The sequence below is a fragment of the Faecalimonas nexilis genome (assembly GCF_059731825.1).
In genome coordinates this window covers 2,652,891-2,710,561 of record NZ_AP029189.1, presented here as the reverse complement: position 1 = coordinate 2,710,561, position 57,671 = coordinate 2,652,891, and the positions used below count along the sequence as shown (strand labels likewise).

Sequence of the window (57,671 nt, the reverse complement as noted above, 5' to 3'; positions counted from 1 at the left end):
AGCATCAACTTTTAGAAGTGCTGTATTGAGGATTCCATCAAAAAAAGCACCTAAAAAGCGGCGTGTTGGTTTTACCACCGATGAAGTAAAGATCCTTCTGGCACTGCCTGACCAAAAAAGTGAGACTGGTTTAAGAGACATGGTTTTATTAAGCTTTATGTATGCAACAGGCACACGTGCACAGGAAGTGTGTGATCTTACTGTAAAATCTGTCAATTTCAGATCAACTGGTACTACTATTGATATAGTAGGAAAAGGTTCAAAAGCACGTCGCATACGTATTCCTGACCCTTGTGCATCTATGCTTAGAAAATATATTAGACATCGCAGAATAGAAACAGAACCTGACAGACATATATTTTCGAGTCAGACGCATGAGCATATGACAATATCATGCGTGGAAGAAATATACAAAAAATATATAAAACTCGCTAAAGAAAAAACGCCCAATCTTTTCAAAGAAGAACACTATTCACCTCATAGTATGAGACACACGACCGGACAACATATGTTAGAAGCGGGAGTTCCGATTATGGTAATAAAAGCTTTCCTTGGACATGCATCAGTTCAAACGACACAGATTTATACAGAAAGTCCACAGGCAACAGTTGATAAACATATCCGTGAATGGAACGAAATGAATTTTCCGCGTTCGATTTATATTGATGAAGAAGACTTGGAAGAAAGAAATGTTCCTGATTTTTTGAAGAGTCACTAATAGGATATCATTATTCGAGAAGATTTCTTAGAAAGTCTTAATTTCTGGGCTTTCCAAGAGATTATCTCGAATAATAATTCTATTCTAATAAAAGCAATTATTCGAGTTCTTAGATAATTGCTTCTATATAAACGCATGGAAGTTCAGGTCAGATTCCGCTGGCCTAGAAATCAGTTGGAAGGTAAACGCCTAGTTTTAGGGTGTCCCCAAAATATTTCCAAAATCCCATTGCTAGATAGGATTCTGGAAGACTAACATTTTACTCTATTTAATGCTACATAGTTCCTGAACTTCTGTACTCCATGGAGCTAGATGATCAAGTTCTTTGTCCGACATATTTTCGTTCGGTCGGTGTTCCAACAGGAACTTTAAATATTCATACAGATTCAATTCGTATGCTTTTGTCATTTCAACAATCGTAAGATACATCGTGTTTGCGATTGCTCCTGCAGGCGTATCTGAGAATAGCCAGTTTTTGCGATTATGTTCTTAAGCACATAACAGAAAGAACTGGCTGTTCAGTGCCAGTCCAAAAGGAGCCACTGCCAGTGCTATTGTGTACACTATGGTTGAAATGGCAAAAGCGAATGCTCTGAATACCTATAAATATCTGACATATCTTTTATCACAACGACCAAACAATAAAATGTCAGATGAACAGCTGGAACAGCTTGCTCCATGGAGCGAGCCTGCGAAAGCTAACTGTCAAAACTAAAATAGAAGAAAACGCTTGCATCTATCATTTTGGTGCAAGCGTAATTTACGAGTAACGTAGCAATATTTTGCGCTTACTTTGATATTATTACATTTTTATTTTTCGAATATATCATTAAAAAATTAGGAACAAATATTTTGTAGCTCATATTATAACATTAGTTAATAAATTTACATATATGGTTAAAAAATCCCCTTTCTAATATGCGATTAGTGAAGGGGTAACACAAATCTTAAAAAAATCCCTTTTTTGTACCTTGAAAATTGAATTGCCTGTCCAAAGTGATACCTGATATTGAGTGGGCATTCTGCCCGCCTTGCCAGAGAAAACGCTGCGAAAGGAAATTTGGAGTAGGAACGGATTTGGAAAGAAAAAATGAACCCATAGTATAAAAAGAATATAGAAAAGTATGAAAAAAGCAGTAGGATTAAATAATATGATGGAAATGAGTAGTTCAGCTGTCACAACTCGTCTTCGACTGTTCCACAAGCGGCCGGATTGAGTTCGGATGTGCTGGAAAAGAAATCTATGAAGAAATAGAGATTTTTGATACCCCGGCACTTTTTTCGGCAGGAAGAATTCAAAAAGATAGTCTCCCAGAAGGTTTTTATTGTTATGAAGTTCCTCATGATGATGAGTGTATAGGGATTCCGTGTGAATTAAGTTCTCATATTTTGGTAAACTTTTGGAGGACAGTAATATCTAGAGTTCCACTTATAAAGGAGAAAGAATGTAGGAGATATATAGAAGATGAAGACTGGGGGTATACTGGAAATGCAGAAATACAACTGGAATCGTGGATTGAGGCATAATACATAAAATAAAAATAGCAGTCAGGCTAACAGTATATAGTGTTATTTTGTTGACTTGACCACTATATTGTGTTACCATAAACTTGTAGTTCAGTTTTATTCTTCATAAAGAAGAATGGTAATTTTTTTCTGACCATAAGGTTAGAATGAAGTTTTGAAGTTTTGATACTTAATTAAAAAGTGCGTATATCAAAAGCATTCAGGAAGAAATTCTTTGAGTGCTTTTTTTTATTGCCTTTTGGAAAGGAGAAGAAAGAAAAATAAAAAGCAGAGAGAACGATATGAAAATCAGAAGGGATTTTTGTATCGTTTTTTTGTATATGCAGAAAGGAGTGTGACAATGTGCAGGAAAGTGATTTACAGCGTGCAAGTAAAATTTTACACGCAGAATTTGGTTCCGACTGGAAACAGATTGTACAGACGTTAGGAACAAGAGAGCTTACGCATTGCGTAGGACAAGACCTGACTTCTTTTATGGCATTTCCAGAACGGGCAGAAGGAGGCAGCAATCAGTGGAGAGGAAATTGTTCCCCGCAGGTTGTAGCGAAACTCATTCAGTTTGTAAAAAAATGCAGGCGATATGAAAAGAATAAGGATTTTTTATTTTTGGATCCCATGAGTGGTTCTGGGACCAGTCAAGATGTGGCAGAGGAATTGCATATTCCCTCTGTCTTATACGATTTAAACCCACATCCGCCAAAGGGGATTGGAAACTGGAATGCATTAAAGGATGAAGTTGCGCATAGTGCAGACCTGATTTTTTTCCACCCACCTTACCATGATATTATCCAGTATTCCGGAAATATGTGGGGCAGGCCGCATGAAGATGATTTGAGCAGATGTGAAAATTATGAAGATTATATTGAAAAACTGAACTATGTGATCAAAAAACTGTATTTCAGCCTAAGACAGAATGGGTATCTGGCAATTCTGGTAGGAGATATCCGGCAGAAAGGCGTCTTTCATTCTATTGCAGCAGATATGCTTCATATTGGAAATATGAAGTCCTGGATTGTTAAGGGGCAGTTTCATTGCACTTCCAGTAAGACACAGTATTCCGGAAAACCCTTTATTCCTATTGTGACGGAAACACTGGTGCTTTTTCAAAAAGAAGAAATTCTTCTTGTACCATTTTCAATTAGAAGGGAAGGAATATTCCAGATACAAGAACAGGACTCCATTGCACTGACGTGGTTTCATTTATTGCGGATGACACTGGAACAGTTAAATGGACATGCAACGTTAAAGCAGCTATATCAGGAATTAAGAGAGCACCCGAAAGCCAAAAAGAATAAAAATTATGAGGCGAGAATTCGGGCAACTTTATATGAACATGCCGATTGTTTTCTGCCTTTAGCAAGAGGAACGTTTCGGCTAAAATACCGATAGGAAAGAGGTGTGTATGAAAGATGAAACAATGGCAGGATATTATCAGCTGCTGATTGCAATCTTTTGTAATCTGAATGCAAGAGAAGCAAGATATCTTTATGATTATGGACCGGCTCACCCAGTCTGCAGAAGAATGATGTATAGAAAATTAAAGCATCAAAAACAAGGAGAATGTCTTTCAGAGGAAGAAATTTTAGAAAGGCTGGATCAGTTGGAAAAGAATGGATGTTTTTACAGAGAAAAGAAAGGAGCGTGAAAATATGCACCTTCATAAACTGACAGATCTTTTGTCATTTCATGAGGTGGCAGTTGGAGGAACCCTTCCCCAGACAGAGTATTATCGTGAAAAGCTGAAAAGACTGCATCCTATGCAGATGCTTTCGTCGAACATACTGCTGCCACTATATGAAATTTCTTTTTCTTATATGACAGTAAGGGGAAATTACAGGCAGGCGAAAAAATATGCTTTCCTGGCAGAGTACAGCGAAGTAGATTTTGAGGCAGAACTTTTATTAAAGGACTGGATTGCGGAACAGAATGCCAGAAAACCTTACCGCAAAATTTCCAATGTACAAATTCTGGAAATTCAAAAAATTGCGTATGGGATACTGGATATCCGGTCGTAAAAGTGTTCCACTTTTTCTTATCCTGAGAAATTCAGGTTGCTGCTTAGGAAAACCGGCCATTGCGGGCTTGTTTTTCGAAAGTGAAGGTCAGGCAGTGTAAAAAGACACACCTACAAGCATGGCTTTTCCGTTTAGAGCAAACTTTTTGTAAAGAACGGAGAAAAAATGGAACAGTTAAGTTTTTTTAGCATTGAAAAGAAAATCCAAAACGCCATAACCCTGTTAAAAATGTTTGAAGCAAAAGCCATAGAGATGCATCCGGAAGGATACTATTTATGTTTTAGCGGTGGGAAAGACAGTCAGGTAATTTATGAACTGGCAAAACAGGCAAAAGTAAAGTTTCAGGCTTATTATAATGTTACAACCGTAGATCCCCCGGAATTGGTCTATTTTATCCGAAAAATGTATCCTGCGGTTATTATCAATCAGCCTGATACAACCATGTGGGAACTGATTAGCCAAAAGCATTATCCGCCCACACGAAGAATGCGTTATTGCTGCTCTGAATTGAAAGAAAGAGGAGGAAAAGGACGGTTTGTAGTCACTGGCGCGCTATCCTATGTTTAAAAAGGCTTATTTAAAGGCGTTTGACCGAATGCTTTCTTACCATAAGGAAGGAACACATGGAAGTGCTACATGGAAAGATGCCGAAGATGTTTACAGGTGGTGGCTATATGGAAATCCCCCAAAAGAAATACAGGTTACTGGACAAATAGAATTATCCATCGAAAGGGAGTTGGGAAACATTGTGAAAGAAATAGAGAAAAAGAAACCAGAGCCTTCAAAAGAGTGGGAAGATGTTTTTCAAAAGAAACTGTATGACTGGAAAAAGATATACCAGTTTGGAACAGAAGAAAACCTAACCACAGACGGAGAAGTATTAAACCAAATCAGAAGGGAACTGGTGCAAGTCTATGAGAATTATTTTTCTGGTACAACTGCTTGTGACAGGTATAAAAAGAAAATTCCACAGGCTGTCAAAGATGATTATATGGCAGGAGAAGTAGAAATTTTTGAAACTGCTCAAAGGCTGGTAAAGAAATATAAGCAGAGCCAGCAGTTTCGATATGTGCTTGTGAAGCGCCCTCAAATCAGGGAAACAGACCGGAGAAAACTTCAAGTTGATCTTTTGGTCGGAAAAATTCAGAAATTAGAGGTTTGCGTAAAGAGAAAAGACATTCTTGGAATGCGTATCTTTTCAAAGGAAGACGAACTGGACAAAATGCTGGCGGAGGTTTATCAAAAAATAAAAGAACTTCCTAGAATAAATAAGGGTGTAGAAAGCGCCGGAAATAAGAAAAGATCCAGTTGGAAAAATCAGATGATATTAGAAGAATTTATTCGTTAATTGAAAGGAGGAAACAGGGTGACAGATCAAAAAATGATTGCAAGTATGGTAGGCGATTTTTATGGGGTTTATCTTGGAAAATCCATGTTGGGAATCCAGGGACTTCTAAAAAAATATCATAACCATAAATTTATTATTACCTTGATTTCTAATTTGGAAACAACGGTAGAAATTGATATGCATAAGGCGATGCATGAGATTTATGATTTCTATAAGAAACATAGAGGAAAAGGGCAGAGAGAGGACAGCGAATGGGAACAGATCATTGAAGAAGCCAGTAAGATTGGCAAAAAATATGAAGGAAATGCGTGGTGCAAGCAGTTCCTGATTCAAATGATCAGCATTATTGAGGAAGAAGACACGGAAATCAGAGCAAAAAGAGAAGAATTAGAAAAAGCGGCATGATGGGAAGGGGAATCCCCCTTCCTACTTTTATAGGAGGAAATAGGAATGCTTGGAAAAATGATAGAAAATACAAAAGATTTGAATATGGTTGCAGACCGTTTAAGAGCAAGAGGCAAAATTTCACGTTTGCAGGAGCTTTGTAAAGAATGGCTGATACCAGAAAAGGATATGCAGGATTTTTTGCAGGGAAAAAGGCTGCGGCTGGCAGAAGTGCCGTTGGAAGAAAAAATTTTTTCTACTGCTTCTGAAAAGATTGCGGAAGAAATGTATCAGTTTGAAGGACCAGGGCTGGCAGTGGCTTTAGGGCAGTATCTTATGGAACGCTGTGAAGAGAAAACCTTAGGGGAACAGATTCTGCTACCTCATAAATCTTTGGAAAAAGCAATTAATTTCATTCTGCAAAGAGTATATGAAGAATCAAAAGCCTACCTGCAACAGAATCGAAACGGGCAAAATGGTGCAGGAGTCGCAGTCAGTTCCCAAAAAGTGTACCATTGGCTGGAAGAATACTATGCGTTAGATGATGCTGAGGAAGAAAGAAAAAAGAAAGAGGAAGAACGGGAAAGAAAAAGAAAAGCCCAAGAAAAAACTGCTGTAAAAGGCGTGAAGACTTCTGTAAAGGAAAGCAAGACCAAAAAAGACAGTCAGATTTCTCTTTTTGATATGCTGGAAGATGGAGAAAAAACGGAGGAAAAAAATGATTGCGTATAAAGCGTTTCAGAAGAATTTGAGTTGTTTGGGGTTTCAATATAAAGAAACAGAATGGAATTATACAGAAAAGGCTGCCTGCAGAAAAACGGGGTTTCATTGTGCAGAAAACCCGCTGGACTGTCTGATTTACTATAGCAATCCGGATTTAGCGCAGTATTGTGTGGTTGAAGTTGCCGGAGAACGCCAGGAAGAGGGCGATGACAGCAAAATTGCCTGCACACAGCTTCGGATTGTCAGAAGACTGACGTTATTGGAACTTTTAATAGAAGGGGTTGCATATATGCTCCAGTATCCACACAGAAGGCTGAGTAAAATCATACAGATAGAAAAAGGAAGTCCCATGGGTGGATTTACAGTGGTGCGTGGGAAACATCCCATCGGAAAAGGGAGGAAAGATACAATCCTTCTTCTCATCAGGGAAGATATTAAGGGAAATATCGTTAATTTTTCAGTCATCATAATTGACGGAAAAGAATATGTTCCAAATGTTTATTATGATTTTGATGGAAGAAAGGCAGAAGAATAAATGAGAAAAACAGAATTATTGGAAATCGGCTGTTTAGAGGCAACAAAAAAGATGTTAAAGTTTTCCAAAAAGGAAGAAAAAAATCCAGAAAACAGAGATTACAAAAGAAAATGAAAATGAGGAAGTTTGAATATGAAGTATCTGTAAAGATTTGTAAAAAAGGGGAGATTTTGGCAGTTTCATTTTTCAGGATAAAAGAAATGCTTGCCGGACAAGTGCAGCCGGAGATAGTTGTATTCTTAAATAAAAAGGAGCGTACCTATCTTTCGTACCTTCCAAGAGAAGCAAAGTGGAGAACAGCCACAATTATAAAGATTATGGGCTATTTTTATGGGAGTTTTTATCACTGTACCAAAAGAGATTGGGCATTATTCCGGAAATATTTTGACACAGAATGTAGCAGATGGACACCTTTAAAAGTTAGTTCTATCAGAAGTATTATAGAAGAGTTTCAAACGGATATTTTATGGGATAGGATAGAGGAAAGGCGCAGACAAGAAACCAATGAATGGGATCAGGTAATGTCCCAAATTCCGGTACTTCCAAAGGATTGGGAAAGGTGGTGCAGAAAATCGGCCATTACGCAGCACTATATTTTCTACAAACCGGAAAGAAAAGGAGAAGGCTATTGCAGCAGATGCAACACGAGAGTGCAGGGTATTTTACCAAAACATAATCAATATGGTATCTGCCCGAAGTGTAGACAGCGAATACAATATAAATCCAAGAAAATGCAAAAAAGGATTATTCACAAAGCAGAGTGCACCTATTTGTTGCAGAAGTTCGGAACTAATCAAATGGTGATTCGGAAGTTTAACGTCTATGCAAAATTTCATCAAAAGCGTGACTTTGTTCCGGAAATAAGCTGGTTTGAAACCAGAAGGGTAATCGTAGAAAAAGATTTTTCCCAGACAGCATATTATTATGGACAATATAAGGATGGCTCCTATCGGTGGAGAGAGTCTTTATATGCAGAGTACCATTATGATTTTGAAGGGAATAAAGGCACGCTATATCAGAGAACCTTATTTTCTTTGAACCAGGGAATTTTGAAGACTTCCGGGTTATACGAACTTCAAAAGAACATGAAAATGGTAGAACCGGAAACGTATTTATTATACCGTTATCATTGTCCGGCTATTGAGAAAGCTGCAAAGGCGGGATTGAAAAAGTTTGTGATCCAAAGCATCCATAAAAAGAGCCGACTTCCAAATCACAGAAAACTGATGGAAATTTTGGGAATCAATAGTTGCCTGCTAAAGCAGTTGGTGAAAATGGACGGCGGAATAGCTGGTTTATCCTGGTTGCAAAAGATGAAGAATACACAAAAGTGGATTTCAGAGGATATACTTCGTTATTTTGAAAAACATAATATTTCCACAATAGATGTTGCCTTTATTGAAAATCAAATGTCGCCACAGCAGATTTACCATTATTTAAGAAGAATGGAAAAGGAAAGCGGGCTGCCCGTAGAGAAGATTTTGACGATATGGAGAGATTATCTGTCCATGGCAAAAAAAATAGGAGAAAATCTAAAGGACTCCATCGTTTATAGACCACGGGAGTTAGAAAGAAGGCATGATGAGGCGGTAATAGCCCTGCAGGAAATAGACACAAAGCAGAGAGCAGAGGAACTACGGGAGAAATTTCCAAATCTGGAAAAGGTTTGTAGGGAAATCACGCCCATCTATCAGTCACTGAAAGATGAAAAATATGCAGTGCTGGTTCCGCAAAAGATTGAAGATATTATAAAAGAAGGAAAAGCATTGCATCATTGTGTAGGTACTCAGGAATGCTATTTTGACCGGATCAGCAGAAAAACCTCTTATATTGTTTTCTTACGCAGACAGGAAGAATTGGAAAAGGAATTTTATACGATGGAAATTGAACCAGATGGAAACATTGTACAAAAAAGTAAGGACTATAACAGAACGGGAGAGGAGTATGAAGAGGCAGAACCATTTTTAAAGAAATGGAAAAAGAATGTATTGAAAAAGATAAGGAACCAGAAAAAAGATCCTACAAAAACGCAGGTTACACTATGGACTGCGGAGCTTTCTGCTGCTTATAAGGATCATGTGGTGATGAAAGGTGGAAAATATCAGGGCCAGTATCTGTCAGATGTGCTGAAAGCAGAACAGGAAGCAGCTGCTTAGAAGAAAAGGAGAAATATGGAAAAAGAATATCAAATAGTGACAAAAAATATACCGGATAAGAATTTGCAGAAATTAAAACATATCCGGCAGAAAAACCAGTATGGTTGTTATGAGGAGAACCTGGAAGGAATGTATACAGAAAGAGGGGTATACAGACTGTTTCGCAAATATGTTAATAAACAGGAATATCCTTTCTATCAGGACTGGAAACAGGATATGCTGAAAATGGGCATTTTACTAAAAGGCCCTAAAACAGAGCTGGCAGTAAAAAGAAAGGGTGAGCATATAGTGGAAGAAATCTGTATTACGGTGAAGACGATAGAAGATGCCTGTAACCTTGTACGGCAAGCATATAGAGATTCCGATGTATGTTTGGGAGAGCTTTTTCGAAACATAGAAATTCAAGGATTGAGCATTCAGGAAGTAGTGGAAGTATTTTCCATACTGTATCGTGAACTGGAAAATGACAGAGTCTGTCGTGTGAATGTGGAAGAAAAATTTTTCACATTTGTAGCATAGAAATTTGATGATGGCGGGGGTGTGTCGGTGACATGCCCCCTAAAAAATACCATGAACAGCCAATTACGCAATAAAAAAGGCAATTTAAACAAAGAACCTTGTGGTTTTACCGGAGCATGCTATTCTAAAAGAAAAAGGGGAGGGAATACAAATGATGAAAATTGCGATATTTTACCAGAAAGAAAGTAAGCTTTTGGATGATATACGAAAGAAGATCCGAAAGGAAGCGTGTCAGCTAGATAACATATATGCGATTTATGAATATTCTACGATAAAGGCTTTGCGCAAAGCAAATGAACAAAGTCCTATGGATATCGTGTTTTTGGAAGATACGATAGATAATTGTGGACTGACAGCCGCCAAATATATCCGGGAAACAGGACAAAAAACTTCTCTCTACTTTTTCGGAACGTCTACGAATCGGGCTTTTTATGGATATGAATATAAGGCAGCACATTATTTGACGGAAAAAGAACAGGTAGAAAGTTTAAATATCTACCAGCATTTTTTCAGAAAGTATTTTCCAAAGAAAACGATTTTCCTGTTTGATCAAAGCATGGATTCTGCATGGGCTATGTGTTTATCCGAAGTTGTTTATATTGATTTAAAAACCGGGGATATTTGTACAGAAAAAGGAGAGAAAAAATCGGGTTATATACTGACAGAGAAAGTATTGGAAACAATACGAAAAAAGACCTCTTTTCTAAACGTTTCCGGAGAATATCTTGTCAATCAGGATTTTATAATAGATGTGACTGGGCAGATGATTTACCTATATCAGAATAAAAGCATTTTATGTAAAGAAAAGGAGATGGATACGATTAAAGAGTTCCTTTGGAACATGGGACAAAAAGAGTTTTTATAAGGAAATATTATACATACAATATATAGGAAAAATGGATTGTAAAAAACTATATATTGTGTTATTATATTGTTGAATATATTTTTACAAATGGAAAAATTTGTAGTTAGTATTTCATTTTGGCAGAAGCCAAAAGCAGTATTTTAAGGAATATCCTGAGAAATAGAAAGAAAGACATGAAGAATCGTATGGTTTTTTGTGTCTTTTTTTGTATGCAGAAATGGAAAGGAGGACAAATTCAGTTTTTAAAAGCAGACATTATCGTTGTATGAAAGGAGAACTATTTTATGAAAATTATTTGTAAAAAGACAGATTTAGCAAAGGCAGTTCAGACTGTAGCAAAGGCAGTTCCTGCAAAAGCAACCACCTCTATTTTGGAGTGTCTTTTGCTCCGGGCAGAAAAAGAGGAGATTACCCTTACCGGGAATAACCTGGAATTGGGGATTGAAACAGTAATGCCGGGAAACATTGAAGAGGAAGGCAGTATTGCAATCCAGGCAAAAGTATTTGGGGAGATTGTAAGAAAACTTCCAGAGGGAGATGTCGTACTGGAAACAGGGGAAAAAGATCAGGCGACTGTACGCTGTAAGAAGACGAAGTATAATCTTTCTGTAAAGTCAGCAGAAGAGTACACCTGTATTCCCGATATGGAACGGAAGAATCATGTCACGATTTCAGAGTTTGACTTAAAAGAGGCAATCCGGCAAACGATTTTTTCAGTAGCAGATACTTCCTCAAAGAAGGCAATGACAGGAGAACTGTGGGAAATTAATGGAAAAGAACTGAAAATTGTAGCGCTGGACGGACACCGTATTTCACTTAGAAAAATCAAACTGAAAAAAGAATATGAACCGCGAAAGGTCATTGTTCCAGGAAAAACACTGGCAGAAATCATCAAGATTATTGGCGGAGATCCGGAGAAGGAAATTGCAGTTTACTTTACAGAGAACCATATTCAGTTTGAGATAGAAAATACCAGGGCAATCTCCCGGTTGATTGAGGGAGAATATTTAAAAGTGGAGCAGTTATTATCAAAAGATTATGGAACAAAAATCAAAGTTCAAAAAAAGGAATTACAGGAATGTATTGACAGAGCAAGTTTGTTATTGAAGGACGATGCAAAAAAGCCAATTATTCTAAATATTGAAGAAAATATTTTGTCATTGGAAGCAGCATCAAACATGGGCTCTATGAATGAAAGTATGTTCGTTGTAAAAGAGGGAGAGAAATTACGAATTGGGTTTAATCCAAAATTTTTATTAGAGATGCTGCGAGTGATTGATGATGAGGAAGTCTTCATGTATTTTACGAGTGCAAAAACGCCATGTACTGTAAGAGATGAAAAAGACAGTTATGTATATCTGGTTCTTCCGGTCAACCTTAGTGCCGCAGCGTAAAATGAGAGAAGAGGGTGAATAAGAAGGTATGGAAATTGTTCGAAATGGGCAGAAAATTCTGTTGACAGAGTGGGAATTATTTCAGGCGTATGAAGAACAGAAGTATTTGTACTTAAAAGAAAGCGTTCTGGAAAATATGGAAGACTGTCTTCCAAAAGAGATGTATAGCAAATTGAAAGCAAATGAAGATTACAAGGAAAGAAGCATCACTTTATTCCAAAAATATTATGAGGATTATCATATGGAATATGATGTGGCACTAAAAGAGGCAATCCGCGATTCTGCGAAAAAGTTTCTTGATGCAGAAAAAGCAGAACTTGTAGAAGAAAAAGGAAGGAACAGTAAAGGATGAAAAGAGAAAATTATATTATTACGGTAAAAAGCATTTATATACGTAATGCGGAGATGTTTTGCCCGGAAAGCATGACGGAACAGGAAATTTTGAACTTAGATGATATCGATATTTTTCAGTCCTGTGAGTTTGAAAGATACTGGAAAAATGCAGAAGTTTCTGCTTACTTATGTCAGATGGCTTGTGCAGAAGAAGAATTAAAAAGGGAACTTCAGAAAATTGCAGAATATTTCAAGATACCAGCCTGTTTTTTAGAAGCAATTCCTGTAAAAAAAGATTTGGAAGATGATATATTTCATAATAATGGAGAGAAGGAAAATGAAGAAAGCACTACTTAAAAAGATACCTGTTGTGGAAGCCGGTATTAAGGATAAACAATATATGGAACTTTGCAGACAAAACTATCTGATGAAGGTACAAAAGGCTACGGTAGCACATAAACGGACTTTAATCCTAAATCTTTATGACGCGGAAAACATTATAAAGGAGCAATATCAGCCGTTCTGTCGCATCTTTTTTTCTAATAGAGACTTTATTACATATTTTATAAAAGAAAACCGTTGGTCTATAAAAACTTTGGATATCTTGGAAGCTGAAAAGGGGAAATTTATATCTCAGATTGCGATACGAACATATAAGGAAAAAAGGAGTATTCAACAGTTTTTTCATTGTACAGATGATGCCGTAGACAGTATACAACTGATACAAATAGAACAGCAGAAAAGAAAAGCAGAAAAGTCGTTAAAAAGAAAAAAAAGAAGTATAAAAGATATAGAGTCTCTATTTCGCAGTGTGAAACCAGTGACTGGGAGATTTGAAAAATGGCTGGAATACGAGGTGTTAAAAGAAAGTCAATATATTTTCTATCAGTATTCCAGAAGAAAGATGATGGATTGCACATGTAGTCATTGTAAATCGGAATATCAATTGGAGAGATCTATACCAAGGCATAACAAAGAATATGTGTGTCCCATTTGCAAGCGGAAATCAATTTTTAAAGCAAAAGGAAAATCAGGATATTTTTCTGATTATTCAGAAGCAGTTAAAATTGAAAAAGCATCAGATAGAATCATACTACGTCATTTTGAAGTTAGAAAATCTTATGCTGCGCATGGTACGGGAGAATATACATTATCTTATCATGAAGACTATCGGGCTGTATTTCAGGAAAAATTCCATTTTTATTACCCGGTTTATAGCTGTTTGGCTCATAAGAATGTATGGAAAGAGAAATATATAGATCCGTATTTTCACTACAGATATCATTTGAATTATACGATAAAAGCATATCAGACGATAACCCAAATGCCTGGAATGGTGTATCCATATAATTTGAAAAATGTTTTTAAAGGAACTCCATTTGAGTATTGCTCTTTAGATTATTTTGTTAAACATAATCGTTCTGTAGAATTTCCGGTTGTATATTATTTGAAGACATATTTGAACTTCCCATTGCTTGAACAGTTCGTGAAGCAGAATATGTTTTATTTTGCTTTGGAATGTCTATATCACCTTCCAAGTGAGTGGAAAGAAACAAATGAAACAAATATCAGGCATCTATTGGGAATAAATTCACGTTTTTGTTCTATTCTGAGCAGGTATAATATGGGAATGAAGGAATTGGACGTTTTGAAAAAAATGGAGAAACTAAATATCCATTTGTCTGAACAGGAAATCTTTGGGTATTGTAAAATTTTTGAGAGTAATAAAGATTTTTTGGAATTACACCAGTATGCATCTATTCGGAAAATTGTGAGTTATCTGGCAAAGCAGATTGAAAAAGAAGAAAAAGGAAAGGCATATAAGTTGTCCGGTGATGTATCTGGTATCAGTCATGCAGAAATGAAATGTTATCAGACGTATATAAGAAGCTGGAAAGATTATATTGAGTGGGCAGAAAAATTGGAATATGATCTGAAAAGCCGATACGTTCTGTTTCCAAAAAATTTTAAAGATGTTCACGACAAGACTTTCCGGGAGTATCAAAAACAACAAGATAAGATGGAAAGAAAAAAACAGGCAAAAGAAAGAAGAACTGTGAACCAACTTTTGAAGAAAGATATAAAACTACTGGGGAAACAAATTCAGAATCAGGACTATATCTTAAAAGTTCCTGGAAATTATCAGGAAATCCAAAAAGAAGGACAGGCGTTAGGACATTGTGTAGGAAGTTATATCCCTCATATTGCCAATCGGGAATGTGATGTGTATTTTATCCGGAAAAAGACCGATCCGGATAAGCCCTTTTTTACGGTTGACTGGAGAAGAGGGAAGATTGTGCAATGTCAGGGGAAAGGGCGGATTCGTTATCCGCAGGAAATGGTAGAATTTGTTCATTATGCAGAAGAAAAATTAAGGCTTCTAAAAGGAGAAGAAGAAAAAAAGGCTGCATAGGAATATAAAAATTTTAAGAGAATAGAAACACAGGCAGAAGGATTAGAACATTCTTCTGCCTTTTCTTATGAAGAGAAAGGAACAGAGATATGAATGATGTATTGGAAAAATTACAACGTGTCAAAATCCAAAATAAGACCAGGCTGTCCAAAGAAGACCAGCAATTTTGTCAGATACAGCAAAAATTATATGACAGTACCAGAAATCATTTTTTAAGTATGTTTGTAGATATGGAAACACTGCACCAGCAGGAACTGACCTTTTATGGAAAGGTACAGAAATATGCAGATAGGGTGTACAAACAGAACCTGATTTGTATGGATAAAAAGAAACAAACAGAACTGATGGAAAAGGTACATAATCATTTTATCAGAACCATTATTTCCTTCTTTAACCGGAAATATGGTCTTGCCATACAGAAACATTCGTATGAACGCTATATTTCCCTGCAGGATTCTGCAGAACCCGTATTACATAAGCGGATTTCTTCTTTAACAGAAGAAGAGAAGCAAATTTATCGGGAAGAAAGGAAGAAATGCTGTAAACAGAAAGAAGAAAATCTTCATGAAGTTTTGTTTGCCAGAATTGAGTATCCGTTGATTTTGGATGATATTTTTTCTTATCTGGGCGGTTTTAGTTTTCAGGAGAAAGTGGAGCAGGAGATTAAAACAGATGCAAAAGCAGGAGTGACCTATGCAAAATATAAATTGCAAAGTAAAAAACTGTCCATTCAAAACCTGTTATGCAGCAAAACAGATCTTTGGGGAGAATACGAAATCTGTCTGGATAGTGAAAAATATAAAGCACTTTTACGGGCATTGACTTTTTTTGACTCCAGTAAAGAACAGGTTTCTATTTATGATGGCTGGCTGGAAAGATTTGTAAGTTTTTCATATAGCGGGAAAAAGGAGAAAGAAGGGATTTTTGATGAACACCCTGCGCTTGGAAAGAAAGTTGTTAAATTTAAGTATTTTAAAAATGGCAGATGGGATATTGTTTTTGTCAGTGGTGTACATGCATTGTCTTTTGCCAAAGAGTATCTCGGCTATAAGGAGGCGGCCTAATGGGAAAATACAAAAGAGATAAGGGACTTCAAATACCAATGGAGCAAAGGCAAAAATTGAATGCGAAAATTCTGTATCTAGTGGAAAACCATGAAGCAGAACTATATGGGATCACACCAGAGGATATTTTTAATGTATATATGGGAAATGGTGGGCTGCATGGACTGGACAGGAAAGACTTTCAAAATTTTCATGCTTATACAGAAGCGAAAAAAGAAGTAGAGCAGGGACAGTTTTTTACACCAGCGGAAATATGTGAATTTCTTGTTGCCTGTGTCAAACCGGAAACGGAGGATGTAATTTATGATTTGACTTATGGTAAAGGAGATTTTTTTAATTATCTTCCTACAGAAAGTAATATCTATGGAACAGAAATTGATATGAAAGCGGTGAAGATTGCCCAGTACCTCTACCCGAAGGCAAACCTGCAATATGGCGATATCCGGCAGTATTCCCCTGTTTTAAGCGGAGATATTGTGTTTGGAAATCCGCCCTTTCATCTGGAATGGGGAACAAAAGAAGCACCGGTATCTTCCCAGATGTATTACTGCAAAAAAGCATATCAGGTACTGAAAAACGGGGGTCTTTTGGTTTTGCTGGTCTCGGAAAGTTTCCTTTCAGATGATTTTTCAAATAAAGGGGATATTGAAGAAATCAATCACATGTTTAATTTGATTGTACAATTTTCTTTGCCGGCAGATGCATTCAAAGAGTATGGTGTGACATCTTTTCGGACAAAAGCAATGATTTTGCAGAAAAAGAGTCAGTATGTAACAGAAAGACCATACACTACAGAGTTGGAAGTTCTGAAGCGGCCACAGGAAATTTATCAAACTTATGTGTTACCGGTTCTTCAGGAACGAAGAAAAAATGCTGCAAATATTTATTTTGAATGTCAGAATACAGATTTAGAGGCAAAGCAGAAACAGGTATTTCAGGAAAAAACGGTGAAACTTTTGTTTGATATCAAAAGAAATCGAAATATCGCTCATAAAGCTGGACTGGCAGAAGCGATTTTGCAGAAATACCTGAAGCAGACGAAACCGGAGGAACTCTCCTGGCAGGAGTGGGAAAAAATTAAAATACAGCCGGAAGATGTTTTACGGAAATTAAAGGGGATTTTATCTTCTGCGAATAAGACATACAGGAATGAAATCCGGATTGTAAAGACAACTTATGGATTTAAAGAAAAGGATTATCGGGAAAATGGGACCGATATGAATTTGGGTTCTATCAATTCTTTTGTATTATCCAAAAGAGAAGTTCCTGGATTTGAGCAGTTCTTAAAGAAGAAACGGCGAGAATTTGCATTGCAGGAAACACCTTTTGAGAAAATGAAGCAGGATGACAAAATTGCAGAATATCTGGGAAATTGGCATGTAACAAGTCAAATGACAGGGGAGGTCAAATATCTGAATGCTGTACAGAAAAAAGAAGTGAATAAACTGTTGCAGAAACGATACGCTGCCCTACAGTTTTCTATGGGAACTGGAAAAAGCCTTTGTACACTGGCAATGGCGCAGTACAGAATGAAATATAATCCTGTCCGGAATATATTCATTGTCGGCACAGCCCTGGCAATCAATAATACATGGGAAGAAATATTGGAAGACTATCAGATTGATTTTTACCGTATTCGGAAGAGGGAGGACATAAAAAGGGTACAGAGAGGACAGATTGTGCTCTTGACTATCAATCTGCTTACGGAATTAAAAAGGGAGATGAAAAAACTGTTACGTATCCGCTGTCAGAAAGTCATGTTGATTTTTGATGAAAGTGATGCAATTACCAACGGAAGTTCAAAACGTACAAAAGCAATGCTTTCTGTTTTTCGAAAATGCAGATATAAAGTGCTGGCAACAGGAACACTGACAAGAAATAACGTGGTAGAAGCAGCACCTCAATTAGAACTGCTTTATAACAACTCCATTCATTATCTGGCAAAGAATGAATGGATCTACCGATTCAAAAACGGACAGATGGAAAAAATAGGAACTTCTTTTTGAATCAGCCATTTCCAGCTTATAAAAGAGGGTATGAACTGTTTTCTTATTCCTATTTACCAAAGAAGATTACAGTGTTTGGTCTGGAGAAGGCAAATCAGGATATTTATAATGCATCATTTTTAGATGAATTATTAGAAAAAACAGTCATAACAAAAAATTTTGAAGAAGTGGTAGGAAGGAAAATTTATAAGATTTACCAGGGAACCTGTTCTTTTAGCGAAAGGGAAAAAGAAGTGTATCGAATAGCAGTAAAAGAGTTTGATAAAATCCGCAGGAAGTATTTTGCAGCTTACGGCAATGCACGAAAGGATTCCATGTTTCGGATTTTGCAGCAACTGCTGCTCCTTCTGAAGATATGTGCAGATCCTTCTCTTGCATACGAATACGATAGCAATGAAGTACCTACGAAGGTAAAAAAAGCAATCCGTCTTTTGCAGATGTGGAAGTATGAGAAGGTTGCGATTGGAGTACGCAGAATAGAAGTGGCAGATTCCTATTACCGATATTTAAAGCAGGCATTTCCAGAAAGGCAGATCTTTTATATCACAGGGGATAAAGTTCCATGCAAGCAGCGGCAGAGGATTGTAGAAAAACTAAGAAAGACAGAAAATGGGATATTACTTTCTACGCAGCAAAGCTTGTCAGAATCTATGAATATAGATGATGTGGATAAAATTATCCTACCAGAGCTTCATTACAATCATGCGGCTATGGAACAGTATTATTTTCGGTTTATCCGGTATACGTCCAGAAATTTTAAGCAGGTGGTATTTTTAATTTATGAAAATTCCATTGAAGTGAACCTGCTAAAGATGATACTGGCGAAGGAGAAACTTAACCTGTTTATGAAAAATCAATTGCTAGAAAACGGAGAACTATATGAAAGATTCGGCATCAATCCCCAGATATTTTCCCTTTTGATGACAACCAGTGTGGACCAGGAAGGAAAACTTCAGATTCAATGGGGCGAACAGAAGATTAGTTAGTATTTTCTTATTTGACAACAGATATAGATAATCGTAGTTTTATAATAGAATTTTTATTTGAAGAAATTCAAATATATTACAGATTTGCTCTGCTAATGACAGAGTATCATAATTTTGGAATTGTTATTCCTATAATTCTTTAGAAAGACATCAAACAGATTTAGTTTTGGTGTCTTTTTCTTAAATTTTTCTCAAAATGAATCCAACAGTTGCAAGAACAAATCCTAAATAGCTGAAATTATAGTTCATAGAATGGCATACAAAGCTTCGAACTTTTGTGTGCTCTTTTGTGAAGTGAGTTTAAGAAACTAGAAACAGGATACATAGATGTCATTTAAATTGGGAAGGAGGTGGAATATGGCAGATATGGAGGTTACCAAAAAAGTATATAGCGCGGATGAAATACAAGTGATTTTAGGAATTGGAAGGAGTAAGGTATATGAATTTCTGGATTCTGTAAATAAAAAGCAGGAACCGTTTCGGGTTATAAAAATAGGAAGAATATATCGGGTGCCTAAGGATTCTTTTGATAGATGGATGAATGGAGAAACTATATAGAGCAGAGGTGAAAGAATGGTTAAGAAAGTAAAAAAATATCCACATGCATTTTTTGAGAGAAATACCTGGAATCATAGAACAAAAAAATTATTGCCGGATTATACAATCAAATATGGGAAAAAGGGTGGATTTGAAACAGCTGAAGAAGCAGAAAAAGCGTATCAGGAACATATAAAAGAATTTGATAGGAAGATGAATATGACCTTTTTAGAAGTGGATAAAGAGGTAACATTAAAAAACTTCTTACTTTATTGGTATGTGAGTATCTTTTCCGAAAGAGTACAGTCAACTACCCGATATTTAGTATCCTATGTGCTATATGGAATGCTATTACCTAATATAGATGAAAAAATAAAATTGAAGTTTGTCAGCACAGATTATTTGAATGAGTTATTGGATAAAGTGGCAAAATACTGTAAATCGGCAGGATTCAAAAGCAGGGAAACATTATATATTGCAATGAAAGATGCACAGTTTCTTCGTTTAATAAATAATAATCCAGTAAAAGCAACGAAAACATATCCAAGACCCAAAAGAAAGATTACCGTTTTAAATAAAAGTCAGACAAGATGCTTTTTGACAGCCGCAAAAGAAAGAAATTGGTTTTTAGAGATTATTTTGGGGTTATATTGTGGCCTGAGAAAAGGGGAAATATTAGGACTGAAATTTGACGATTTTGATTTTGAAGAAAGAACGGTCACAGTTCAAAGACAGTTGGTAGCTGATATAGAAACCAAGGAGGGAACTTATGAAATTATAAAGTATCAGAGTATTTTACGTGATCCAAAAAGCGAAAGTGGAAAACGCAGATTAAAAGTGCCCGAAATTATATTGGTGGAAGTCGAACGCAGAAAAGATAGAATTCAATTACTGAAGGAAAGAATGGGAGAAGACTTTCAAGATCAGAATTTTATTTCTTGTCAGAAAAATGGAAATCCAAGAGGGTTGTGTTCTTTAAATACAGAAATCAGGAGACTATGTGAAAGAAATGGATTGCCACATATTACAGTGCATGGATTAAGACATATGTATGCTACAATTCTAGCTGAGAGAGGAGTGCCTTTAACGAAAATATCAGCATTGCTGGGGCATCATTCCGTACATACAACATTTGAATTTTACCTGGAAGTAATTGAGGGTGGAAATCAGATTACAGATTTTTTGAATAAGGAATTTCTAGCAGAGGAGGCAGCGTATGGATCTAAATAAAATAAAACTCAGAGCGTATGTAGATTATCGTGTTGGCAATGTGATAAAAATTAAAGGAAAGTTTGGATTTCGTGTAACTGTGATATTTGATGATATGGAAGAAAAGGAATCCCAACATTCTGGTTTTGCAAAGAAAGAAGAGGCAGAAAAAGAAAGAAATCATGTGATTGCTCAATTACACGATAAGAAATATGTTGTTTATAAAAATATAAAAGTGGAAGAGCTACTGACGTATTGGTTGGAAAATATTATAAGAAGCAAGGAAGGTGTAAGTGCTTGTACTTACAATACTTATAAAAATTGTATTGAAAAGCACATTATTCCAGAATTGGGAAAATTAACTTTAGTAAAGTTAAATCAGGGGCACATTTCAAAATTGTATAAAAAGTTGGTTGAAAAATATAGTTCCATTCCAAGAATAGCTAAGCCGATTTTGAATACCTCATTAGAATTTGCACTTTCTAAAAATTTGATTACATATAATCCGGCGGAGGGATTAAATCTTCCTAAAGGTGCGAAAAAGGTTCCATACCATGAAATCGTAATTGATGAATCAAAAACGTACGCGTTGGAGCAGGTAAAGCATTTAATAAAAGTAGCAAAAGATACACGTATTTATCTGTATATATTATTTGCACTCTTAATGGGATTAAGGAAAAGTGAAATCAGTGGAATAAAGTACACAGATATAGATTATGAAAATCGCACATTAAAAATAGAACGGCAATTAGGAAGAAGTTTAGAGGTAGACGAAAATGAAATAGCACCAAAGACACGAACAAAGCAGGAAATTGATGTGAAGACACCTGCAAGTAATCGTGTGGAGAAAATTCCTAATTTTTTATTTAGCGAAATACTAGAAGAAAGGAAAAAATATGAGAAAAACCGAAGCAGGAGACAGCATGGAAGATGGGTATTTCAAGATATGGATTACATTTGTTGTTCTAGTTATGGAAGACCAAGATCTACCACATACATATATACCCATTATAAAAAATTAATAGAAGAAGCAGGATTGCCATATATACGATTTCATGATTTACGTCATACGTATACCACATTATTAATGAAGAATGATATCAATCAAAAGGCAATAGCAGCGTCGTTAGGACATTCCAAATCGATTATTACATTTGATGTCTATACAGACAAGCAGGCATTAATAGAAGGAGGGGTAGAGGAGATTGATGCATTTATAGATGAAGTGCATCCATATGATAGTGAAGATATTCAAATACTAAAAGAAAAATATGGAAAGAAAGTTCTGCATAGATTGGCTTAATCTATATGGGAAATCAATAGAAAAGGGTATACTGCAGGTTATTTGCTGTATGCTCTTTTTTTTACGGGAAAGAGAAAAGTAGATAGTAGAAAAATTCTTTTATTGACGAAATACACAAGAACAGATATACTAAAATTGAACGTATGTTCGTGCATAAGAATACAATATATGGAATAAAAATGCAGAAAAATATCAGTAATGCTGTTCTGTGTGCTTAGGTATTATGATTGACTAATAGGTCTTTATAGTTTTGAAAAGGGATAAATTGTGGTATACTGTAGTATCAAATCATGGAGGATAGTACGAGGTGTTGCGAACCGGAAAATATCCACTTGGGTGACCAAATTCGTACATTGGCGTTTTTTTACCTATTTTTCAGCAAAATTGGAACGTATTTTTCACCTGACATGTACGAATTTTCGGGTTAATAATGAAAATAGTAAGGAGGTTTTTGACTATGGATCACTTCGAACTGGTATCAGAATATGCTCCTACAGGAGATCAACCGCAGGCTATCGAACAGCTTGTGAAAGGTTTCCAGGAAGGCAACCAATGCCAGACTTTACTAGGGGTTACGGGGTCTGGCAAGACTTTTACAATGGCAAATGTTATCAAGGAATTAAATAGGCCAACACTCATTATTGCACATAATAAAACGCTGGCTGCACAGCTTTATAGCGAATTCAAAGAATTCTTTCCGAATAATGCAGTTGAGTATTTTGTCTCCTATTATGACTATTACCAACCGGAAGCATATGTTCCGTCATCTGACACTTATATTGCGAAGGATTCATCCATCAATGATGAGATTGATAAGCTGCGCCATTCGGCAACGGCAGCACTTTCTGAGCGACGGGATGTGATTATTGTGGCGAGTGTATCCTGCATTTATGGATTAGGTTCGCCAATTGATTATCAGGAGATGGTAATTTCACTACGCCCTGGGATGATAAAAGATCGGGATGAGGTTGTTGCGAAGTTGATTGAGATACAGTATGATCGCAATGATATGGATTTTAAACGCGGGACATTTCGGGTAAGAGGAGATGTGCTGGAGATCTTTCCGGCAGTTTCGGAAGATTATGCAATTCGTGTGGAATTTTTCGGGGATGAAGTGGAGAGAATAACAGAGATTGATGTTTTGACGGGCGAGATTAAAAATGCGTTGAAGCATGTAGCGATTTTCCCAGCATCGCATTATGTTGTGTCAAAGGAAGCGCTGGATCGAGCAACAAAGGCGATTGAGGAAGAATTGGAAGAAAGAGTCCGATATTTTAAAGGAGAAGACAAGCTTTTGGAAGCGCAGCGTATTGCAGAGCGGACGAATTTCGATATTGAGATGATGCGAGAGACGGGATTTTGTTCGGGAATAGAGAATTATTCAAGGCATTTGACAGGACTGGCGCCGGGGCAGCCGCCGCACACATTGATTGACTATTTTCCGGATGATTTTTTGATTATGATTGATGAATCGCACAAGACCATTCCTCAGATTGGTGGAATGTACATGGGTGACCAGTCTAGAAAGTCCACTCTTGTAGATTATGGATTCCGTTTGCCGTCAGCAAAGGACAACAGACCGCTTAATTTTGAAGAATTTGAAAGTAAGGTAAATCAGATGTTGTTTGTATCTGCGACGCCGGGAGAATATGAAGAAAAGAATGAACTTTTGCGTGTGGATCAGATTATCCGACCGACAGGTCTTCTTGATCCGGAGGTTGAAGTGCGTCCGGTGGAAGGACAGATCGACGATCTGGTCGGTGAAGTGAACAAGGAGATTGCAAAGAAAAATAAGATTCTTATTACAACGTTGACAAAACGAATGGCAGAAGATTTGACAGATTATATGCGTGAACTTGGTATACGGGTGAAATATCTTCATTCAGATATTGATACGTTAGAGCGGACAGAAATTATTCGGGATATGCGTCTCGATGTATTTGATGTGCTTGTCGGAATCAATCTGTTGCGTGAGGGGCTTGATATTCCTGAGATTACATTGGTTGCAATTTTAGATGCCGATAAGGAAGGATTCCTGCGTTCGGAGACTTCGCTTATTCAGACGATTGGGCGAGCTGCCCGTAATGCGGATGGTCATGTTATCATGTATGCGGATCATGTGACAGAGTCGATGGAAAAAGCGATTCAAGAGACAGAACGAAGAAGAAAGATACAGATGGCATACAATGAGGAACATGGAATTACACCTCAGACTGTTAAAAAGTCAGTGCGAGATCTGATCAGTATTTCTAAGAAGGTAGCGGCGGAGGAATTGCGTCTTGAAAAAGATCCGGAGTCAATGAGTGAAAAAGAATTGGAAAAACTGATAAAAGATGTTACAAAGCAGATGAAGAAAGCAGCGGCAGAATTGAATTTCGAGGCGGCAGCAGAGTTGCGCGACAAATTGATTGAGCTGAAAAAGCAGTTACAGGATATGGAAGGTTAGGAGTATACGATGGCAAAACAATATATAAAAATACGGGGTGCCAATGAGCACAATTTGAAAAATATAGATTTGGATATTCCGAGAAATGAACTTGTTGTGTTGACGGGCCTAAGTGGATCGGGGAAGTCATCCTTAGCATTTGACACAATCTATGCAGAAGGACAGAGAAGGTATATGGAATCGCTGTCTTCTTATGCGAGACAGTTCCTTGGCCAGATGGAGAAACCGAATGTAGAAAGTATTGAGGGGCTTTCACCGGCGATTTCTATTGATCAGAAATCAACGAATCGAAATCCACGTTCTACAGTTGGAACGGTGACAGAAATTTACGATTATTTTCGTCTGCTCTATGCAAGAATAGGGATCCCACACTGTCCGAAATGTGGGAAGGAGATAAAAAAGCAGACGGTGGACCAGATGGTGGATCAGATTATGGAGCTTCCGGAGGGAACAAAGATCCAGCTTCTTGCGCCGGTTGTGAGAGGACGAAAAGGAAGGCATGAAAAGTTGCTGGAAAAGGCAAAGAAAAGCGGTTATGTACGTGTGCGCATTGATGGAAATTTATATGAATTGTCAGAAGAAATTTCTCTGGACAAAAATATTAAGCATAATATAGAGATTATCGTGGACAGACTTGTTGTAAGAGAAGGCATTCAAAAGAGATTGACGGATTCAATTGAAAGTGTACTGGCATTGGCGGAGGGACTTTTGGTTGTGGACGTGATTGGCGGAGAACCTTTGAATTTTAGCCAAAGTTTTTCGTGCCCGGATTGTGGAATCAGTATCGAAGAGATTGAACCGAGAAGTTTTTCTTTTAATAATCCATTTGGGGCATGTCCGGTTTGCTTTGGACTGGGATACAAGATGGAGTTTGATGTAGATTTGATGATCCCGGATCAATCGTTAAGTATAGATGAAGGCGCTATCGTAGTGATGGGATGGCAGTCTTGTACAGACAAAGGAAGTTACACAAGAGCAATATTAAAAGCTCTTTGTAAAGAATATAATTTCTCGTTGGATACGCCGTTCCAAGATTATCCGCAGGAAGTCAAAGATATTTTGATTCATGGAACCAATGGACGAGAAGTGAAGGTGTATTATAAAGGGCAGCGCGGAGAAGGTATTTATGATGTTGCATTCGAAGGAATTATAAAAAATGTAGAGAGAAGATATCGTGAAACAGGCTCAGAGACGATGAAGGCGGAATATGAGAGTTTTATGCGGATTACGCCTTGTCATGAATGTGGCGGACAGAGATTGAAAAAGAGCGCGTTGGCAGTTGCAGTGGGAGATAAAAATATTGCGGAAGTCACGTCGCTTTCTATTGAAAAACTTCAGCAGTTTTTGGAAGGATTAGAGCTCACAAAGACGCAGGAGTTAATCGGTGGACAGATTTTAAAAGAAATCAAAGCGCGTATTGGATTTTTGATGGATGTAGGATTGGATTATCTGACACTTGCCAGAGCAACAGGAAGTCTTTCGGGAGGAGAGGCTCAGCGTATCCGTCTGGCAACACAGATTGGTTCAGGTCTGGTTGGAGTGGCTTATATTCTGGATGAGCCAAGTATCGGACTTCACCAGCGAGATAATGATAAACTATTGAAGACATTGAAACATCTACGTGATCTGGGAAACAGTTTGATTGTAGTAGAGCATGATGAAGATACGATGCTGGAAGCGGACTATATTGTGGATATTGGTCCGGGAGCGGGCGAACATGGTGGAGAAGTTGTTGCAGCAGGTACTGCAAAAGAGATTATGCGGAATAAGAAGTCTGTTACTGGTGCATACCTGAGTGGACGCATGCAGATTCCGGTACCGGATGTGCGCAAAGAACCGAAAGGCTGGCTGAAAGTAATTGGGGCAGCAGAAAATAATTTAAAGAATATTGATGTTTCATTTCCGGTTGGTGTAATGACGTGCGTGACTGGAGTTTCTGGTTCAGGAAAAAGTTCTTTAGTAAATGAAATTGTTTACAAAAGACTTTCTAAGGATCTTAACAGAGCGAGAACAATTCCAGGGAAACATAAGAGGATAGAAGGAATTGAACAGTTTGACAAAGTCATTGACATTGATCAGTCGCCGATTGGAAGAACTCCTAGATCGAATCCGGCAACGTATACAGGAGTTTTTGATTTAATCCGCGATCTCTTTGCGGCAACTGCGGATGCAAAGGCGAGAGGATACAAAAAAGGAAGATTTAGTTTTAATGTCAAAGGCGGAAGATGTGAGGCTTGTTCAGGAGATGGGATTTTAAAGATTGAAATGCATTTTCTTCCAGATGTATATGTTCCGTGTGAAGTCTGTGATGGAAAGCGATATAACAGAGAGACGTTAGAAGTAAAATACAAAGGAAAGAGCATTTATGATGTGCTGAATATGACTGTGGAGGAGGCGCTTCATTTCTTTGAGAATGTTCCTAGCATTCGAAGAAAGATGGAGACCCTGTATGATGTTGGACTTTCCTACATTCGATTAGGTCAGCCGTCCACTACACTTTCTGGCGGTGAGGCACAGAGAATTAAATTGGCAACCGAATTGAGTAAGAGAAGCACAGGGAGAACAGTTTATATTTTAGATGAACCGACAACAGGGCTTCATTTTGCGGATGTGCACAAATTGACAGAAATTTTACATCGTCTGTCAGCAGATGGAAATACCGTAATTGTGATCGAACATAATTTAGATGTGATCAAGACTGCGGACTATATTATCGACATAGGACCAGAGGGTGGAGACAAAGGGGGAACCGTTGTGGCAACGGGAACTCCTGAGGAGATTGTTGCCAATCCGGCATCGCATACAGGCAAATATATTGATGCAATCCTTAAAAAAAGTTTAAATTAAAAAAAACTCTTTGCATTTATTGGAATTTTTATTATAATAGGTAAGGTATATGTATAATAACGAAAGATGATAGAATAGATAAGTGCAGTGAAAGGAGAAATCAGATGTCAGTTGATATCGGAATTGATTTAGGAACCGCCAGTGTTCTCGTATATGTAAAAGGAAAAGGTGTTGTATTGAAAGAACCTTCCGTAGTCGCTTTTGACAGAGATACCAATGCGATCAAGGCGATTGGAGAAGAAGCGAGACTGATGCTTGGAAGAACACCGGGAAATATTATAGCTGTAAGACCGCTTAGACAGGGAGTTATTTCAGACTATACAGTGACAGAAAAGATGATTAAGTACTTCGTACAGAAAGCGGTAGGAAAGAGAACTTTTAAGAAGCCGCGTATCAGTATTTGTGTGCCGAGCGGTGTTACAGAAGTAGAAAAGAAGGCAGTGGAAGAAGCGACTTTTGCAGCTGGTGCAAGAGAGGTACATTTGATTGAAGAGCCGGTTGCAGCGGCAATTGGAGCAGGAATTGATATTGCAAAGCCATGTGGAAACATGATTGTAGATATCGGTGGAGGAACTGCAGATATTGCGGTTATCTCACTTGGAGGAACAGTAGTAAATACATCAATTAAAATTGCAGGCGATGATTTTGACGAAGCAATTGTAAGATTTATGCGTAAAAAGCATAATCTATTGATCGGAGAGCGTACTGCGGAAGATATCAAGATTAAAATCGGGACAACTTATCCATTGGTGGAAGAAGAGACGATGGAAGTGCGTGGACGTAATCTTGTGACAGGTCTTCCAAAGACTGTGACAGTGACATCTTCAGAGACAGAAGAAGCTTTGAAAGAGACAACAAGTCAGATTGTGGAAGCTGTTATTGCGGTATTGGAAAGAACACCACCGGAATTATCAGCGGATATTTTGGATCGAGGAATTGTTCTGACCGGAGGAGGAGCTCTCCTTCGTGGATTGGAAGAGTTGATCGAGGAAAAGACAGGAATCAACACGATGACTGCCGAAGATCCGATGAAAGTTGTTGCGGTTGGAACCGGTCAGTTTGTAGAATTTATGAGTGGAAGAAAAGAAGCGTAAGTGTGTAGAGTGATTGAGGGCTGTCTCTTGAAGAGACGGCTCTTGTCGTCTGGCGGCAAAATAATTTTGCTCGGAGAATATGGAGGATGGGGTTTTGGAAGTCATAAAGGGATATGTAGAACATATCGTATTCCGAAATGAAGAGAATGGCTATACGGTGTTTCATTTAACAAATAAAGATGGAGAGCTTACATGTGTCGGGACTTTTCCCTATATTAGTGAGGGTGAGATGCTGGAAGTGTCCGGGGAATATACGAATCACAATGTGTATGGCATGCAGCTGCAAGTGATTTCACATGAAGTGAAAGAGCCAGAGGATTTGATATCAATTGAACGATATTTGGGATCTGGTGCGATCAAGGGGCTTGGAGCTGCGCTTGCAGGGAGAATTGTACGCAAATTTAAAGACGATACATTTCGTATTATTGAAGAAGAACCAGAGCGTCTTGCGGAAGTAAAAGGAATCAGTGAACGGAAAGCACGTGAGATTTCAGAGCAGGTGGAAGAGAAGAAGGATATGCGAAAAGCAATGATTTATCTTCAAAAATATGGGATATCGCTTGCTTTGTCAGCCAAAATCTATGAGCATTATGGTCAGAGTGTTTATCGTGTGATGGAGGAGAATCCGTATCAGATTGCAGACCATGTTCAGGGCGTTGGTTTTAAAACAGCAGACGAGATTGCATCGAAAGTAGGAATTCATACAGATTCCGATTTCAGGATACGAAGTGGGATTTTTTATGTGCTGCTGCAGAGTGTGACAGACGGACATGTCTATCTTCCACAGGAAGAGCTGCTCAGGCGAACGATGCAGCTTTTGGAAGTCGAGATCTGTGATATACAGAAGTATCTCATGGACTTAGCGATGGAAAAGAAAGTTGTTCTAAAAGAGAAAGAAGATGGAATCCGGGTGTATCCGGCGCACTACTATTATTTAGAGTTAAATACGGCAAAGATGCTTCACGATTTGAATGTTTCTTACGATATTGCGGAGGATGCGATTGAAAAGAGACTCCGGCAAATTGAGGAAGATGCAGAACTTTCATTGGACGAACTTCAGCGGACGGCAGTGAAAGAAGCTGTGAGGAATGGAGTGCTGGTTCTGACAGGAGGACCTGGAACCGGAAAGACAACAACAATCAATGCGATGATTCATTTTTTTGAGAGCGAAGGTATGGATATTTTTCTGGCGGCACCGACAGGGCGAGCTGCAAAACGTATGACGGAGGCGACCGGGTGCGAGGCGAGGACAATTCACCGGATGCTTGAATTGGCATACGCGCCAGGAAATGACGATAATCGTATGGAATTTGCGAGAAATCAAGAGAATCCGCTGGAGACAGATGTTATCATTATCGATGAGATGTCGATGGTGGATCTGCCGTTAATGCATGTGCTGCTCAATGCGGTTATGGTTGGGACAAGACTGATTCTTGTGGGAGACCAGGATCAGCTTCCTTCTGTAGGGGCGGGAAGTGTTTTGAAAGATTTAATCAAATCAGAATGTTTTCCTGTTATTACATTGACAAAGATTTTCCGTCAGGCAGAACAAAGTGACATTGTGGTGAATGCTCATAAGATCAATCGGGGTGAAGAGGTCATTTTAGATAATAAGAGCAGAGACTTTTTCTTTTTAAAAAGACAGGATGCCAACACGATCATCAGTGTTGTGATTGCGCTGATTCAAAAGAAATTACCGAAATATGTGGGGGCAGATCCGTTTGATATACAGGTTTTAACTCCGATGCGGAAAGGGCTTTTGGGTGTGGAACGGCTGAATACGATTTTGCAGCAGTATCTGAATCCGCCCGATAAAAGTAAAGAAGAAAAAGAATATGGAGATAAGCTTTTTCGTGTTGGTGACAAAGTAATGCAGATAAAAAATAATTATCAGCTGGAATGGGAGATTGCAACGAAATACGGTCTTGTCGTAGATAAAGGAATCGGCGTATTCAATGGAGATATCGGAAGAATTACATCAATTAATTCTTATACGGAGACGGTAGAAGTCGAATATGAGGAAAAAAAGAAAGTAAATTATCCATTTCAGTTATTAGACGAGTTGGAGTTGGCATATGCTATCACCATACATAAATCGCAGGGAAGTGAGTACCCTGCGGTTGTGATTCCGCTTCTGCAGGGACCACGGCAGCTTTATCACCGAAATTTGATCTATACGGCGGTGACGAGAGCTAAAAAATGTGTAACACTTGTTGGAAGCGATGTGACATTTCAAGAGATGATTCGAAATGCAAATGAGCAGAACAGATATACAAGTCTGGCGGAATGCATACAGGATTTTTAGACGATAACCAGGAGATGTGTCAAGAGTCCGTAAAATAATGAACATTTGGAAAAAGATTTTGGGGATAATTTATCCGAAAACATGCTGCTTTTGTGGAAAAGTCAGCGACAAGGAATTGTGCAAGGATTGTGCAGAAAAGGTAGTTTATATAACGGAGCCGAGATGCAAAAAGTGCGGTAAACCGGTTCGCTATGCTGAACAAGAATATTGTTATGACTGTCAGAAAAATGTGCATGCATATGATCAAGGAAGAAGTATCTGGATACACAAGATGCCGGTCAGTATGTCGATATATCAGTTCAAATATAAAAACAGACGTATTTACGGAGAGTTTTATGCGAAAGAGATGATTCGAATCTATGGCAGACTGATACGGGAGTGGGAGATAGAGGTGATTGTTCCGATTCCGCTGCATCGTAAGAAAAAGAGATTTCGTGGATATAATCAGGCGGAGATTGTAGCAAAGCATCTTGGAGAGATGATGGGAATTCCGGTTGACAGCAGATCTGTAATACGCAGCAGATACACGAGACCGCAAAAAGAACTGAACGATAAGGAACGAAAACAAAATTTAAAGCACGCATTTTCAGTTACAGGTCAATGGAAGAACTACAAAACGGTGTTGGTCATTGACGATATTTATACGACAGGAAGCACAATTGATACAGTGGCAGAGGAATTGAAAAGCAGAGGTGTTCAAAAAGTGTGTTTTTTGACTATAAGTATTGGACAAGGATACTGAATAATGCTATACTGAAACTAATGTCTTGAGGGGAAAACAAGTTTAGAGGTGACGTTTATGTTGAATGAAGAACGAGTAAAACTTATGGTGCAGCTTGCTTCCTACGAACAAAAAGAAGGAAAAGAAGATTTTAAGGTGAGTTCTTACTATAAGAAAGATTATGTGAGCTTTCATAGGCTGGCGACAATGATCTGGACGACAATCGGATATGCGATGGTTGCCGGACTGATTGGAATTGCATATATGGATCAGGTTTTAGAAGAACTGACGTTGGTAAAAGCAATTATTTTAGTAGCAGTGATTTTGATAATCTATGTGATTGTGTTAGTCGCATATTGGATAGCGAGCGGGCGGTTTTATCAGAAAAAGCATAGTGAAGCCAGAACTCGCGTGAAAAAATATAGCCATAATCTGTTAGTGTTAAACAAGCTTTACGAGAAGGAGAATATGTAGATGGATCGTTTGATTGAGGTGAGAGAGACTATACTGAGACTATATGCGAGATATTCTAAAATTGTGGATAAAGGAGTTCAGTTTATTTTAGCGTTGGCAACTTTTATGTTTATCAGCAGTAACATTGGGTTTATGAAGATTTCAGCGAATCCGATGGTCACACTTGGTCTTGCAGTGATTTGTACATTTTTGCCGATTACAGCGACAGTGGTAGTGGCTGTGGCACTTACAGTTGTACAGTTTTATGCGTTGTCCGTGGGTGTGGCTGCGGTGGCAGCAGTGATTTTTTTAATCATGTTTATTTTGTATTTCCGATTTACGCCGGATAAGGCGATTGTTCTATTATTGATGCCGATTGCGTTCACACTGAAGATACCGATGCTGATACCGATTGTATACGGATTGACAGGAGGACCTTTATGTGCAGTTCCGATTGCATTTGGAACGATTGCGTGTTATATGGTTACATATGTAAAAGCGTATGAGACAACGATAAAAGGAGCAGGGGATTCAGAGATGTTTGCCCAACTCACCGCTTTTGCGCAACAGTTATTTAACAATAAGGAGATGTGGACTGCGATTATTGCATTTGTGATCTGCTTACTTGTAGTATATAGTGTGAGAAAATTATCAGTTGATAATGCGTGGAAGATTGCGATTGTTTCAGGCGCACTTGTATATGTGATCGTAGTGGTGATCGGAAGAGTCACGATGCATGTAGATGTTCCGTATGTGGCGGTTATTATTGGGACAATTGTTTCGATATTATTGGCGCTTGTGTTAGAGTTTTTTGCATTTGCGGTTGACTATTCAAGAACAGAGAATCTTCAATTTGAAGATGATGAGTATTTTTATTATGTAAAAGCAGTCCCGAAAGTGACGGTGACTGCACCTGAGAAAACGGTAAAACGAATTAATGAACGTCAGGAGACGTCGCGGATGGATGAGTTGAAGCAGGAAAAAATCCTGAAGAACCAGACCGACGAGATGCTTCTTACGAAAGCGTTGCAAGAAGAACTTGAGATTCAAGAATTACTAGAAGAAGAATTAAAACATTAGTAAAAAAGATGTGAAAGAGATGGAGGTGAGAAAATGGGACAGAAATTACAGAATTTCTTTGAAATATATTTTAAAGAGTTGTATTTCCCGAAAATACAGGTGACAGATGTTGTTGAGATTATTATTATTGCATTTTTGGTTTATCAGTTGATGGTGTGGATCAAACATACGAAAGCATGGATGCTTTTGCGGGGAATTATTGTTCTGCTTGTCTTTATTTTACTCGCGGCTATCTTCAAGATGCACACAATTCTGTGGATTGCAACGAATTCCATCAGCGTCCTGGCAACAGCAGCAGTTGTCGTGTTTCAGCCGGAGCTGCGAAGAGCGTTGGAGCGTCTCGGGCAAAAAGATTTTTGGATTGCAGTAGTTCCGTTTGAACGAAGCAAAGAATCAGGAAGGTTTGATGATAAGACGATCGATGCACTTGTGACGGCATGTTATGAGATGGGAAAGGTAAAGACCGGAGCATTGATTGTGGTAGAGCAAGAGATTATGCTTACAGAGTATCAGAATACAGGTATTGAGTTGGACTGTCTGGTATCCAGTCAGGTGCTGATTAATATCTTCGAACATAATACACCGCTTCATGACGGAGCAGTTATTGTGAGAGGTAATCGAATTGTCTCGGCAACATGTTATCTGCCGTTGTCTGATAATATGGGACTTAGCAAAGAGCTTGGAACGAGACATAGAGCAGCGGTAGGAATGAGTGAAGTGAGCGATGCGCTTGTGATTACAGTTTCAGAGGAGACTGGATATGTATCTATAGCAATGGGAGGACACCTTACACGGAATGTGAAGCCGGAATTCTTAAGAGAGAAGCTTGTCCATGTACAGAATAAATCTTTGGAAGAAAAACGGTCTATGATATGGAAAGGAAGGCGAAAGAATGAAAAACAAACTGACAAATAATTTTGTCCTAAAGTTCATAGCACTCCTTTTTTCAGCGCTTTTGTGGCTTATTGTGATGAATATTTCGAGACCGATTGTCACAAAGACGTTTTATCCGGAGATCACAGTCGCAAACCCGGAGGTGGTAACAGAGCATGGGCAGACCTTTAAAATTGCGGATGATGTAAAGCAGATTGCAGTTACAGTGAAGGCAGAACGTTCGATTATGGAAAAAATCAAGACGGAGGATATTAAGGCGGTTGCAGATTTAAAAGAAGAGCAATCAGGTTCTGTTCCGGTAAGAATTACCATAGAAGGTTTTGAAGGAGATTACAAGGAGGCATTACCTAATCCGAGAAATATTCAGATTGTGAAAGAAAATATCGAAAATAAGACATTTCCGGTTACGGCGATTGCGACAGGAGATTTGCAAAGTGGTTATGTGATAGGTGAGCTGGAAGCAGAACCACAGTCCATTGATATCAGTGGTCCAAAGTCATCACTTGGAAGAATCAGTAAAGTGGTTGCGAGAGTAGATGTGTCGGGGTTGTCGGAAGATACAACCTTAAAGGCGGATGAACTGATCTATTATGATTCAGCGGACAATGTTATAGATAAAAGCTTGCTATCCAGCGATGTGGACAGCAGTGGTGTGAATATTAAAGTGCATTTGCTGGAGACAAAGGAAGTGGAGTTGAAGTTTGACCAATCAGAGATTGGAACTGAAAGCGGGTATGCAGTGTCAGGACTTCAGATCGAACCTCAGCGTATTACGATTATGGGAAATCGCGAAGACGTGGAAAAGATAGATGACATAGAGGTTGCAAGCAGTGCGCTCAAACAGGAAAATCTTACAGAGACGACAAAGGTTGTGGTGAATATTACAGATTATCTTCCGGACGGAATTAGTTTGGCAGACAGTTCGGCGGGAAGCGTAGTGGTAAATATTCTGGTTGAAAAAGAAGGAATCAAAAATATTGCAATTCCGGTACGGTCGATAGCGGTAAACAATTTGCCGGAAGGCATGGAACTTTCATATGGTCCGGAGCAAAATGTAGAATTGCAGTTTGAAGGACTTGATGAAGCATTAGAAAATATGTCTGCAGAGAAGATTGCGGCATCTATTGATTTGAAAAGTTACAGTGAAGAAGGAACCTATGATGTTCCGGTTACAATAGCGAGTCTTCCGGAAGGATGCAGTTTTGTCGGAGGCGCCACGATACAGGTTATTTTGACAAAAAAATAAAATGAGAGGAGCTAAGAGAATGGTACGAAGAAAATTGACAATCAATAATCCAACAGGTCTTCATTTGAGACCTGCCGGGCTGTTTTGCAAGACTGCAATGCAGTTCCAAAGTAAAATTACATTTCTTTCCAAGAATACAACTGCCAATGCCAAGAGTGTGTTGAGCGTATTGGGTGCTTGTATAAAAAAAGGTGATGTGATTGAGTTAATTTGTGAAGGTGAAGATGAAGAAAAAGCTATGCAAGAGATGGCGAGAATCGTAGAAGAAGGGCTTGGCGAATAGCGAACAGGAGGAAGAAGATGGCAAAAGCAACGTTAGTAATTATGGCAGCAGGTATTGGAAGTCGTTTTGGCGGAGGAATTAAACAGTTGGAACCAGTAGGACCAAATGGCGAGATCATTATGGATTATTCTATCTATGACGCTATGGAAGCTGGGTTTGATAAGGTTGTATTTGTTATCCGCAAGGATTTAGAAAAAGATTTTAAAGAAGTGATTGGAAACAGGATTGAAAAAGTTGTAGAGGTCGCTTATGCATATCAAGAGATTTCGGATATTCCAGAAGAATTTAAAGGAAAATATGCTGACAGAGCAAAACCTTGGGGAACCGGTCAGGCAATTCTTTGCTGTAAAGATGTTGTGAGTGAACCGTTTTTAGTAATTAATGCAGATGATTATTACGGAAAAGAAGCTTATGTGGAGGCGTATAATCATCTGATTCAGGAGCAGGAAAGAAATGATAAACTTCAGGTGAGTATGGTTGGATTTGTCCTGGGAAATACTTTGAGTGAAAATGGCGGAGTGACAAGAGGAATCTGTAAAGTGGATGAAAATCATATGCTGACAGATATTGTTGAGACTTCCAATATTGAAAAGACGGAAAAAGGAGCTGCTGTTCGCACGGAAGATGGAATGGTAGAAGTTGATGTACATTCTCCTGTTTCTATGAATATGTGGGGATTACATCCCGAGTTTTTTGAAGTACTTGAGAAGGGATTTCGAGAATTTTTATCAAAGGTTGAAGAAAATAGCTTAAAAGCAGAATACCTTTTACCTACAATTGTTGGAGATTTATTGGCGGATGGAAGCGCAGATGTAAAAGTATTGCGTTCACACGACAAGTGGTTTGGAGTGACTTACAAAGAGGATAAAGCGGCGGTGGTCGCTTCTGTGCGTGCGCTTGTAGATGGCGGTGTGTATCCGGAAAAGTTGTTTTAGAAAATTCATTTCGGGGAGTCCCCGAGTCTGATTGTCGGCAAGTTTAGCAGTTCTGGCTAAGCTTGCCGATGAATGAAAATAAGTCGATGCCGTTTCGGGCAAATATTCAAAAAAGAGAAACAGAGGAATTCTATAGATAGAAGAAAAAAGACAATATTATGCTTTTTTGTTGAAAAATGTAGGAAGATATAGTAAATTGGAACTGAATATAATTAATTAGGAGGTGAAAAAGTGAAAAGAAAAATAGTAGTGGTACTATTTGCTGTGATGTTGGCTTTTTCTGGTTGTAGCAAAGGGGAGACAAGTCAGCCGGAAAAGGAACCAGAGAAAAATGAGAGCGTAAAAGATGATGCAGAAGAGGAATTAGAGAATGGCACAGATAAAATAGAGCAGAAATTAGGAGTCTATTATATAGACGAAACAACAGGAGAAATTACTAGAGATGAGGTGACTGTGGCAGGAGAGTTACAGGAAGTAATTGTTGCCAAATTAAAAGAAGCATCTGTATTATCTGAAACTTGTGAGGTTCAAAGTGTTTCTGTGAATGATTCCGAAGAGAAGATTGATTTAGATGTTAATACAGCATTTGGTGATTATCTAAGAGGAATGGGGACGACCGGTTCGGAACAGGTACTAGAATGTGTTGTTAGGACATACTCAGAGGCGTATGATTGTGATGGAGTTAAAATTACAGAAAACGGAAATCCGCTTGATACAGGACATGCCGTTTTGGAAGGATATATCAGCTATGATTAGGTGAGAGTGAAGAGGAAAAAAAGATGAAAAGCATAAGAAAAAGGTTTGTGGCAATTATTCTGCTTGCAGTGATGGTGTTTTCTGATTTTCAGATGAGCACATCATTGGCAATGGACAATAGTTCGGCGGTAGAAGAAACAGAAGTAGCTGAAACAGACGCGGCCAATACAGTAAAAGCAGAAAACAGATTGAATTATATTTTGGTAGAAAGTCCCTATTTGGAATCACCGAACACACAAAACATTGTTGTGTCTTGGGGAGATGGAACAGAACAGATAAGCAATATGCGGATTACTGTGCAAAAAGAAGATGGTTCAACAGAAGAATGGACATGCAGTAATCAGTCTGGATATCTGTATGTGTTCTCGAAAGAATATGTGGATGAAAGTGAGCAGAGCACATATAAGGTAACAGACATCAGATTTGAGGAAAATCAGCAAGAACAATGTTTTTTATTAACTGACTTAAATGTAGAAGCAGAATTTGGAGTGAACAAAGCATACGATGGGATTGAAGAATTGCAGCCGTTGGATCCGGAAGATGCAGTGGAGACATCGATAGTAACGATTGACGAAAATGGAGAAACTGAGGCACAGGATAATATTGCATCAGCGTTAACTGCCGTTTCAGAAGAGATGGGAGCAGTGGCGGGAATAAGAAGCGCAGAAAAAGCGGGTGAGATTGTCGTGGCGCTGGATCCTGGACATGATAACAGACATGGCGGGACAAGTGGGTCAGGTCTGACAGAACAAGAATTGACTTTAAAAATAGCGAAGTATGCAAAGGCAGAATTAGAGACATATAATGGTGTGAAAGTTTATATGACAAGAACAACTGCAGCGTGTCCTTATCCGAAAACGGGAACTTCGGGAGCTTGTATTGAGAAAAGAGTACAGGCAGCAGCAGAGGCAGGAGCAAAAATATATGTAAGTCTTCATTTGAATTCAGGAGCTGCCAGCGCAAATGGTGCAGAAATTATTATCCCGAATAGTAGTTGGAAACCACAATTGTCAACGCAGGGAAAAGAACTTGCAGAGAAAATATTAAATGAACTGACAGCAGTTGGTTTAAACAAACGTCCGACACCGATTTACAGCAAAGATACTACTGTCAATGAGAAATATCCAGATGGTTCTATTTCAGATTATTATTCAGTTCAAATCTGTGCGAAAGAAGCTGGAATACCGGGAATTATTGTGGAACATGCTTTCTTGAGCAATGCAAATGATGTGAACAAGTTCTTGAAAACTGAGGCAGGATTAAAGAAGCTCGGTGTTGCAGATGCAACTGGAATCGCAAAGTACTTGGGACTGAGTAAAGGACAGTGGGTTCAGGTTGGAGATAAGTGGAAATATCTAACGAATGGGAAGTACGTAGTAAACCAGTGGATGAATATTTCAGGAGAAACATACTATTTCGATGGAAATGGATATCGGGTAACAGGATGGCAGACAATAGCCGGAAAGAAATATTACTTTATGTCAGATGGTCATATGCACACCGGCTGGTTATCGTTTGGGAGTCGATATTATTATATGATGCCGGATGGCCATATGCACACCGGTTGGCTATCGTTTGGAAGTACCTACTATTATTTGAATAGTGAGGGGATAAGAGTAACGGGCTGGCAGACGATAGATGGACAAAGATATTATTTTATGCCAGATGGGACGAGGTACAGCAATGGTTGGTTATCGTTTGGAAGCACCTATTATTATATGATGCCGGATGGCCATATGCACACTGGTTGGCTGTCGTTTGGAAGTACCTACTATTATTTGAATAGTGAGGGGATAAGAGTAACGGGCTGGCAGACAATAGAAGGAAAAGAATATTATTTTGACCAAAATGGAGTAAGGAAAGATAATATAAAAAAGAGTGGCTGGCAGACAATAAATGGGAAGAAATATTACTTTGATAAAAATGGAGAGTATGTAACAGGCTGGCAGACGATAGCCGGAAAGAAATATTACTTTATGTCAGATGGTCATATGCACACCGGCTGGTTATCATTCGGGAGTCGGTATTATTATATGATGCCGGATGGCTATATGCATACCGGTTGGTTATCATTTGGAAGTACCTATTATTATATGAATGATGAAGGGTTGCGTGTAACAGGCTGGCAGACGATAGCCGGAAAGAAATACTATTTTATGCCGGATGGAACAAGATATAGTAATGGATGGCTATCATTTGGAAGTACTTATTATTATATGATGCCGGATGGTCATATGCATACAGGTTGGCTGTCGTTTGGAAGTACCTACTATTATTTAAATAGTGAGGGGATAAGAGTAACAGGCTGGCAGACGATAGCCGGAAAAGAATATTATTTTGACCAAAATGGAGTAAGGAAAGATAATATAAAAAGGAGTGGCTGGCAGACAATAAATGGGAAGAAATATTACTTTGATAAAAATGGAGAGTATGTAACCGGTTGGCAGACGATAGCCGGAAAGAAATATTACTTTATGTCAGATGGTCATATGCACACCGGCTGGTTATCATTCGGGAGTCGATATTATTATATGATGCCGGATGGCTATATGCATACCGGTTGGTTATCATTTGGAAGTACCTATTATTATATGAATGATGAAGGGTTGCGGGTAACAGGATGGCAGACGATAGCCGGAAAGAAATACTATTTTATGCCGGATGGAACGAGATATAGTAACGGTTGGTTATCATTTGGAAGTACTTATTATTATATGATGCCGGATGGTCATATGCACACCGGTTGGCTGTCGTTTGGAAGTACTTACTATTATTTAAATAGTAATGGAGTAAGAGTAACTGGCTGGCAGACGATAGATGGAGAAGAGTACTATTTTGATAAAAATGGAGTCAGACAAGAAGGATATTTGATTGAAGGTACAAGTGCTGTAACTGCAAACAGTCTGGCTATGTACTTTAAAAGAAAAAATGGTGTTTATCCAATTTTTTATAAAAATTCTGATGCACCAACGATAGAAAAGTTTTGCCAAATCTATGTAGAAGAAGCAAAGGCAGAAGGTATCAAAGTAGAAGTCGCATTTATGCAAGCTATGGTTGAAACGGGCTGGTTGAAATTTGGCGGAGCAGTACAGATTTCTCAGTATAATTTCGCTGGTATTGGTGCTTTAGATGGCGGTGCACAAGGAGCAACGTTTAAAACTGTAAGAGAAGGTGTCAGGGCGCAGATACAACATTTAAAAGCCTATGCGAATGAAAAGCCACTCAATAATACACAGGTTGATCCAAGGTTCCATTTGGTAAAACGAGGATCAGCAAAATATGTAGAATGGTTAGGGCAGAAAGAGAACCCAAATGGATATGGTTGGGCAACAGCGGAAGATTATGGGTATAAAATCCTTCGATTGATAAAAGAATTATAGTATATAGGATAAAATGGAGATGTATTTTTACATCTCCGTTTTCATATAGAAAAACTTAAGAAGATAGATATTGTATAAAAGAGCTAAATCTGATATTATAATAAAGTATGTAAAAAAATTGTAAGAATTTGCAATAAAATTGTAAAGAGGGAGTAGTATGAAAAATATAATAAACTGGAGAAGCTCAAGAACAAGAATGTTTATGCTGTTTATCGTAGATGTATTGACCATTGTTGTGAATGCATATTTGTCTTTGATTATCAGACATGAGCTGCACTATAGCTGGATACCACAGGAATATATTAACAGTATCAAGAGCTATATGCTGATTAACATTATCACAACAATTGTGATCTTTATCTTGATGAAACTATATAAGAGTGTATGGTCATTTGCGAGTGTGCATGAATTTACGCTTATTTTTGGAGCCTGTATTTTGTCGACCGCATTTCAGGCATTGGGAATGCAGTTCTTAGTATTGAAAGTGCCGAGAAGTTACTATATCTTTTATTTCTTCTTGCTATTGATGACAACAACTGTCACAAGATTTTCATATAGAGGGCTTCGTATTGTGATGCACGGTTTAAACAGACCGGAAGAAAGAATTTTAAATACGATGGTCATTGGAGCCGGAGAAGCTGGAAGCATGATTATTCATGAGTTGAAATTCAGCAAACATTTGAACCGCAAGGTTGTATGTGTCATTGATGATAATCCATCAAAAAAAGGAAAATATCTACACGGTGTTCCGATTGTGGGCAATAAAGATACGATCACTGAGAAAGCCAAGGAATATAACGTGGACGAAATTGTATTGGCAATTCCTTCAGCAGGGACAAAAGTCACAAGAGACATTTTGAGAATTTGCAATCAGACAGAATGTAAATTGAAAGTGCTTCCGGGAATGTATCAGTTTATTACAGAAGAAGTCAGCGTTTCAAAACTTCGTGAAGTTTCGATTGAGGATCTGCTTGGAAGAGATGCAATTGATATTGATTTAGACAGTGTTCTTGGATATGTAAAAGGAAAAACAGTTCTTGTTACAGGTGGCGGTGGCTCTATCGGAAGCGAACTTTGCCGACAGGTGGCAAAATATAATCCGAAATGTTTGATTATATTTGATATCTATGAAAATAATGCATATGATATTCAACAGGAATTGAAAAAGAAATATCCGATGCTGCATTTAGAGACATTGATTGGTTCTGTAAGAAATACAAAGCGTATCGAGAGTGTTATGGAATTATACCGGCCGGATATTGTATATCATGCAGCAGCGCATAAGCATGTACCGCTTATGGAAGACAGCCCAAATGAAGCGATTAAAAACAATGTATTTGGAACGTATAAGACAGCACGTGCGGCGGACAAGTATGGTGTGAAGAAATTTGTTTTAATTTCTACAGATAAAGCTGTAAATCCGACAAATATCATGGGCGCATCTAAGAGAATGTGTGAGATGATTATTCAGACATTTAGTAGATATTCTAATACAGAGTTTGTAGCGGTTCGATTTGGAAACGTGCTTGGAAGTAATGGAAGTGTAATTCCACTGTTTAAAAAGCAGATGGCAGCTGGCGGACCGGTGACGGTCACTCATCCAGATATCATTCGTTATTTTATGACAATTCCAGAGGCTGTTTCACTTGTGCTTCAGGCAGGGGCATATGCGAAAGGTGGAGAAATCTTTGTGCTGGATATGGGAGAGCCGGTTAAGATTGCGGATCTTGCAAAGAATTTGATCCGTCTTTCTGGTTATACTTTAGGTGTAGACATGGAAATTAAATATACAGGACTTCGCCCAGGAGAAAAATTGTACGAAGAGCTTCTGACAAAAGAAGAAGGTTTACAAAAAACAGAAAACGAATTAATATATATAGGAAAGCCATTGGAATTTGACGAGGTTCATTTCTTGAGTGAATTGAGAAAGTTAGAGCAGGCAGCAATTGATGAACGGTTTGATGTAAAAGAAATTGTTTCTGGTATTGTGCCGACATATCATATCAGAGAAGAAGATAAAGAACGTGATTCTGCAATCTATCAGGAATTTTGCAAGCTTGGAAGAGCGAGTCATGAAGGACCAGTCATGGAGGAGTAGTTATGAGTAAAATGAATATATTATTTTCACCGCCGGATATCACGGAGGAAGAGATCGAAGAAGTAGTCGATACACTGAAAAGCGGATGGATTACAACCGGTCCCAAAACAAAGTTGTTTGAGCAGAACATTGCAAAGTTTTGCAATACAAGCAAAGCGGTGTGCTTGAATTCTGCAACAGCGTGTGCAGAGATGGCATTGCGTGTTCTGGGGATAGGACCAGGAGATGAGGTAATTACAAGCGCCTACACCTACACTGCATCTGCTAGTGTTGTCTGTCATGTGGGAGCAAAATTAGTTTTGGTAGATACGCAGAAAGATTCGTATGAGATGGATTATGAGGCGTTAGAAGAAGCTATTACAGAAAAAACAAAAGCAATTATTCCGGTCGACATAGCCGGAGTAATCTGCGATTACGAAAAAATATATGAGATTATAGAGAGAAAGAAGAGTTTGTTTCAGGCGAGCAGCGAACTGCAGGGAAAATTAGGACGTATTGCAGTAGTTGCAGATGCAGCACATGCGTTTGGCGCAATGCGTGATGGAAAACATTGCGGAGAAATTGCTGATTTTACAAGCTTTTCTTTTCATGCCGTGAAGAACCTTACGACAGCGGAAGGTGGAGCCTTAGTGTGGAGAGATATAGGCGGTGTGGATAATGATGCGCTGTATAAACAGTTTATGCTGTTATCACTGCATGGTCAGTCTAAAGATGCGTTGGCAAAAACACAGCTTGGCGCGTGGGAATATGATATTGTGGCGCCTTATTTTAAATGCAACATGACGGATATTATGGCTTCATTAGGACTTGTGCAGTTGAAAAGATATCCGGGAATTTTGGAGAGAAGAAAGGCGCTTATTGAAAAATATAATGAGGGCTTAAAAGATCTTCCGATTACTGTGCTGCAGCATTATGGAGAAAATTTTGTTTCAAGCGGACATCTGTATTTGGTACGAGTGAACGGAAAGACAAGACAGGAGTGCAATGACATTATTATAAAGATGGCAGAGTGTGGAATCGCTACGAATGTACATTATAAGCCGTTGCCAATGTTGACAGCATATAAGAGTCTGGGATTTGATAAGGCAGATTATCCGAATGCGTGCGATTTGTTTGAAAATGCAATTACCTTGCCGCTTCATACGAAATTGACTGATGAAGAAGTGGATTATGTAATTCAAAATTTTAAAGAATGTATAGAATAGGAATTAAGTAGATCATGAGAAAATGGAATGACCTTCCGAAAGAAATGCAAGTGGAACAAGTAAAAAAATATTATGAAATACTGCAATGCCATAAGGGAAGTTTGCTGGCAAAACGAATTTTTGATATCATAGTTGCGAGTCTGCTTGTCGTAATTCTTTCACCGATATTACTTTTTCTGAGTATTTTGATCAAAATAGATTCACCGGGACCGGTGATGTTTCGTCAGGTAAGAGTGACAACATATGGAAAACCGTTTCGTATCTTTAAATTCCGCACAATGGTAAATAATGCGGATAAGATCGGAACACAGGTAACAACAAAGGGAGATTCCAGAGTAACTCGTATGGGAAAGATGCTTAGAGGTTGTCGATTGGATGAGTTGCCACAGCTTTTTAATGTGTTAAAAGGTGAGATGTCTTTTGTTGGGACAAGACCGGAAGTAGAAAAATATGTTGCACATTATACAGATGAGATGAAAGCAACTCTGCTTATGCCGGCTGGAATAACCTCAAGAGCAAGTATAGAGTATAAAGATGAGGAACGATTGCTTGAGTCGGCAGAGAATGCAGATGAGGTATATATCCATCAGGTGCTGCCGGAGAAGATGAAGTATAATTTAAGAGCAATTGAAAAATTCAGTTTTTGGGATGATATAAAAACAATGTTTGCCACTGTGATAGCAGTGATAAAATAGTAGAGGAGAACGACACGCATGAATGTATGGATTGTTAATCATTATGCAATTCCACCGAGTATGGGAGGATTAGTAAGACATTATTATTTTTCGAAATATCTACAGAAAAATGGTCATACAGTAAAAATATTTACTTCCAGTAAGATACACAATACGGACATTAATATGATTCGTGATAAATCGCTTTATAAAGAAGAGATAGTGGACGGAATTGAGTACACGTTTGTGAAAAGCAGAGATTACAGAGGGAATGGTTTGCAAAGAATACTGAATATGGTTGAATTGCCGTTTCAAATGTGGAAAACAATGAAGCTTTTTTTCAAAAAAGAAAAACCCGATGTAATCTACACTTCGTCACCGGATTTGTTTGTGGCATTTTTTGCGTTGGTGTTTGGTCGAAAGAAAAAAATTCCAGTTGTTGTGGAAGTCCGAGATCTTTGGCCGGAGTCGATTGTAGAGTATAATGGCATGTCCAGAAAAAATCCGATTATTCAGATACTTTATCAGTTGGAAAAGTGGATTTATAAGAAGGCGGACAGATTGATTTTTACTATGCCAGGAGGCAAGGAGTATATTAAAGATAAAGGCTGGGATAAAGCAATAGATTTACGAAAAGTACACCATATTAACAATGGAGTAGATTTAGAGGAGTTTGAATACAATAAACGAAACAATCATGTTTGTGATGAAGATTTAGAGTCAAATGATAAAAAAATAGTTTATGTGGGTTCGATCCGCCTTGCAAATAACTTGGGACAATTAATAAAAGCTGCAAAGATTCTAAAAGAGAAGCATAGAGACGATATTAAATTTTTGATATATGGTGACGGGACTGAGAAGGAGCAACTGGAGAAATTTGCTTGCGAAGAAAAGTTAAATGTAGTGTTCAAAGGGAAGGTTGAGAAAAAATATATACCATATATATTGAGTAAGGCAGATGTAAATATTATCAATGTGAAAAATACCGGATTGACGAAATATGGGTGTAGTTGGAATAAACTTTTTGAGTATATTGCAAGTGAGAATCCAATAGTTTGTAATTTCCCACAGAAATATGACTTGATAAATGAGTATCATTTAGGAAAGAGTGAAAAGTTTGCATCTAGCAGAGATTATGCAAAAAGGCTCAAAGAGTTGGTAGACATTACTGAGGAAGAAAGAAGAGTTGTCCGTGAGAATGCAAAGCAACTGAAGAAAGAATATGATTATCAATATCTGACAACGTGTTTGGAAAAAATATTCAGTAATGTAGTAGGAGAAAAATGATGAAGATACTTTTTTTATCGGCTGCGAACAGCATACATACTGTCAAATGGATAAATGCACTAGCGAGTAGGGGACATGAAGTTTATTTGGTATATAATAAAGGGCATGAGCCAAAGATGGATCAAATAAATAAAAATATACATCAGCACCAGTTGAAATATAAGGGTGGAGTAGGATATTATTTGAATGCGAAAGAATTGCGAAAACTGAAGAAAGAGATTTCGCCGGATATAATAAATGTTCATTATGCAAGTGGATATGGAACATTGGCCAGAAAAAGCAAATTGTGCCCAATATTATTGTCGGTATGGGGAAGTGACGTATATGATTTTCCAAATAAAAGTTTTGTCAATAAAAGTATTCTAAAAAAGAATGTTCTTCATGCGAAGAAAATCGCATCTACTAGCAATTGTATGGCAAACGAACTTAGAGACGTTTTGAAAATGCCTAAATTACAAATAGGGATTACACCATTTGGAGTTGACTTAGAGAAATTTAAAGGTTGCACGGAAGAAAAAGAAAAGAAAAATCATAAGATTTTGATAGGAACAATAAAAACGTTGAAACCTTTGTATGGAATTGCAGAGCTAATAAAGGCAGTAAAGATTTTAAGTGAAAATTTGGTAAAAGACGGATACGAAGAAATTTGTAAACAATTGCAGGTGGAAATCTATGGAGATGGACCACAAAAAGAAGAACTAGAAAAACTAATTCAAGAACTTTCATTAGAGAATGTGATATACTTAAAAGGTCAGATCCCAAACAAAGATGTACCTCAAGTGCTATCCCAATTTGATGTTTTTTGTGCAACAAGCTTTAAAGAAAGCTTTGGAGTGGCTGTGGTAGAAGCGATGGCTATGAGCCTTCCGGTTGTAGTGACAGATACAGACGGTTTTAAAGAGGTTGTTGCAGATGGCGAGAATGGTTATATTGTTCCAATAGGAAATGAAAAGGCGATTGCATTGAAATTACAAGAATTGATTATAGATAGAAAAAAAAGAGAATGCATGGGAAAAGCTGGAAGAAAACGAGTAGAGGAATTGTATGATTGGGAAAAGAATGTTGATACAATGGAAAAATTATATGAAGAAGTGAGAGTGAAAAAAGAGTGAAAGAAAAAAGATGTATTTTTCATATTCCCAATTATATAGATAAGACTAGCAAGTCGGGGTCAAGTGTCAGACCACAAATGATGATAAAAGCATTTGAAGAGATAGGCTACCATGTCGACTATGTAATGGGATATGGAAAAGAAAGAAAATCACAGATTGAAAAAATAAAACGAAATATTAGAAATGGGGTTAAATACGAATTTTTATATGCTGAGAATTCAACAACACCAACATTGCTGACAGAAAAAAATCATATTCCCAAGTATCCATTTTTAGATTTTGGTTTTTTTAAATTTTGTAAAAAATATGGAATTAAGATTGGGCTTTTTTATCGAGATGTCTATTGGAAATTTCCACTATATAAGCAGGGAGTTTCATTTGGGAAAAGAATGGTTACATTGCCAATGTTTTATTATGACTTGAAAAAATACAAAAGGTATGTGGATATATTGTATCTTCCTTCCAAAAGAATGAAGAAATATGTTGATATTCCAATTATATGCAAGGAATTACCGCCAGGTTGTGAGGCGAGAACTTTGAATGAAGAGGAACACTGTAAGAAAAAGGTAAATCAAAAACTGAATATTTTTTATGTTGGTGGAATTAGTGGACTATATAATTTGACAAAATTGTTTCAAGTTGTAAAGGAATTACCATTTGTGAAGTTAGTTGTTTGTTGTAGAGAAAATGAGTGGAAAGAACATAAAGCAGGTTACTCCCGTTACTTGAATGATAGAGTGGAAATTATTCATAAATCGGGGGAAGAGTTGGAGAAATATTATGCAGAAACGGATATTTGTTCATTGTTCTTTGAAAGTGAAGAATATAGAAGTTTTGCAATGCCAATTAAACTTTTCGAATATTTAGGTCATAAAAAACCAGTTATTGCAACTGAAAATACAGCGGCAGGAGAGTTTGTACGAGAAAATGCAGTTGGGTGGGAAGTTCCGTATAGTGAAGAAGATTTAAGAAATCTATTAAAAGAGATAAACGAGAATAAACAAACTCTTGAAAAAATGGAAAATAATATTTGTAATACATTAGAGAAAAACACTTGGAAAGCAAGAGCTTATCAAGTTGAAAAAGATTTAAGTGGTAAGAATAACTATTAGGAGGAAATAAAAATGAAACAGCAGTTATTAAAAAAAATCGAGGAAAAATCAATTACAGTAGGTGTAGTAGGATTAGGTTACGTAGGATTACCGCTTGCGGTAGAAAAAGCGAAAGCAGGATTTAAAACAATCGGTTTTGATGTACAAGATGAAAAAGTAAAATTAGTAAATGAAGGACACAACTATATTGGTGATGTTGTTGATAGTGATTTGAAAGAATTAGTAGAGAGTAAAATGCTTACAGCAACAACAGACTTTAGCTTTGTAAAAGATGTTGATTTTGTTGCTATCTGTGTGCCAACACCATTGGATACACATCAACAGCCAGATATCAGCTATGTGAAATCTTCAACAGAGGCAATTTCAAAATATTTAACAAAAGGAACAATGGTTGTGTTAGAATCTACAACATACCCGGGAACAACAGAAGAATTAATTAAACCAATTTTAGAAGAAGGTTCAGGATTAAAATGTGGAGAGGACTTTTATTTAGGATTCTCGCCAGAACGTGTTGATCCAGGTAATTTGATCTATAAAACAAAGAACACACCAAAAGTAGTAGGAGCAATTGGAAAAGATGCTACAGAAGTAATTGCAACAATGTACAGAGCGGTACTGGAAGGCGATGTTTACGAAGTATCTTCACCAGCAATTGCTGAAATGGAGAAAATTTTAGAAAATACATACAGAAACATCAATATCGGTTTGGTAAATGAATTGACAATGCTTTGTAATAAACTGGGAATCAGCATGTGGGAAGTAGTGGATGCTGCGAAGACAAAACCATACGGATTCCAGGCATTTTATCCAGGTCCAGGACTTGGTGGACACTGTATCCCATTAGATCCATATTATTTGTCATGGAAAGCAAGAGAGTATGGATTCCATACATCTATGATTGAGAACTCTATGATGATCAATGACCAAATGCCAGAATATTGTGTAGAACGTGCAAGTAAAATTTTAAATCGTCATGGGAAAGCGATGAACGGAGCAAAAGTTCTAGTTGTGGGTGTTGCTTACAAACAAGACATAGACGATTATCGTGAAAGTCCAGCACTTCGTGTAATTGAAGTTTTAAAACGTGAGATGGCTAATGTCGAATTTTATGATCCATGGATTTCAGAATACAAATATAAAGGAGAAAAATACCAAGGATTGAAAGATATCACTCCGGAAGTAATTGCTTCTTATGATCTGGTTATGATTACAGCAGCACATACAAATGTGGACTATGATATGATTCAAAAGAATGCAGTTGCTATTTTTGATACAAAAAATGTGATGAAAAATATTGAGAACAGAGAAAATATTGAAGTATTATAGGAGAAAAGAATATGAAAATAGTTACGATTGTAGGGGCAAGACCGCAATTCGTAAAAGCGGCAGCAGTCTCGAGAGTAATACGAAAAGAACATACAGAGATTTTAGTTCATACAGGACAACACTATGATAATAATATGTCAGATGTGTTTTTTGAGGAATTGCATATTCCAAAACCAGACATCAATCTTGGTGTCGGTTCTGGAACGCATGCGAAGCAAACAGCGGAAATGATGGTTGGGATTGAAGAAATCTTGTTGAATGAAAAGCCGGACTATTTATTAGTATATGGCGATACAAATTCAACACTTGCGGGTGCTATTACAGCTTCTAAAATTCATATACCAATTATTCATGTGGAGGCAGGACTTCGTTCTTTTAATATGCGTATGCCGGAAGAGCAAAACCGCATTTTGACAGACCGAATTTCTACATTACTGTTATGTCCTACAAATGTAGCTGTTGAGAATTTGAGAAAAGAAGGTTTGACTGAGGGCGTGCACAATGTCGGTGATGTTATGTGTGATGCGGTTTTATATTATTCAAAAATGTTGGATGAAAAACCGGCAGATTATTATTTTGCACATTTAGAAGGGCTATTTGGAGAAATTACACCTGTCAAAGAATGGTATTTGTCAACAATTCATCGAGCGGAAAATACAGATTCGATTGAGAAAATAAAAGAGATATTAGATGCTTTTGAACAGTTAGATGCACCTGTTATTTTTCCAGTTCATCCTAGGACAAAAGGACTGGTTCGTGAAGTCAAAGAGACACATGGCTATAAAAATACTCTTTTTGTAGAGCCGATGGGATATTTGGATATGTTATATTTTGTGAAAAATGCGAAAAAAGCGGTTACAGATTCAGGAGGCCTTCAGAAAGAGACATATATATTGGGGACACCATGCGTAACCGTTCGTGATCAGACGGAATGGGTGGAGACATTAGTTGGCAATCACAACATTTTGGCAAAACCAGACGCAAAAGATATTGTGGATAAAGTTATGAATACTGTAATTGATTATGATAAAAAGGAAGCATACTATGGAAATGGCAATGCGGCTGAGAAAATTTGTAAGTTGATTAGATAGTGAACTGAATTGAAAATCATGGGAGAACAAAATATGTATGGTTGGGTTATTGCAAAAAACATAGATATTAGCTTTCTAGATGAATCTAATACAAAACAGTATTTTGTGGATGGGTATAATATCTTTGTGAATGTGATGAACAAGTTTGAAAAGGATACCGTGTTTAGGTTTGAAAAAGGAAAAATTTGTTTGTTGGATGGGGTTATACTGAATAAAAAAGAATTGTTAGAAGAAAAACGAGAAAGTATATGGCAGAAGTTGTTTGAAAAACTTGTCTTACAAGAAAATTTTCCGAGTGTTTTAAGGGGATGTTTTAATGGGGGTATATATGATGGGAACAAAAAGGTATTTACAGTATATACGAATCATGTAGGAGACAGACCAGTATATTATTATTTTCATAAAGATAAAATGCTTATTTCCTCAAATTATAATTACATGTTAAAAGTTTTAAAATACAATAGTATATCTTTAACAGCAGATGAGATGGCGGTAAAATGTATGCTCACATATGGCTATATGTTAGAAGATATTACTTTTTGTAAAGAGATTCATCGTTTGTTACCAGGAACGAAATTAAACATAATTGGTAATAATGCAGAGCGATATGAAATCATTCGTTATTATCAAATTAGCAATAAAGAAAATCTTTCCATGACAGAAGATGAAGCGATAGAGTTGGTTGATCAAAGTTTCCGGAAAGCAGTTAAAAGGGAATTTGAAAAAGATAAGGAATATGGTTATAAACATTTGGTAGATTTAAGTGGCGGTTTAGATAGCAGAATGGTCAGTTGGGTAGCAAATGACATGGGCTATAAAGAACAACTAAATATATCATACTGTAAAGAAGGATATTACGATGAAAAAATTTCTAAAGAGATTGCTAAGTATTTAAACCATGAGTATATATTTAAATATTTAGATGATAAAAAATTTTTATATGATATTGAAGAAATTACAGATAAAAATTTCTGTGCAGCAACATATTTTGGAATTACTGGAGGAAACCGGTTGCTTAAGTCATTAAATATGAAAATATTTGGCTTGGAGCATACAGGACAATTAGGGGATGCCTTATTATCAACTTATTATCAAGAAAAAGAGGAAAACTTTTCAGTGCCAAAGTTTGGAGAAAAGGGGTATTCAAATTATTTTGAGTGTGAGTTTGATGAGTCAATATTAAAGAAACATAAAAATAAAGAGGTTTTTGCTATTTATGAAAGAGGTTTTTTAGGAGTATGTTCGACTCATTTTATAAGACAAAATTATACAGAAGTGTCTTCACCGTTTTTGGATATTGACTTTATGGATATGTGTCTTACAATTCCGTTTGAATTAAGAAAAAATCACAATCTTTATTTGAAATGGATTGAAAAAAAATACCCAGATGCTTTGCATTTTGTTTGGGAGAAAACAAGAGTAAAAATGACAAAGTGCTGGCAGATAAGAAGTAAGATTAAATTGATTGGAGTAAAGATAAAGCATATCATTGAAAAGTATGTTATGAAAAAGCAGTATACAGATACAATGAATCCGTTTGAATATTGGTATAGTCAAGATGAAAAAATAAGAGAGTTTTTAAATACTTACTACAGGGAAAACGAAGAATATCTTATGCAATTGGAAAACAATGACATAAGTCAGATAAAGAACATGTTCGAGCATTCAAATGCTATAGATAAAATGTTAGTATTAACAGCAATAGCAGGAGTAAAAAAAATATATGTCAAGTAAAAAGCAAGAATTAATGAGTAAGATAAGATGGATTATAGATAAAGGTGCAGTACATATATTAGGTACCAATGTTGTAAACAAAGTATTATCTTTTTTTACCAATATTTTTATAGTTCGATTTTTAACAAAGTCCGAGTACGGGATATTTGGATATGCAAATAATATTATCAGTTTTTTCCTTTTAGTTAGTGGTTTGGGCATGCTTAGTGGAGTATTGCAGTATGGATCTGAAAATCGGTCGGAGGAAGAAAAAAAACTATACTTTAAATATGGAATGAATTTTGGTTTGATAATCAACGGAATTTTGGCACTTTTAGTATTTCTTTATGTGAAATGGGTTCCAGTTGCTATTGGTGGAACCCAAAAATATATCTTATTAATGTGTCTAGTGCCTTTGTTAGATTATGTATTTAACTATTTGTGCACAATTTTGCGATGTAGAAAAGAAAACAAGAAATACGCTTTAATGCTGAATATCAATACAGTTACATATTTTGTTAGTTCTTGTGCAGGTGCATTTCTGTTCGGAATTTCGGGAGTTATTATAGGGAGATATATTGCCTATATGATTAGTATTGTTCAAGGAGTTATTTTTTGTAACTATAAAGAGATCATATCATATAAGAGTGAACAGTTAAATGTAAAACAAAAAGTGGGAATTATCAAGTATTCTATTATCTGCTGTATGAGCAATGCTTTGTCACAGATTTTGTACTTACTGGATGTTTATCTAATAGGAGTGTATATACAGGATTCTCAGGTAATTGCATCTTATAAGGCGGCTACATTAATTCCATCAGCATTGACTTTTATACCATTAGGGATTATAACATTTATATATCCGTATTTTGCAGAGAACAATTTGAATTATAACTGGCTTAAAGAAAAGATGATTGTACTTTTTAAAGTGTTAGCAGCAGTGAACGGTGCCATTTCTCTTGGTTTGATTATATTGGCTCCATGGATTATTAAGTTATTGTGGGGAGCAGAATATATGGATAGCCTGGCATCTTTTAGAATCCTAGCATTTAATTATTTCCTTTCGGGCACATTTAGAATTCCAGCAGGGAACATATTAGCGATGTTGAAAAATGTCAAGGTGAATTTAATTGTCAGTGTATTGGCAGGTACGGCAAATATCTTTTTGGATATCTTTTTAATTCAGCGTATGGGATCAGAAGGAGCTGCACTTGCAACGGTATTAGTTGTTATGATATCAGTTGTAATTTCAATGCCGGCTTTATTGTACAAAGTGAAAAGTTTAAAAAAGGAGAACTAATATTATGAAATATGCACTTATTGGATGTGGACGTATTTCCACAAATCATGTAAAAGCAGTTATCAACAACAAGTTAGAGTTTGTAGCAGTGTGTGATGTTGTACCGGAACATATGGAAGAGGTATTAGCGAAGCATGATTTGCAAAATGATACAAGTATCAAACGATATACAGACTATAAAAAGTTAGTGGAAGAAAATGAACTTGATCTTGTGGGAATTGCCACAGAGAGTGGCATTCATGCAGAAATCGCTTTATATTGTATTGAGCATAATATCAATGTGATTATTGAAAAACCTATGGCAATGAGCATTGAAGATGCAGATAAGATTATTAAACTTTCTGAAGAGAAAGGTGTTAAGGTATCTGCATGTCATCAGAATCGTTTTAATATTGCAGTTCAGGAAATGCGAAAAGCGTTAGAAGCAGGAAGATTTGGAAAGTTATCTCATGGTTCTATTCATGTGCGTTGGAACAGAAACGAGAATTATTATACACAGGCGCCATGGAGAGGAACATGGTCTCAGGACGGTGGAGCGCTTATGAACCAGTGTATTCACGGAATTGACTTGCTTCGCTGGATGCTGGGAAATGAGATTGACAAAGTATATGGTGTGACAAAACAGCAGTTCCATGACTATTTAGAGGCAGAAGATATCGGTATGGCAGTTGTAAAATTTAAAAATGGAGCAGTTGCTACAATTGAAGGAACAACGAATGTGTATCCTCAAAATTTAGAGGAGACATTATATCTGTTTGGAGAGACAGGAACTGTAAAATTAGGCGGAAAATCAACAAATAATATTGATGTATGGAATTTTGCAGATGAGACAGAAGAAGATCAGGCAAACAAAGGCTTGGAGGAAGCAACAAGTAATGTATATGGAAACGGACATACAAGTCTTTATGCAGATGTGATCGATGCGATTGAAAATGACAGAGCGCCATATGTAGATGCATATGCAGGAAGAAATGCATTGGAACTTGTGTTAGCTATTTATAAGAGTCAGAAAGAAGGAAAAGCGGTAAAATTACCATTAGATAAATTCGCAAGTGTAGATATGACAGGAGAGTTTTAAAATGAGTGAATATTTTGTACATGAGAGCAGTTATGTTGATGAGAACGTAAAAATTGGACAGGGTACAAAAATTTGGCATTTTTCACACATTCAAAGTGGAGCAGTTATTGGTAATAACTGCTCCTTTGGTCAAAATGTGAATGTATCCAATAATGTAAAAATCGGAAATGGAGTAAAGGTTCAAAACAACGTCGCAATCTATGAAGGAGTTGAATTGGAAGACTATGTATTTTGTGGACCATCAATGGTATTTACCAATGATCTGACTCCGAGAGCCAAGTATCCGAAAGGAAGCGTTGGATATAAAAAAACGTTGTTAAAAGAAGGAGCAACAGTAGGGGCAAATGCGACAATTGTATGTGGACATACAATTGGAAAGTGGGCGATGATCGCGGCAGGAGCAGTTGTTACAAAAGATGTTCCAGACTATGCATTGATGGCAGGAGTACCGGCAAAACAAATTGGATGGGTTTGTGAATGTGGAGAGGTATTGCATGAAAATACAACATGCTCAAAGTGTGGAAGAAAATATGAAACAAATGATGAAAAACTTTACGAAGTGACAGAAGGGAAGTAGAATATGCAGTTTAGAGATTTGAAAGCACAGTATGAAGCATTAAAGAGTGATATTGATGCGGCAATGACACAAGTGGCATCTGATTGTAATTTTATTAGCGGAAAACAGGTAAGTGATTTAGAGACAGAATTGGCAGAGTATGTCGGTGTGAAACACTGTATTACATGTGGAAATGGAACAGATGCACTGACTATGATGATGATGGCGTGGAATATCAAAGAAGGAGATGCTGTCTTTGTTCCTGATTTTACCTTTTTCGCTTCCGGAGAGGTGGTGTCTTTTGAAGGCGCAACACCTGTATTTTATGATGTGTGCCAAGATACATTTAATGCAGATGCAGAATCATTAGAAAAAGCAATCAAAGCGGTAATTGAAGAAGGAAAGTTAACACCGAGAGCAATTATTGCAGTTGATTTATTTGGACAACCTGCAGATTACGTAACATTGGAAGCATTAGCGAAAAAATATGATTTGCTTTTATTAGAAGATGGAGCACAAGGATTTGGCGGAATGATCGGTGAAAGAAGAGCGTGCAGCTTTGGTGATGCAGCAACGACATCATTTTTCCCGGCAAAACCACTAGGATGCTACGGTGATGGTGGTGCTATCTTTACAAATGATGATGAGGTGGCAGAGTATTTAAAATCAATTCGTGTACATGGAAAGGGCTCTTTCAAATATGATAATGTTCGTATTGGATGGAACTCAAGATTAGACACGATTCAGGCAGCTATTTTGCAAGTGAAATTGAAAGCGTTTAAAGAATACGAATTAGATGCGGTCAATAAAGTTGCAGATCAATATACAGAATTGTTAAAGGATATTGTGAAGACACCTGTGGTTCCTTCTAAGATGTATTCCAGCTGGGCTCAATACACACTGCAATTAGATTCGGAAGAAGAAAGAGATGCATTACAAGCATATTTAAAAGACCAAGGAATTCCAACAATGGTTTATTATCCAAAACCGATGCACAAACAACAGGCTTTTGCAGGAAATAAAGAATATGTGGAGTGTCCGATTACAGAAAAATTATGTAAAACAGTCTTGTCTCTTCCGATGCATCCATATATGAAAGATGAAGATTTTGAAAAAATTTGTAGTGAAGTCAGGAAGAGGATGTCATAAATGGCAAAACGATTGTTTATGATTACTAAAAATTTTCCCTATGGTTCTGGAGAATCTTTTATCGAAAGCGAGATTCAAGTTGCAGCTAAAAAATTTGAAGAAATCATTATTTTAGTTTATAGGGCAAATTTAAAGGAAAAAGAGAGAATAGTGCCTAAAAATGTTAAGGTAATTCCATTATGTGATTGGTCTAAATATAAAAAAATTTGTTTTTATATAAAATTAATTCCGAGTTTATTTTCGAAAGAACTGAGAGAAGAATTGAAAAAGCATAAAACAATGTTTGAGAAAAGAAGAAGTTTATCATTTCATTTAGAAACATTGTTAAAAGAGCATCAGGCAGTTCTGAAAATAAGAGAGATTTTTCAACAAGAAGATTTTATTATATATTCATATTGGTTTTCAGATACAGTATATTTAGCTTATCGATTATTGAAGCGATTTGATTTGTTAGGGAAAAGAATTTTTGTGAGCAGAGCGCATGGATATGATTTGTACAAAGAACGGAATAACGGAGAAGAATTTCCGTTTAGAAAAAGAATATTTGAAAATATATCAAAAGTATATCCTTGCTCTGAACAAGGGGAAAAATATTTGCAAAAAGAATATCAACAGTTTTCTTGTAAAATCGAAAAAAAATATTTGGGAGTTATGATAATTTCCAATTCAGATAAGAAAAAGAAAGAAAAATTTCACATTGTAACATGTTCGAATATTATTCCACTAAAAAGGGTTATTCGTTTGGCAGAAGCATTAAAAATAATACAGGAAGAAAATCCTGAGATTACAAAACAAATACAATGGACATGCTTTGGAAGCGGCTCAAGCGAAGAGGAACTAAAAGAGTTTTGTCACAAATATTTGTCATCAATTAAAATTCAATTTAGAGGAAATGTGAAAAATGAAGAAGTGTTAAGATTTTATGAGACAACAAATGTAGATTTGTTTGTGAATCTCAGTACAACAGAAGGGTTGCCGGTTTCTATTATGGAAGCAATGGCTCATAGGATACCTGCGATAGCAACAGAAGTTGGAGGAACTCCGGAAATTGTAATAGATGGTACAAATGGAGTTTTATTATCGAGTGATTTTTCAAATGAGCAGCTTGTAAATGCGATTAAAAAAATTTATTTTTTAGATGTGAAACATAAAGAAAAAATCAATGAGAACGCATACGAAACGAGTAGAAAATATTTTGATGCAGAAAAAAATTACAATGATTTTTATGATGAGATTCTAAATCTGAATTGAAGAATAGAGAGGAGAGTATATGATAAGAGTATATGAGACAGTATTGTATAAAGTTGTTTCAGTATTAGAAATAAAGGCAAATTGTATTTCATCAAAGGTAAAAAACCAAATTTTGCCAATTCTATTTGCTATGATAACAATTTGTGCATTGTTTTATAGTTGTACATCAGTCAGTGTTCACCTTTTGATTAAATGCGTAATAGGAAGTATTATTTTAGTTCTTATCATCTTTTTTTCTATTGAT

The 57,671-nt window shown here is 37.1% G+C and carries 52 protein-coding genes and 1 pseudogene (2 of these 53 cut by a window edge); 52 read left to right on the top strand and 1 reads right to left on the bottom strand.

Annotated features, from left to right (window positions below; translation table 11 throughout):
• Positions 1-718 carry the 3' portion of a tyrosine-type recombinase/integrase gene (locus tag AC6I5B_RS13560; protein WP_118262634.1) on the top strand. It extends 320 nt beyond the left edge of the window, so only the last 718 of its 1,038 coding nucleotides appear in the window; its start codon lies beyond the left edge, outside the window; its stop codon occupies positions 716-718.
• 264 nt (positions 719-982) lie between these two features.
• Here AC6I5B_RS13560 and AC6I5B_RS13555 read toward each other — a convergent pair whose 3' ends face one another.
• Positions 983-1,147 (bottom strand): transposase domain-containing protein, encoded by a 165-nt coding sequence (locus AC6I5B_RS13555; RefSeq protein WP_182464910.1) that lies wholly within the window; start codon positions 1,145-1,147, stop codon positions 983-985.
• A 73-nt stretch (positions 1,148-1,220) separates the two neighbouring features.
• On the opposite strand from AC6I5B_RS13555, the pseudogene AC6I5B_RS13550 reads away from it, so the two are divergent.
• From AC6I5B_RS13550 to AC6I5B_RS13300, 51 genes and pseudogenes are all read left to right on the top strand, one after another.
• Positions 1,221-1,433, top strand: a pseudogene (locus AC6I5B_RS13550) (transposase domain-containing protein); the annotation flags it as partial.
• Between the two features lie 458 nt (positions 1,434-1,891).
• The gene (locus AC6I5B_RS13545; protein WP_182464913.1) at positions 1,892-2,245 is read left to right on the top strand and encodes an LPD28 domain-containing protein; all 354 of its coding nucleotides are present in this window, start codon (positions 1,892-1,894) and stop codon (positions 2,243-2,245) included.
• Positions 2,246-2,587: 342 nt separating this feature from the next.
• Entirely contained in the window at positions 2,588-3,634 is a 1,047-nt protein-coding gene (locus tag AC6I5B_RS13540; protein ID WP_119636570.1) for a DNA methyltransferase, read from the top strand.
• A 13-nt stretch (positions 3,635-3,647) separates the two neighbouring features.
• Positions 3,648-3,890: a hypothetical protein gene (locus AC6I5B_RS13535; RefSeq protein ID WP_021740626.1), complete on the top strand. Its 243-nt coding sequence runs from the start codon at positions 3,648-3,650 to the stop codon at positions 3,888-3,890.
• A 4-nt stretch (positions 3,891-3,894) separates the two neighbouring features.
• Positions 3,895-4,260, top strand: coding sequence for a hypothetical protein (locus tag AC6I5B_RS13530; RefSeq protein ID WP_021740627.1), 366 nt, complete (start codon positions 3,895-3,897; stop codon positions 4,258-4,260).
• Positions 4,261-4,425: 165 nt separating this feature from the next.
• Positions 4,426-4,827 carry a hypothetical protein gene (locus AC6I5B_RS13525; RefSeq protein WP_497773399.1) on the top strand — a complete coding sequence of 134 codons (402 nt, stop codon included), beginning with the start codon at positions 4,426-4,428 and terminating at the stop codon, positions 4,825-4,827.
• A complete protein-coding gene (locus AC6I5B_RS13520) occupies positions 4,820-5,608 on the top strand; it encodes a hypothetical protein (protein ID WP_497773398.1) in 789 nt (262 codons plus the stop codon). The genes AC6I5B_RS13525 and AC6I5B_RS13520 overlap by 8 nt, the downstream gene beginning before the upstream one ends.
• A gap of 18 nt (positions 5,609-5,626) precedes the next feature.
• Positions 5,627-6,013, top strand: coding sequence for a hypothetical protein (locus AC6I5B_RS13515; protein WP_044964833.1), 387 nt, complete (start codon positions 5,627-5,629; stop codon positions 6,011-6,013).
• A 45-nt stretch (positions 6,014-6,058) separates the two neighbouring features.
• On the top strand, positions 6,059-6,724 hold the full coding sequence (locus AC6I5B_RS13510; RefSeq protein WP_118208132.1) for a Cas9 inhibitor AcrIIA9 family protein: 666 nt from the start codon (positions 6,059-6,061) through the stop codon (positions 6,722-6,724).
• The gene (locus AC6I5B_RS13505) at positions 6,711-7,250 is read left to right on the top strand and encodes a DUF7666 domain-containing protein (RefSeq protein WP_021740632.1); all 540 of its coding nucleotides are present in this window, start codon (positions 6,711-6,713) and stop codon (positions 7,248-7,250) included. The genes AC6I5B_RS13510 and AC6I5B_RS13505 overlap by 14 nt, the downstream gene beginning before the upstream one ends.
• Before the next feature lie 116 nt (positions 7,251-7,366).
• The gene (locus tag AC6I5B_RS13500; RefSeq protein ID WP_497773397.1) at positions 7,367-9,406 is read left to right on the top strand and encodes a PcfJ domain-containing protein; all 2,040 of its coding nucleotides are present in this window, start codon (positions 7,367-7,369) and stop codon (positions 9,404-9,406) included.
• A gap of 15 nt (positions 9,407-9,421) precedes the next feature.
• The gene (locus tag AC6I5B_RS13495; protein ID WP_111919579.1) at positions 9,422-9,925 is read left to right on the top strand and encodes a hypothetical protein; all 504 of its coding nucleotides are present in this window, start codon (positions 9,422-9,424) and stop codon (positions 9,923-9,925) included.
• Between the two features lie 151 nt (positions 9,926-10,076).
• Complete coding sequence (locus tag AC6I5B_RS13490) at positions 10,077-10,790, top strand: hypothetical protein (protein ID WP_118145129.1); 714 nt, start codon at positions 10,077-10,079, stop codon at positions 10,788-10,790.
• Positions 10,791-11,074: 284 nt separating this feature from the next.
• Positions 11,075-12,184, top strand: coding sequence for a DNA polymerase III subunit beta (dnaN, locus tag AC6I5B_RS13485; protein ID WP_021740637.1), 1,110 nt, complete (start codon positions 11,075-11,077; stop codon positions 12,182-12,184).
• A gap of 28 nt (positions 12,185-12,212) precedes the next feature.
• Positions 12,213-12,536, top strand: a complete 324-nt coding sequence (locus AC6I5B_RS13480; protein ID WP_021740638.1) for a hypothetical protein — start codon at positions 12,213-12,215, stop codon at positions 12,534-12,536.
• On the top strand, positions 12,533-12,874 hold the full coding sequence (locus AC6I5B_RS13475; protein ID WP_021740639.1) for a hypothetical protein: 342 nt from the start codon (positions 12,533-12,535) through the stop codon (positions 12,872-12,874). Before AC6I5B_RS13480 ends, AC6I5B_RS13475 begins: the two co-directional genes overlap by 4 nt.
• Positions 12,855-14,930: a PcfJ domain-containing protein gene (locus AC6I5B_RS13470; protein WP_497773396.1), complete on the top strand. Its 2,076-nt coding sequence runs from the start codon at positions 12,855-12,857 to the stop codon at positions 14,928-14,930. Before AC6I5B_RS13475 ends, AC6I5B_RS13470 begins: the two co-directional genes overlap by 20 nt.
• Positions 14,931-15,019: 89 nt before the next feature.
• Positions 15,020-15,994, top strand: a complete 975-nt coding sequence (locus AC6I5B_RS13465; protein WP_118262647.1) for a hypothetical protein — start codon at positions 15,020-15,022, stop codon at positions 15,992-15,994.
• The gene (locus tag AC6I5B_RS13460; protein ID WP_497773395.1) at positions 15,994-18,000 is read left to right on the top strand and encodes an N-6 DNA methylase; all 2,007 of its coding nucleotides are present in this window, start codon (positions 15,994-15,996) and stop codon (positions 17,998-18,000) included. Before AC6I5B_RS13465 ends, AC6I5B_RS13460 begins: the two co-directional genes overlap by 1 nt.
• Positions 17,997-18,986: a helicase-related protein gene (locus AC6I5B_RS13455; protein ID WP_497773394.1), complete on the top strand. Its 990-nt coding sequence runs from the start codon at positions 17,997-17,999 to the stop codon at positions 18,984-18,986. Before AC6I5B_RS13460 ends, AC6I5B_RS13455 begins: the two co-directional genes overlap by 4 nt.
• A gap of 357 nt (positions 18,987-19,343) precedes the next feature.
• Positions 19,344-19,544: a helix-turn-helix domain-containing protein gene (locus AC6I5B_RS13450; protein WP_044964841.1), complete on the top strand. Its 201-nt coding sequence runs from the start codon at positions 19,344-19,346 to the stop codon at positions 19,542-19,544.
• A gap of 15 nt (positions 19,545-19,559) precedes the next feature.
• Positions 19,560-20,753, top strand: a complete 1,194-nt coding sequence (locus tag AC6I5B_RS13445; protein ID WP_270743938.1) for a site-specific integrase — start codon at positions 19,560-19,562, stop codon at positions 20,751-20,753.
• Positions 20,740-22,035 carry a tyrosine-type recombinase/integrase gene (locus tag AC6I5B_RS13440; RefSeq protein ID WP_021740645.1) on the top strand — a complete coding sequence of 432 codons (1,296 nt, stop codon included), beginning with the start codon at positions 20,740-20,742 and terminating at the stop codon, positions 22,033-22,035. Before AC6I5B_RS13445 ends, AC6I5B_RS13440 begins: the two co-directional genes overlap by 14 nt.
• Positions 22,036-22,492: 457 nt before the next feature.
• Complete coding sequence (gene uvrB / locus AC6I5B_RS13435; RefSeq protein WP_497773393.1) at positions 22,493-24,481, top strand: excinuclease ABC subunit UvrB; 1,989 nt, start codon at positions 22,493-22,495, stop codon at positions 24,479-24,481.
• A 9-nt stretch (positions 24,482-24,490) separates the two neighbouring features.
• On the top strand, positions 24,491-27,328 hold the full coding sequence (gene uvrA / locus AC6I5B_RS13430; protein WP_004611181.1) for an excinuclease ABC subunit UvrA: 2,838 nt from the start codon (positions 24,491-24,493) through the stop codon (positions 27,326-27,328).
• Between the two features lie 104 nt (positions 27,329-27,432).
• Positions 27,433-28,422 carry a rod shape-determining protein gene (locus AC6I5B_RS13425; RefSeq protein ID WP_004611180.1) on the top strand — a complete coding sequence of 330 codons (990 nt, stop codon included), beginning with the start codon at positions 27,433-27,435 and terminating at the stop codon, positions 28,420-28,422.
• Positions 28,423-28,516: 94 nt separating this feature from the next.
• A complete protein-coding gene (gene recD2, locus AC6I5B_RS13420; RefSeq protein ID WP_022251096.1) occupies positions 28,517-30,727 on the top strand; it encodes an SF1B family DNA helicase RecD2 in 2,211 nt (736 codons plus the stop codon).
• Positions 30,728-30,764: 37 nt separating this feature from the next.
• On the top strand, positions 30,765-31,469 hold the full coding sequence (locus AC6I5B_RS13415) for a ComF family protein (protein ID WP_004611178.1): 705 nt from the start codon (positions 30,765-30,767) through the stop codon (positions 31,467-31,469).
• A gap of 57 nt (positions 31,470-31,526) precedes the next feature.
• Complete coding sequence (locus AC6I5B_RS13410; protein ID WP_004611177.1) at positions 31,527-31,922, top strand: hypothetical protein; 396 nt, start codon at positions 31,527-31,529, stop codon at positions 31,920-31,922.
• A complete protein-coding gene (locus AC6I5B_RS13405; protein ID WP_004611176.1) occupies positions 31,923-32,981 on the top strand; it encodes a hypothetical protein in 1,059 nt (352 codons plus the stop codon).
• A gap of 33 nt (positions 32,982-33,014) precedes the next feature.
• Complete coding sequence (gene cdaA / locus AC6I5B_RS13400; protein WP_117787673.1) at positions 33,015-33,896, top strand: diadenylate cyclase CdaA; 882 nt, start codon at positions 33,015-33,017, stop codon at positions 33,894-33,896.
• Positions 33,874-35,121 (top strand): CdaR family protein, encoded by a 1,248-nt coding sequence (locus AC6I5B_RS13395; protein WP_004611174.1) that lies wholly within the window; start codon positions 33,874-33,876, stop codon positions 35,119-35,121. Before cdaA ends, AC6I5B_RS13395 begins: the two co-directional genes overlap by 23 nt.
• A gap of 19 nt (positions 35,122-35,140) precedes the next feature.
• Positions 35,141-35,404, top strand: a complete 264-nt coding sequence (locus tag AC6I5B_RS13390; RefSeq protein ID WP_022251092.1) for an HPr family phosphocarrier protein — start codon at positions 35,141-35,143, stop codon at positions 35,402-35,404.
• A gap of 17 nt (positions 35,405-35,421) precedes the next feature.
• Complete coding sequence (locus tag AC6I5B_RS13385; RefSeq protein WP_004611172.1) at positions 35,422-36,339, top strand: nucleotidyltransferase family protein; 918 nt, start codon at positions 35,422-35,424, stop codon at positions 36,337-36,339.
• 231 nt (positions 36,340-36,570) lie between these two features.
• Positions 36,571-37,095, top strand: a complete 525-nt coding sequence (locus AC6I5B_RS13380; RefSeq protein ID WP_022251091.1) for a GerMN domain-containing protein — start codon at positions 36,571-36,573, stop codon at positions 37,093-37,095.
• A gap of 23 nt (positions 37,096-37,118) precedes the next feature.
• The gene (locus AC6I5B_RS13375) at positions 37,119-40,475 is read left to right on the top strand and encodes an N-acetylmuramoyl-L-alanine amidase (protein WP_004611169.1); all 3,357 of its coding nucleotides are present in this window, start codon (positions 37,119-37,121) and stop codon (positions 40,473-40,475) included.
• A gap of 157 nt (positions 40,476-40,632) precedes the next feature.
• Positions 40,633-42,573, top strand: coding sequence for a polysaccharide biosynthesis protein (locus AC6I5B_RS13370; protein ID WP_044986507.1), 1,941 nt, complete (start codon positions 40,633-40,635; stop codon positions 42,571-42,573).
• 11 nt (positions 42,574-42,584) lie between these two features.
• Entirely contained in the window at positions 42,585-43,778 is a 1,194-nt protein-coding gene (locus AC6I5B_RS13365) for a DegT/DnrJ/EryC1/StrS family aminotransferase (RefSeq protein ID WP_044986549.1), read from the top strand.
• Between the two features lie 14 nt (positions 43,779-43,792).
• Complete coding sequence (locus tag AC6I5B_RS13360) at positions 43,793-44,473, top strand: sugar transferase (RefSeq protein WP_004611166.1); 681 nt, start codon at positions 43,793-43,795, stop codon at positions 44,471-44,473.
• 18 nt (positions 44,474-44,491) lie between these two features.
• On the top strand, positions 44,492-45,739 hold the full coding sequence (locus AC6I5B_RS13355; protein ID WP_144167177.1) for a glycosyltransferase family 4 protein: 1,248 nt from the start codon (positions 44,492-44,494) through the stop codon (positions 45,737-45,739).
• Positions 45,736-46,851: a glycosyltransferase gene (locus AC6I5B_RS13350; protein ID WP_004611164.1), complete on the top strand. Its 1,116-nt coding sequence runs from the start codon at positions 45,736-45,738 to the stop codon at positions 46,849-46,851. The genes AC6I5B_RS13355 and AC6I5B_RS13350 overlap by 4 nt, the downstream gene beginning before the upstream one ends.
• A 77-nt stretch (positions 46,852-46,928) precedes the next feature.
• Positions 46,929-47,963 carry a glycosyltransferase gene (locus AC6I5B_RS13345; RefSeq protein ID WP_083864332.1) on the top strand — a complete coding sequence of 345 codons (1,035 nt, stop codon included), beginning with the start codon at positions 46,929-46,931 and terminating at the stop codon, positions 47,961-47,963.
• Positions 47,964-47,975: 12 nt separating this feature from the next.
• Positions 47,976-49,289 (top strand): nucleotide sugar dehydrogenase, encoded by a 1,314-nt coding sequence (locus AC6I5B_RS13340; protein WP_004611162.1) that lies wholly within the window; start codon positions 47,976-47,978, stop codon positions 49,287-49,289.
• 11 nt (positions 49,290-49,300) lie between these two features.
• Complete coding sequence (wecB, locus tag AC6I5B_RS13335) at positions 49,301-50,380, top strand: non-hydrolyzing UDP-N-acetylglucosamine 2-epimerase (protein ID WP_004611161.1); 1,080 nt, start codon at positions 49,301-49,303, stop codon at positions 50,378-50,380.
• Positions 50,381-50,413: 33 nt separating this feature from the next.
• The gene (locus AC6I5B_RS13330) at positions 50,414-52,114 is read left to right on the top strand and encodes an asparagine synthase-related protein (RefSeq protein WP_022251087.1); all 1,701 of its coding nucleotides are present in this window, start codon (positions 50,414-50,416) and stop codon (positions 52,112-52,114) included.
• Complete coding sequence (locus AC6I5B_RS13325; RefSeq protein WP_004611159.1) at positions 52,104-53,393, top strand: oligosaccharide flippase family protein; 1,290 nt, start codon at positions 52,104-52,106, stop codon at positions 53,391-53,393. The genes AC6I5B_RS13330 and AC6I5B_RS13325 overlap by 11 nt, the downstream gene beginning before the upstream one ends.
• A 4-nt stretch (positions 53,394-53,397) precedes the next feature.
• On the top strand, positions 53,398-54,471 hold the full coding sequence (locus tag AC6I5B_RS13320; RefSeq protein ID WP_497773392.1) for a Gfo/Idh/MocA family protein: 1,074 nt from the start codon (positions 53,398-53,400) through the stop codon (positions 54,469-54,471).
• Position 54,472: 1 nt separating this feature from the next.
• Positions 54,473-55,048, top strand: a complete 576-nt coding sequence (locus AC6I5B_RS13315; RefSeq protein WP_004611157.1) for an acyltransferase — start codon at positions 54,473-54,475, stop codon at positions 55,046-55,048.
• A gap of 3 nt (positions 55,049-55,051) precedes the next feature.
• Positions 55,052-56,176, top strand: a complete 1,125-nt coding sequence (locus AC6I5B_RS13310; RefSeq protein WP_144167174.1) for a DegT/DnrJ/EryC1/StrS family aminotransferase — start codon at positions 55,052-55,054, stop codon at positions 56,174-56,176.
• Positions 56,177-57,427: a glycosyltransferase gene (locus AC6I5B_RS13305; protein ID WP_004611155.1), complete on the top strand. Its 1,251-nt coding sequence runs from the start codon at positions 56,177-56,179 to the stop codon at positions 57,425-57,427.
• A 19-nt stretch (positions 57,428-57,446) separates the two neighbouring features.
• A protein-coding gene (locus tag AC6I5B_RS13300; RefSeq protein WP_144167173.1) for an O-antigen ligase family protein crosses the window boundary here: on the top strand, positions 57,447-57,671 show its 5' portion. 1,071 nt of this gene lie beyond the right edge of the window; 225 of the gene's 1,296 nt are visible here — the first part of the coding sequence; its start codon is at positions 57,447-57,449; the stop codon falls past the right edge of the window.

What these genes read in the sequence shown, in the direction of transcription:
- AC6I5B_RS13465 (WP_118262647.1), top strand. Translation starts at nt 15,020, where the DNA reads ATGAATGATGTATTGGAAAAATTACAACGTGTCAAAATCCAAAATAAG.
- AC6I5B_RS13405 (WP_004611176.1), top strand. Translation starts at nt 31,923, where the DNA reads ATGGATCGTTTGATTGAGGTGAGAGAGACTATACTGAGACTATATGCG.
- AC6I5B_RS13350 (WP_004611164.1), top strand. Translation starts at nt 45,736, where the DNA reads ATGATGAAGATACTTTTTTTATCGGCTGCGAACAGCATACATACTGTC.
- wecB (WP_004611161.1), top strand. Translation starts at nt 49,301, where the DNA reads ATGAAAATAGTTACGATTGTAGGGGCAAGACCGCAATTCGTAAAAGCG.
- AC6I5B_RS13495 (WP_111919579.1), top strand. Translation starts at nt 9,422, where the DNA reads ATGGAAAAAGAATATCAAATAGTGACAAAAAATATACCGGATAAGAAT.
- AC6I5B_RS13425 (WP_004611180.1), top strand. Translation starts at nt 27,433, where the DNA reads ATGTCAGTTGATATCGGAATTGATTTAGGAACCGCCAGTGTTCTCGTA.
- AC6I5B_RS13475 (WP_021740639.1), top strand. Translation starts at nt 12,533, where the DNA reads ATGAAAAGAGAAAATTATATTATTACGGTAAAAAGCATTTATATACGT.
- AC6I5B_RS13360 (WP_004611166.1), top strand. Translation starts at nt 43,793, where the DNA reads ATGAGAAAATGGAATGACCTTCCGAAAGAAATGCAAGTGGAACAAGTA.
- AC6I5B_RS13490 (WP_118145129.1), top strand. Translation starts at nt 10,077, where the DNA reads ATGATGAAAATTGCGATATTTTACCAGAAAGAAAGTAAGCTTTTGGAT.
- AC6I5B_RS13390 (WP_022251092.1), top strand. Translation starts at nt 35,141, where the DNA reads ATGGTACGAAGAAAATTGACAATCAATAATCCAACAGGTCTTCATTTG.
- AC6I5B_RS13470 (WP_497773396.1), top strand. Translation starts at nt 12,855, where the DNA reads ATGAAGAAAGCACTACTTAAAAAGATACCTGTTGTGGAAGCCGGTATT.
- AC6I5B_RS13520 (WP_497773398.1), top strand. Translation starts at nt 4,820, where the DNA reads ATGTTTAAAAAGGCTTATTTAAAGGCGTTTGACCGAATGCTTTCTTAC.
- AC6I5B_RS13355 (WP_144167177.1), top strand. Translation starts at nt 44,492, where the DNA reads ATGAATGTATGGATTGTTAATCATTATGCAATTCCACCGAGTATGGGA.
- AC6I5B_RS13310 (WP_144167174.1), top strand. Translation starts at nt 55,052, where the DNA reads ATGCAGTTTAGAGATTTGAAAGCACAGTATGAAGCATTAAAGAGTGAT.
- AC6I5B_RS13445 (WP_270743938.1), top strand. Translation starts at nt 19,560, where the DNA reads ATGGTTAAGAAAGTAAAAAAATATCCACATGCATTTTTTGAGAGAAAT.
- AC6I5B_RS13480 (WP_021740638.1), top strand. Translation starts at nt 12,213, where the DNA reads ATGGAAATTGTTCGAAATGGGCAGAAAATTCTGTTGACAGAGTGGGAA.
- AC6I5B_RS13340 (WP_004611162.1), top strand. Translation starts at nt 47,976, where the DNA reads ATGAAACAGCAGTTATTAAAAAAAATCGAGGAAAAATCAATTACAGTA.
- AC6I5B_RS13325 (WP_004611159.1), top strand. Translation starts at nt 52,104, where the DNA reads ATGTCAAGTAAAAAGCAAGAATTAATGAGTAAGATAAGATGGATTATA.
- AC6I5B_RS13345 (WP_083864332.1), top strand. Translation starts at nt 46,929, where the DNA reads ATGATGATAAAAGCATTTGAAGAGATAGGCTACCATGTCGACTATGTA.
- AC6I5B_RS13535 (WP_021740626.1), top strand. Translation starts at nt 3,648, where the DNA reads ATGAAAGATGAAACAATGGCAGGATATTATCAGCTGCTGATTGCAATC.
- AC6I5B_RS13530 (WP_021740627.1), top strand. Translation starts at nt 3,895, where the DNA reads ATGCACCTTCATAAACTGACAGATCTTTTGTCATTTCATGAGGTGGCA.
- AC6I5B_RS13555 (WP_182464910.1), bottom strand. Translation starts at nt 1,147, where the DNA reads ATGTATCTTACGATTGTTGAAATGACAAAAGCATACGAATTGAATCTG.
- AC6I5B_RS13395 (WP_004611174.1), top strand. Translation starts at nt 33,874, where the DNA reads ATGAAAAACAAACTGACAAATAATTTTGTCCTAAAGTTCATAGCACTC.
- AC6I5B_RS13505 (WP_021740632.1), top strand. Translation starts at nt 6,711, where the DNA reads ATGATTGCGTATAAAGCGTTTCAGAAGAATTTGAGTTGTTTGGGGTTT.
- AC6I5B_RS13365 (WP_044986549.1), top strand. Translation starts at nt 42,585, where the DNA reads ATGAATATATTATTTTCACCGCCGGATATCACGGAGGAAGAGATCGAA.
- AC6I5B_RS13385 (WP_004611172.1), top strand. Translation starts at nt 35,422, where the DNA reads ATGGCAAAAGCAACGTTAGTAATTATGGCAGCAGGTATTGGAAGTCGT.
- cdaA (WP_117787673.1), top strand. Translation starts at nt 33,015, where the DNA reads ATGGGACAGAAATTACAGAATTTCTTTGAAATATATTTTAAAGAGTTG.
- AC6I5B_RS13330 (WP_022251087.1), top strand. Translation starts at nt 50,414, where the DNA reads ATGTATGGTTGGGTTATTGCAAAAAACATAGATATTAGCTTTCTAGAT.
- uvrB (WP_497773393.1), top strand. Translation starts at nt 22,493, where the DNA reads ATGGATCACTTCGAACTGGTATCAGAATATGCTCCTACAGGAGATCAA.
- AC6I5B_RS13320 (WP_497773392.1), top strand. Translation starts at nt 53,398, where the DNA reads ATGAAATATGCACTTATTGGATGTGGACGTATTTCCACAAATCATGTA.
- AC6I5B_RS13440 (WP_021740645.1), top strand. Translation starts at nt 20,740, where the DNA reads ATGGATCTAAATAAAATAAAACTCAGAGCGTATGTAGATTATCGTGTT.
- AC6I5B_RS13315 (WP_004611157.1), top strand. Translation starts at nt 54,473, where the DNA reads ATGAGTGAATATTTTGTACATGAGAGCAGTTATGTTGATGAGAACGTA.
- AC6I5B_RS13305 (WP_004611155.1), top strand. Translation starts at nt 56,177, where the DNA reads ATGGCAAAACGATTGTTTATGATTACTAAAAATTTTCCCTATGGTTCT.
- AC6I5B_RS13510 (WP_118208132.1), top strand. Translation starts at nt 6,059, where the DNA reads ATGCTTGGAAAAATGATAGAAAATACAAAAGATTTGAATATGGTTGCA.
- AC6I5B_RS13450 (WP_044964841.1), top strand. Translation starts at nt 19,344, where the DNA reads ATGGCAGATATGGAGGTTACCAAAAAAGTATATAGCGCGGATGAAATA.
- AC6I5B_RS13410 (WP_004611177.1), top strand. Translation starts at nt 31,527, where the DNA reads ATGTTGAATGAAGAACGAGTAAAACTTATGGTGCAGCTTGCTTCCTAC.
- AC6I5B_RS13370 (WP_044986507.1), top strand. Translation starts at nt 40,633, where the DNA reads ATGAAAAATATAATAAACTGGAGAAGCTCAAGAACAAGAATGTTTATG.
- AC6I5B_RS13375 (WP_004611169.1), top strand. Translation starts at nt 37,119, where the DNA reads ATGAAAAGCATAAGAAAAAGGTTTGTGGCAATTATTCTGCTTGCAGTG.
- AC6I5B_RS13525 (WP_497773399.1), top strand. Translation starts at nt 4,426, where the DNA reads ATGGAACAGTTAAGTTTTTTTAGCATTGAAAAGAAAATCCAAAACGCC.
- dnaN (WP_021740637.1), top strand. Translation starts at nt 11,075, where the DNA reads ATGAAAATTATTTGTAAAAAGACAGATTTAGCAAAGGCAGTTCAGACT.
- uvrA (WP_004611181.1), top strand. Translation starts at nt 24,491, where the DNA reads ATGGCAAAACAATATATAAAAATACGGGGTGCCAATGAGCACAATTTG.
- AC6I5B_RS13415 (WP_004611178.1), top strand. Translation starts at nt 30,765, where the DNA reads ATGAACATTTGGAAAAAGATTTTGGGGATAATTTATCCGAAAACATGC.
- AC6I5B_RS13460 (WP_497773395.1), top strand. Translation starts at nt 15,994, where the DNA reads ATGGGAAAATACAAAAGAGATAAGGGACTTCAAATACCAATGGAGCAA.
- AC6I5B_RS13500 (WP_497773397.1), top strand. Translation starts at nt 7,367, where the DNA reads ATGAGGAAGTTTGAATATGAAGTATCTGTAAAGATTTGTAAAAAAGGG.